Origin of the sequence: Streptomyces sp. NRRL S-646, assembly GCF_000720765.1 — a bacterium.
In the GTDB taxonomy this organism is placed as follows: domain Bacteria; phylum Actinomycetota; class Actinomycetes; order Streptomycetales; family Streptomycetaceae; genus Streptomyces.
On sequence record NZ_JODC01000035.1, the window covers coordinates 1 to 47774 of the forward strand.

Annotated in this window: 39 protein-coding genes and 3 pseudogenes; 20 read left to right on the plus strand and 22 right to left on the minus strand. The window is 69.6% G+C overall.

Annotated features, from left to right (window positions below; translation table 11 throughout):
• The 4 genes and pseudogenes from IH68_RS0146295 to glgB all read left to right on the plus strand — a co-directional run.
• Positions 1-604: pseudogene (locus tag IH68_RS0146295) on the plus strand (alpha-1,4-glucan--maltose-1-phosphate maltosyltransferase); the annotation flags it as partial.
• A pseudogene (locus IH68_RS51015) lies at positions 601-1875 on the plus strand (alpha-amylase family glycosyl hydrolase). The pseudogenes IH68_RS0146295 and IH68_RS51015, both read left to right, overlap by 4 nt.
• A gap of 106 nt (positions 1876-1981) precedes the next feature.
• The gene (locus tag IH68_RS0146305) at positions 1982-3370 is read left to right on the plus strand and encodes a maltokinase N-terminal cap-like domain-containing protein (RefSeq protein ID WP_030949152.1); all 1389 of its coding nucleotides are present in this window, start codon (positions 1982-1984) and stop codon (positions 3368-3370) included.
• Positions 3371-3427: 57 nt separating this feature from the next.
• A complete protein-coding gene (glgB, locus tag IH68_RS0146310) occupies positions 3428-5974 on the plus strand; it encodes a 1,4-alpha-glucan branching enzyme (RefSeq protein WP_030949153.1) in 2547 nt (848 codons plus the stop codon).
• Positions 5975-6174: 200 nt separating this feature from the next.
• Here glgB and IH68_RS0146315 read toward each other — a convergent pair whose 3' ends face one another.
• The 4 genes from IH68_RS0146315 to IH68_RS0146330 all read right to left on the minus strand — a co-directional run bounded on the left by IH68_RS0146315 (position 6175) and on the right by IH68_RS0146330 (position 9694).
• Positions 6175-8397 (minus strand): HelD family protein, encoded by a 2223-nt coding sequence (locus IH68_RS0146315; RefSeq protein ID WP_037886440.1) that lies wholly within the window; start codon positions 8395-8397, stop codon positions 6175-6177.
• 168 nt (positions 8398-8565) lie between these two features.
• Entirely contained in the window at positions 8566-8880 is a 315-nt protein-coding gene (gene trxA, locus IH68_RS0146320) for a thioredoxin (protein ID WP_030949156.1), read from the minus strand.
• On the minus strand, positions 8877-9266 hold the full coding sequence (locus IH68_RS0146325) for a MerR family transcriptional regulator (protein ID WP_030949160.1): 390 nt from the start codon (positions 9264-9266) through the stop codon (positions 8877-8879). The genes trxA and IH68_RS0146325 overlap by 4 nt, the downstream gene beginning before the upstream one ends.
• Positions 9267-9295: 29 nt before the next feature.
• Complete coding sequence (locus tag IH68_RS0146330; RefSeq protein ID WP_037886441.1) at positions 9296-9694, minus strand: Lrp/AsnC family transcriptional regulator; 399 nt, start codon at positions 9692-9694, stop codon at positions 9296-9298.
• Between IH68_RS0146330 and IH68_RS0146335 the strand changes: the two genes are divergently transcribed.
• Complete coding sequence (locus tag IH68_RS0146335) at positions 9600-10373, plus strand: aldo/keto reductase (RefSeq protein ID WP_078912923.1); 774 nt, start codon at positions 9600-9602, stop codon at positions 10371-10373. The genes IH68_RS0146330 and IH68_RS0146335 overlap by 95 nt on opposite strands.
• A gap of 27 nt (positions 10374-10400) precedes the next feature.
• Here the strand turns inward: IH68_RS0146335 and IH68_RS0146340 are convergent, their stop codons facing one another.
• The 5 genes from IH68_RS0146340 to IH68_RS0146360 all read right to left on the minus strand — a co-directional run bounded on the left by IH68_RS0146340 (position 10401) and on the right by IH68_RS0146360 (position 15493).
• Complete coding sequence (locus tag IH68_RS0146340; protein WP_051834087.1) at positions 10401-11984, minus strand: AAA family ATPase; 1584 nt, start codon at positions 11982-11984, stop codon at positions 10401-10403.
• A 188-nt stretch (positions 11985-12172) separates the two neighbouring features.
• Positions 12173-12955 carry a DUF2127 domain-containing protein gene (locus IH68_RS0146345; protein ID WP_030949168.1) on the minus strand — a complete coding sequence of 261 codons (783 nt, stop codon included), beginning with the start codon at positions 12953-12955 and terminating at the stop codon, positions 12173-12175.
• A 79-nt stretch (positions 12956-13034) separates the two neighbouring features.
• On the minus strand, positions 13035-13289 hold the full coding sequence (locus tag IH68_RS0146350) for a hypothetical protein (protein ID WP_030949176.1): 255 nt from the start codon (positions 13287-13289) through the stop codon (positions 13035-13037).
• A gap of 17 nt (positions 13290-13306) precedes the next feature.
• Positions 13307-13768 carry a hypothetical protein gene (locus IH68_RS0146355; RefSeq protein ID WP_030949179.1) on the minus strand — a complete coding sequence of 154 codons (462 nt, stop codon included), beginning with the start codon at positions 13766-13768 and terminating at the stop codon, positions 13307-13309.
• Between the two features lie 342 nt (positions 13769-14110).
• Positions 14111-15493 (minus strand): cation:dicarboxylate symporter family transporter, encoded by a 1383-nt coding sequence (locus IH68_RS0146360; protein WP_030949182.1) that lies wholly within the window; start codon positions 15491-15493, stop codon positions 14111-14113.
• Positions 15494-15711: 218 nt separating this feature from the next.
• Here IH68_RS0146360 and IH68_RS0146365 point away from each other — a divergent pair, with 218 nt between their 5' ends.
• The 7 genes from IH68_RS0146365 to IH68_RS0146390 all read left to right on the plus strand — a co-directional run bounded on the left by IH68_RS0146365 (position 15712) and on the right by IH68_RS0146390 (position 22243).
• Positions 15712-17379, plus strand: a complete 1668-nt coding sequence (locus IH68_RS0146365) for a sensor histidine kinase (RefSeq protein ID WP_030949185.1) — start codon at positions 15712-15714, stop codon at positions 17377-17379.
• Positions 17376-17600: a hypothetical protein gene (locus IH68_RS56840; protein WP_159403857.1), complete on the plus strand. Its 225-nt coding sequence runs from the start codon at positions 17376-17378 to the stop codon at positions 17598-17600. The genes IH68_RS0146365 and IH68_RS56840 overlap by 4 nt, the downstream gene beginning before the upstream one ends.
• Complete coding sequence (locus IH68_RS0146370; RefSeq protein WP_030949188.1) at positions 17597-18298, plus strand: response regulator; 702 nt, start codon at positions 17597-17599, stop codon at positions 18296-18298. Before IH68_RS56840 ends, IH68_RS0146370 begins: the two co-directional genes overlap by 4 nt.
• A gap of 369 nt (positions 18299-18667) precedes the next feature.
• On the plus strand, positions 18668-18907 hold the full coding sequence (locus IH68_RS58835) for a tetratricopeptide repeat protein (protein WP_324607704.1): 240 nt from the start codon (positions 18668-18670) through the stop codon (positions 18905-18907).
• A 138-nt stretch (positions 18908-19045) separates the two neighbouring features.
• Positions 19046-20428 (plus strand): extracellular solute-binding protein, encoded by a 1383-nt coding sequence (locus IH68_RS0146380; RefSeq protein ID WP_030949190.1) that lies wholly within the window; start codon positions 19046-19048, stop codon positions 20426-20428.
• 16 nt (positions 20429-20444) lie between these two features.
• The gene (locus IH68_RS0146385) at positions 20445-21395 is read left to right on the plus strand and encodes a carbohydrate ABC transporter permease (RefSeq protein WP_030949191.1); all 951 of its coding nucleotides are present in this window, start codon (positions 20445-20447) and stop codon (positions 21393-21395) included.
• Between the two features lie 8 nt (positions 21396-21403).
• The gene (locus IH68_RS0146390) at positions 21404-22243 is read left to right on the plus strand and encodes a carbohydrate ABC transporter permease (RefSeq protein ID WP_030949193.1); all 840 of its coding nucleotides are present in this window, start codon (positions 21404-21406) and stop codon (positions 22241-22243) included.
• An 18-nt stretch (positions 22244-22261) separates the two neighbouring features.
• Here the strand turns inward: IH68_RS0146390 and IH68_RS0146395 are convergent, their stop codons facing one another.
• Positions 22262-22702: a PPOX class F420-dependent oxidoreductase gene (locus tag IH68_RS0146395; protein ID WP_030949194.1), complete on the minus strand. Its 441-nt coding sequence runs from the start codon at positions 22700-22702 to the stop codon at positions 22262-22264.
• A gap of 187 nt (positions 22703-22889) precedes the next feature.
• On the opposite strand from IH68_RS0146395, the gene IH68_RS0146400 reads away from it, so the two are divergent.
• Positions 22890-23612: a helix-turn-helix domain-containing protein gene (locus IH68_RS0146400; RefSeq protein ID WP_107057659.1), complete on the plus strand. Its 723-nt coding sequence runs from the start codon at positions 22890-22892 to the stop codon at positions 23610-23612.
• 13 nt (positions 23613-23625) lie between these two features.
• On the opposite strand, the gene IH68_RS0146405 is transcribed toward IH68_RS0146400, so the two are convergent.
• Positions 23626-24651, minus strand: a complete 1026-nt coding sequence (locus IH68_RS0146405) for an ATP-dependent 6-phosphofructokinase (RefSeq protein WP_030949205.1) — start codon at positions 24649-24651, stop codon at positions 23626-23628.
• Between the two features lie 251 nt (positions 24652-24902).
• Here IH68_RS0146405 and pta point away from each other — a divergent pair, with 251 nt between their 5' ends.
• The 3 genes from pta (at position 24903) to pyk (ending at position 29763) form a co-directional block, all read left to right on the plus strand.
• On the plus strand, positions 24903-26993 hold the full coding sequence (gene pta, locus IH68_RS0146410) for a phosphate acetyltransferase (RefSeq protein ID WP_030949209.1): 2091 nt from the start codon (positions 24903-24905) through the stop codon (positions 26991-26993).
• Positions 26990-28195, plus strand: a complete 1206-nt coding sequence (locus tag IH68_RS0146415; RefSeq protein WP_030949211.1) for an acetate kinase — start codon at positions 26990-26992, stop codon at positions 28193-28195. Before pta ends, IH68_RS0146415 begins: the two co-directional genes overlap by 4 nt.
• Positions 28196-28335: 140 nt before the next feature.
• Positions 28336-29763, plus strand: a complete 1428-nt coding sequence (gene pyk / locus IH68_RS0146420; RefSeq protein WP_030949213.1) for a pyruvate kinase — start codon at positions 28336-28338, stop codon at positions 29761-29763.
• A 246-nt stretch (positions 29764-30009) separates the two neighbouring features.
• On the opposite strand, the gene IH68_RS0146430 is transcribed toward pyk, so the two are convergent.
• The 4 genes from IH68_RS0146430 to IH68_RS0146445 form a co-directional block, all read right to left on the minus strand.
• Positions 30010-31347, minus strand: coding sequence for a hypothetical protein (locus IH68_RS0146430; RefSeq protein ID WP_030949215.1), 1338 nt, complete (start codon positions 31345-31347; stop codon positions 30010-30012).
• Positions 31337-31894 (minus strand): DUF6114 domain-containing protein, encoded by a 558-nt coding sequence (locus IH68_RS0146435; protein ID WP_030949218.1) that lies wholly within the window; start codon positions 31892-31894, stop codon positions 31337-31339. The genes IH68_RS0146430 and IH68_RS0146435 overlap by 11 nt, the downstream gene beginning before the upstream one ends.
• Before the next feature lie 131 nt (positions 31895-32025).
• A complete protein-coding gene (locus tag IH68_RS0146440; protein ID WP_030949221.1) occupies positions 32026-32658 on the minus strand; it encodes a DUF6230 family protein in 633 nt (210 codons plus the stop codon).
• A gap of 646 nt (positions 32659-33304) precedes the next feature.
• Positions 33305-34285: a tetratricopeptide repeat protein gene (locus tag IH68_RS0146445; RefSeq protein WP_030949224.1), complete on the minus strand. Its 981-nt coding sequence runs from the start codon at positions 34283-34285 to the stop codon at positions 33305-33307.
• Between the two features lie 259 nt (positions 34286-34544).
• Here IH68_RS0146445 and IH68_RS0146450 point away from each other — a divergent pair, with 259 nt between their 5' ends.
• Complete coding sequence (locus IH68_RS0146450) at positions 34545-35174, plus strand: TetR/AcrR family transcriptional regulator (protein WP_030949227.1); 630 nt, start codon at positions 34545-34547, stop codon at positions 35172-35174.
• 12 nt (positions 35175-35186) lie between these two features.
• On the opposite strand, the gene IH68_RS0146455 is transcribed toward IH68_RS0146450, so the two are convergent.
• Both IH68_RS0146455 and IH68_RS0146460 read right to left on the minus strand, forming a co-directional pair.
• Positions 35187-36194 (minus strand): trypsin-like serine peptidase, encoded by a 1008-nt coding sequence (locus IH68_RS0146455; RefSeq protein WP_030949229.1) that lies wholly within the window; start codon positions 36192-36194, stop codon positions 35187-35189.
• A 111-nt stretch (positions 36195-36305) separates the two neighbouring features.
• Entirely contained in the window at positions 36306-38006 is a 1701-nt protein-coding gene (locus IH68_RS0146460; RefSeq protein WP_030949232.1) for an acyl-CoA mutase large subunit family protein, read from the minus strand.
• A gap of 263 nt (positions 38007-38269) precedes the next feature.
• On the opposite strand from IH68_RS0146460, the gene IH68_RS51020 reads away from it, so the two are divergent.
• A complete protein-coding gene (locus tag IH68_RS51020; protein WP_234341824.1) occupies positions 38270-38758 on the plus strand; it encodes a hypothetical protein in 489 nt (162 codons plus the stop codon).
• 133 nt (positions 38759-38891) lie between these two features.
• Here IH68_RS51020 and IH68_RS0146470 read toward each other — a convergent pair whose 3' ends face one another.
• Genes IH68_RS0146470 through IH68_RS0146480 form a run of 3 tightly spaced genes read right to left on the minus strand, consistent with a single transcriptional unit; the run spans position 38892 to position 41080 of the window.
• Positions 38892-39230: a DUF3817 domain-containing protein gene (locus IH68_RS0146470; protein ID WP_030949233.1), complete on the minus strand. Its 339-nt coding sequence runs from the start codon at positions 39228-39230 to the stop codon at positions 38892-38894.
• Between the two features lie 43 nt (positions 39231-39273).
• Complete coding sequence (locus IH68_RS0146475) at positions 39274-39783, minus strand: MarR family winged helix-turn-helix transcriptional regulator (protein ID WP_030949234.1); 510 nt, start codon at positions 39781-39783, stop codon at positions 39274-39276.
• Between the two features lie 10 nt (positions 39784-39793).
• Positions 39794-41080 (minus strand): MFS transporter, encoded by a 1287-nt coding sequence (locus tag IH68_RS0146480; protein WP_030949235.1) that lies wholly within the window; start codon positions 41078-41080, stop codon positions 39794-39796.
• A gap of 105 nt (positions 41081-41185) precedes the next feature.
• Between IH68_RS0146480 and IH68_RS51025 the strand changes: the two are divergent.
• Positions 41186-42168, plus strand: a pseudogene (locus IH68_RS51025) (DUF5937 family protein).
• A gap of 102 nt (positions 42169-42270) precedes the next feature.
• The gene (locus IH68_RS0146490) at positions 42271-43269 is read left to right on the plus strand and encodes a glycoside hydrolase family 6 protein (protein WP_030949236.1); all 999 of its coding nucleotides are present in this window, start codon (positions 42271-42273) and stop codon (positions 43267-43269) included.
• Positions 43270-43295: 26 nt separating this feature from the next.
• Here IH68_RS0146490 and IH68_RS0146495 read toward each other — a convergent pair whose 3' ends face one another.
• Both IH68_RS0146495 and IH68_RS0146500 read right to left on the minus strand, forming a co-directional pair.
• A complete protein-coding gene (locus tag IH68_RS0146495) occupies positions 43296-45203 on the minus strand; it encodes a kelch motif-containing protein (RefSeq protein ID WP_051834088.1) in 1908 nt (635 codons plus the stop codon).
• Between the two features lie 97 nt (positions 45204-45300).
• The gene (locus tag IH68_RS0146500) at positions 45301-47100 is read right to left on the minus strand and encodes a glycosyltransferase family 2 protein (RefSeq protein ID WP_030949238.1); all 1800 of its coding nucleotides are present in this window, start codon (positions 47098-47100) and stop codon (positions 45301-45303) included.
• Between the last annotated feature and the right edge of the window lie 674 nt (positions 47101-47774).

The following is a 47774-nucleotide window of genomic DNA, read 5'->3' on the forward strand; positions in this document are numbered from 1 at the left end:
CGGCGGCCGCCCCGCCTTCGAACTGCGCGCGGTCCTGGCCGCCACCCTCTCCCCCACCTGGGGCGTCTACTCCGGCTACGAACTGTGCGAGAACCTCCCGCTGCGCGCGGGCAGCGAGGAGTACCTCGACTCGGAGAAGTACCAGCTACGCCCACGCGACTGGGAGACAGCCGAACGCGAAGGCCGCACCATCACCCCTCTGATCACCCGGCTCAACGCCATCCGGCGCTCGAACCCCGCCCTGCGTCAGCTGCGCGACCTCCACTTCCACCACGCGGACAAGGACGCTGTGATCGCGTACTCGAAGCGGAGCGGCTCGAACACTGTTCTGGTGGTCGCCAACCTCGACCCGCACCACACCCAGGAGGCCACGGTCTCGTTGGACATGCCGCAACTCGGCCTGGAATGGCACGAGTCGGTGCCGGTGCGGGACGAACTCACCGGCGAGACCTATCACTGGGGCAGGTCCAACTATGTGCGCCTTCGGCCAGGCGGGGCACACGTCCTTGTTGTCGGCCGGGAGTCCGGGGGTCAGCCCCCGGGTGAGCACAGCAGCGTCCTGCGACCGTCCAACCCGCAGATCGGGGGGTCACCCACAACATGATCGTCAATGAGCCCGTTCAGGACACCTTCGAGGACACACCCGCCAAGGACCGCGACCCGGACTGGTTCAAGCGTGCGGTCTTCTACGAGGTCCTCGTCCGTTCCTTCCAGGACAGCAACGGCGACGGCATCGGCGACCTCAAGGGCATCACCGCCAAACTCGACTATCTGCAGTGGCTGGTTCCAGGAATCGAGAAAAGACCCCGACGGGCCCTACGGCGACTACTACGTCTGGGCAGACGACGACAAGCAGTTCCCGGAAGCGCGGATCATCTTCGTCGACACCGAGGCCTCCAACTGGACCTTCGACCCGGTCCGCAAGCAGTACTACTGGCACCGCTTCTTCTCCCACCAGCCGGACCTCAACTACGAGAACCCGGCCGTCCAGGAGGAGATGATCTCCGCGCTGCGGTTCTGGCTGGACCTGGGCATCGACGGCTTCCGGCTGGACGCGGTGCCGTACCTGTACCAGCAGGAGGGCACCAACTGCGAGAACCTCCCGGCGACCCACGAGTTCCTGAAGCGGGTACGGAAGGAGATCGACGCCTCCTACCCGGACACGGTGGTGCTGGCGGAGGCCAACCAGTGGCCGGAGGACGTCGTCGACTACTTCGGCGACTTCGAAAGCGGCGGCGACGAATGCCACATGGCATTCCACTTCCCGGTCATGCCCCGCATCTTCATGGCCGTACGGCGGGAATCCCGCTACCCCGTCTCGGAAATCCTCGCCAAGACCCCCGCCATCCCCGCGGGCTGCCAATGGGGCATCTTCCTGCGCAACCACGACGAGCTGACCGGGACGCCGTACGCACCCCGATGCAGTGGACACCGGATCGCAACGCAGGTTTTTCGTCCTGTGACCCCGGGCGGCTGTTCCTGCCGACCATCATGGACCCGGTCTACGGCTATCAGGTCACCAATGTCGAGGCGTCGATGTCGTCGCCCTCGTCGCTGCTGCACTGGACCCGCCGCATGATCGAGATCCGCAAGCAGAACCCGGCCTTCGGCCTCGGGTCCTACACGGAACTCCAGTCCTCCAACCCGGCGGTGCTGGCCTTCCTGCGGGAGTACGAGGACGATCTCGTGCTGTGCGTGCACAACTTCTCGCGGTTCGCGCAGCCGACGGAGCTGGATCTGCGGATCTTCAACGGGCGGCATCCGGTCGAGCTGTTCGGCGGCGTGCGCTTTCCGGCCATCGGCGAGCTGCCGTACTTGCTGACCCTGGGCGGGCACGGCTTCTACTGGTTCAGGCTCCGCAAGGACCCCGCGTAGAGCCTCGCAGCGCCCACGCAGAACCCGGGGTGGGGCGGTTTCCCCTGTCCCACCCGGGGCACGCATCAGTAACACCCCGACCACCCGGGGAAAGGAATGTGACACCATGGCGGAAACTGTCACACTTTCCGGCAAGACAAGTCCTGGCCTGCTCGCGTCCCTGGATCCCCTGCTGCGGGAATGGCTGCCGCGGCAGCGCTGGTTCGCGGGCAAGGGGCGGCCGGTCACCGGGTTCTCGCTGGTCGCTGCCACCGAACTGTTGCCGGCCGACGGCAGGCTGGGCCTGTTCCATCTGCTGGTGCGCGCCCATCAGCCGCTCACGCTCGGCGCCGAGCCCCACCCCGGCGACTGCTACCAGTTGCTGATAGGCGTGCGCGAGGCGCTGCCGCCCCGGCTCGCGCCCGCGCTGATCGGACACGTGGATCAGGGCCCGCTCACCGGACGCACGGTGTACGACGCCCTGTACGACTCCCGGCCCGCCGAGGTGCTCCTGGAGGCGCTGCGCACCCAGGCCCGTATCGGCGGGCTGCGCTTCGAGCGGGAGCCCGGCGAGGAGATCCGCACCGGGCTCGTCCCGCGACTGGTGACCGCCGAGCAGTCGAACTCGTCGGTCGTCTACGGAGATACGTTCATCCTCAAGCTGTTGCGCCGAGTCGTACCCGGCATCAACCCCGACCTGGAGCTGCCGCTGGCGCTCGCCCACGAGAACTGCCCCCGGGTGCCCGCGCCGACGGCGTGGCTGCGGGCGGAGCTGGCCGGGGAGTCGTACGTACTCGGCGTGCTCCAGCCGTTCCTGCAGGGTGCCACGGACGGCTGGGAGCTGGCGCTGCGCGAGCTGGCCAAGGGCGAGGACTTCGGCGCGGAGGCGCGGGCACTGGGCCGCGCCACGGCCGAGGTGCACACGGCACTCGCCCGCGCACTGCCGACCGTCACCCTGGGCCACACCCAGCTGCAGCTGCTGGCCGACGGCATGATCGAGCGCCTCGAGGTGGCCGCGCAGGCGGTGCCCGCGCTACGGCCGTACGCCCCCGCCCTGCACACCGCGTTCACGGCGCTCGCCGACCTGGCCGCGGAGGGCCGTACCTGGACCGCGCAGCGCATCCACGGCGACCTGCACCTCGGGCAGTGCCTGCGCTCACCGGCCGGTCAGTGGTGGCTGATCGACTTCGAGGGCGAGCCGTCCAAGCCGCTGGCCGAACGGCGGATGCCGCAGCCACCGGTGCGGGACATCGCGGGAATGCTGCGGTCCTTCGACTACGCGGCCCACTCAGCCGTCCCTCAGGCAGAGGGCTGGGCCGAGGCGTGCCGGGCCGCGTACTGTTCCGGATACGCCGAGGTCAGCGGCCGAGATCCGCGCATGGATCCGGTACTGCTGCGCGCCTACGAAACGGACAAGGCGATCTACGAGGTCGTCTACGAGGCCCGCCACCGCCCCGACTGGCTGCCCGTGCCGATGGCGGCGATAGAGCGTTACGCCGCATCCGACCCCCACTGACCCACCCCCCTCAGCCCACCCCCGACCGACCTCACCTTCGCCGAGGAGGCGCCGCCCGTGACCCCCCGCCCCACGCCCAGCGGTTCGGATCCGAAGAAGAAGGCCGCGAAGGCCGCGGAGAAGGCGACCGAGCCCAAGAAATCGGTGAAGAAGGCGGCGACGAAGACCACCGCCAAGAAGGCAGCCACGAAAAAGGCCGTCGCGGCGAAGACCACGGCGGCCGGGACACCAGCGAAGAAGAGCCCGGCGAAGAAAAGCACGGCGAAGAAGACAGTCACCAAACAGACAGCAAGCAAGCAGACAGCCACCAAGCAGACAGCGGCCAAGCAGGCGGCGGTCAAGAAGACAGCGGTCACAAAGACACCCGCCAAAAAGGCCGTCAGGGCTGGGAAGAAGGTCGCCGCACAGGTTCCGGTTGCGTCGCCGGAGGTGTCCGTCGGTGACCGCGAGCGGCTGCTCGCCGGTACCCACCACGACCCGCACACCGTGCTGGGCGCCCACCCGGTCCCCGGCGGGGTCGCCTTCCGGGTCTTCAGGCCGTACGCGCTGTCCGTGACCGTCGTCGCCGCGGACCTGCGGGCCGAGCTGCACGACGACGGGGACGGGTTCTTCTCCGCCCTGCTGTCCCTGACCGAAGTCCCCGAGTACCGGCTCCTCGTGCGGTACGAGGAGACGGCCCTGGAGACCGAGGACGCGTACCGCTTCCTGCCCACGCTGGGCGAGCTCGACCTGCACCTGATCGGCGAGGGGCGGCACGAGTATCTGTGGCAGGTGCTCGGCGCGCACCCGATGACGCACCAGGGCGTGCCCGGCACCCGTTTCTCCGTGTGGGCGCCGAACGCGCGCGGTGTGCACGTGGCCGGCACCTTCAACTTCTGGGACGGCACCGGCCATCCGATGCGCTCGCTCGGCTCCTCCGGTGTCTGGGAGCTGTTCGCACCGGGGATCGGCGAGGGCGAGCTGTACAAGTTCGAGATCACCCGGCCCGACGGTTCGAAGACCCTGCGCGCGGACCCGCTGGCCCGGCGCACGGAGGCCCCGCCGAACACGTCGTCGATCGTCACCGCCTCCCACCACGAGTGGCACGACGCGCAGTGGCTGGAGCAGCGTGCGGAGGTCCCCGCGCACGAGGCGCCGTTCTCGGTCTACGAGGTCCACCTCCCGTCCTGGCGCCCAGGCCTGACGTACCGTCAACTGGCCGAGCAGCTTCCCGCCTACGTCAAGGACCTCGGCTTCACCCACGTCGAACTGATGCCGATCGCGGAGCACCCGTTCGGCGGCTCCTGGGGCTACCAGGTCACCGGTTTCTACGCCCCCACGGCCCGCCTGGGCACCCCCGACGACTTCAAGTACCTGGTCGACACGCTGCACCAGGCGGGCATCGGTGTCCTGATGGACTGGGTGCCGGCGCACTTCCCGCGGGACGACTGGGCACTGGCGGAATTCGACGGCCGCCCCCTGTACGAACACGAGGACCCGCTCCGCTCCGCGCACCCCGACTGGGGCACGCTGGAGTTCGACTACGGCCGCCGTGAGGTGCGCAACTTCCTGGTGGCGAACGCCATCTACTGGTGCGAGGAGTTCCACATCGACGGCCTGCGCGTCGACGCGGTCGCCTCCATGCTCTACCTCGACTACTCGCGCGAGCCCGGACAGTGGGTCCCGAACGAGCACGGCGGCCGGGAGAACCTGGACGCGGTGGCCTTCCTGCAGGAGATGAACGCGACGGTATACCGGCGGGTGCCGGGCGTGGTCACGATCGCCGAGGAGTCCACGGCCTGGGACGGCGTGACCCGGGCCACGCACCACCGGGGCCCGGGCGGCTTCGGCGGGCTGGGCTTCGGCCTCAAATGGAACATGGGCTGGATGCACGACTCCCTCGACTACATCAGCCACGAGCCGATCCACCGCAAGTACCACCACAACGAGATGACCTTCTCGATGGTGTACGCGTACAGCGAGAACTACGTGCTGCCCATCTCGCACGACGAGGTGGTCCACGGCAAACGCTCACTGGTGTCAAAGATGCCGGGCGACTGGTGGCAGCAGCGCGCCAACCTGCGCGCCTATCTGGCCTTCATGTGGGCCCACCCCGGCAAGCAACTCCTCTTCATGGGCCAGGAGTTCGCCCAGGGCGCGGAGTGGTCGGAGGCGCACGGCCCGGACTGGTGGCTCCTGGACCCCGCGTACGGCGCCGAACCCGACCACCGCGGGGTCCGCGACCTGGTCCGCGACCTCAACATCGTCTACCGCCACACCCCCGCCCTGTGGCAGCGGGACACCGACCCGTCCGGCTTCCAGTGGATCGTGGGCGACGCGGCCGAGGACAACGTCTTCGCGTTCCTGCGCCTCGCTGCCGACGGCACCCCGCTGCTGGCGGTCTCCAACCTCTCGCCCGTCGTCCGCCACGACTACCGGCTGGGGGTTCCCGACGACGTCCCCGCCTGGCACGAAACCCTCAACACCGACATCGGGAAGTACGGCGGCAGCGACGTGACCAACCCCGACGTCATCAAACCGGAACCCCAGCCCCACCAGGGCCGCCCGGCCAGCATCAGGCTGACCCTGCCACCCCTGGCAACGGTCTGGCTACGCCCGGCCTGACTTTCCTCGCCCCCACCGCCCCTTCCCATTCCCGTCCCTGGGGGCTGCGCCCCCAGACCCCCGCTTTCGGCCTGAACGGCCTCGTCCTCAAACGCCGGACGGGCTGAAAAAATCAGCCCCTCCGGCGTTTGAGGAGCGGGGGTCCGGGGGCCGGCCCCCGGGTCGGGACGGGAAGGGGCGGCGGGGGCGAAAACTGCCGGTCACGCAAGCGCCGCGGCCAACGCCTTCGGCAGCGCCCGACTGTGCAGCACCCCCAACCGCTGCGTGGCCCGGGTCAGCGCCACATACAGATCACTCGTGCCGTACAGCCCCGGCTCAACCACCAGCACCGAGTCGAACTCCAGCCCCTTCGACTGACGCGGATCCAGCAGCACAACCCCCCGCGTCAGATCAGGCTCACCCCCCGCCACCACCCCGTCCAGCCGAGCGGCCAGCTTCCCGTGCAGATGCCGCGGCGCGATCACCGCCAACCGCCCCTCCGCAGGCGTCAGCTCCTCCACCGCCTTGGCGACCGCATCGGGCAGATCGTCGACCGCACGCACCCAAGGCCGAACGCCAGTGGCCCGCACCGAACTCGGCGGCGAGAAGTCCGGCTGCTCGGCCCGCACCACCGCTGCCGCGACCTCCATGATCTCTGCCGGCGTGCGGTAGTTGACGCCCAGCCGGGCATGCTCCCAGCGGTCCTCGACATACGGTTCGAGAATCCCGGCCCACGATCCGACCCCCGCCGGCTCCGCCGTCTGCGCCGGATCCCCGACCAGCGTCATCGACCGCGTCGGGCAGCGCCGCATCAGCAGCCGCCACGCCATCGGCGACAGCTCCTGCGCCTCGTCGACGATGATGTGCCCGAACGCCCAGGTCCGGTCGGCCGCCGCACGCTCGGCGGCGCTGCGGTGGTCGTCCTCCTCGTGCCGCTCGGCGAACCGCTCGGCGTCGATGATGTCGTGCGCGGACAGGACCTCGGAGTCCTCCTCGTCCTTGTCCTCGAACTCGTAGGTCCGCGAGGCGTACGAGACGTCAAGCACGCCCTGCGCATACGCGACCTGCGTCTCCCGCTCCCGCTCGGCAAGGGCCCGCGCCACACGTTCGTCCACGCCGAGCAGTTCCGCGGCCTCGTCCAGCAGCGGTACGTCCGCCACCGTCCACGCCCGTGTCACCGGACGGCGGATCGCGGCCGCGTCCTCGTCGGGGAGATAGCCGACGGGATCGGCGAGGAAGTCCGCGACCAGGCGCTGCGGGGTCAGCCGCGGCCACAACTGGTCGATGGCGGCCCACACTTCGGGGTTCTCGGCGATCTCGTCGCGGATCTGCGTGATGTCGCTCGCATCCAGCAGACTCGTACCGTCGAAGGGGTCCGTCCCGACCCGCTCGGCGTACATCTCGGTGAGCGTGTTGAGGATGTGCCCCTCGAAGTGCTCCCGGGCCACGTTGTGCGGCAGCCCGGCGGCGCGGGTGCGCTCGCGGGCCATCTTCACCAGGCCGTCGTCGAGCATCAGGATCTCCCGGTCGTGCTCGATCGCGATCACCGGGTCGGGCAGCGCCTGCCAGTCGCGTACGGCCTCGGCGAGCACGTCCGCCATGTCGGCGCGGCCCTTCACCGCGGCCGCCGCACGGCTGTCGCCCGCCGTCGCCTTCACTCCGGGGAACAGCTCCCCGACCGTCGCGAGCAGCACCCCCGTCTCACCGAGCGAGGGCAGCACCTCGCCGATGTAGCCGAGGAAGGCGGGGTTGGGGCCGACGATGAGGACGGCCCGCTTGGCGAGCAGCTCCCGGTGTTCATAGAGGAGATACGCGGCGCGGTGCAGGGCGACGGCCGTCTTGCCGGTGCCCGGGCCGCCCTCGACCACCAGCACACCCCGGTGCGGCGCCCGGATGATCTCGTCCTGCTCGGCCTGGATGGTCTGCACGATGTCGTGCATACGGCCGGTGCGCGCGGCGTCGAGGGCGGCAAGCAGCACCGCGTCACCGGTCGGGTCCTCGTGGCCGGTCCGCTCCCGGTCCCCCAGGTCGAGGATCTCGTCGTGCAGGGCGGTCACCCGGCGGCCCTCGGTGGTGAGGTGCCGGCGCCGGCGCAGGCCCATCGGGGTGTGGCCGGTGGCCAGGTAGAAGGGGCGGGCGACGTCGGCACGCCAGTCGATCAGGACCGGTGTGCGCTCGGCGTCGTCGGTGCGCAGCCCGATGCGGCCGATGTGGTGCCTGGTGCCCGAGGTGAAGTCGATACGGCCGAAGCAAAGGGAACCGTCGACGGCGTTCAGCGCGGCGAGCAGCCCGGACCGCTCGGCGACCAGGATGTCCCGCTCCAGCCGGGCCTGCATGGGCGTGTTGCCCTGGCCGAGCGCATCCGTGACGCCCGCCTCGGTGTGGCCGCGCAGGGCGTCCACGCGCGCGTACAGGGCGTCGATGAATTCCTGTTCCCTGCGAATTTCATCGCTGTTTGACAATTCCACTCCCGGGCAGATACAATGACGCCAGTGAACTTCTTTGCGACCCAATCCCCTTGAAGTCGCGAATCATTAAACTTACACAGAGAAATCCCCCGAGCGCAATTGCTCGGGGGATTTCTTGTGTACTGCGTGAGCTCGGAGTCCGGTTCAGAGGACGTCCGCCAGCTCCGCCAGCAGCCGCCGCTTGGGCCGGGCCCCCACCATCGCCTTGACCGGCTCACCGTCGCGGAAGACCATGAACGTGGGCATCGAGAGGACCTGATAGGCGTTCGTGGTCTCCGGATTGCGGTCCACGTTCAGCTGCACCACCTTGAGACGATCGGCCTCCTCGGCGGCGAGGGCGTGCAGGACCGGCCCCATCTGCCGGCACGGCGGGCACCAGTCCGCCGTGAACTCCACCAGCACCGGCAACTCGGACCCGATCACCTGCGCCGCGAAGTCCTCGTCCGTCACGTCGATCACAGTTCCTGCCCTCCCAGTTCGCACAACGGTGATTCCACGTCGGCCATGGCCGCCAGCCGCACGCCGATCGTCGCCCGCACGGCCTGCAGCTCGCCGATCAGCGCGTCGAGTTCGTCCAGCTTTCGCCGGTAGACCGCGAGTGAGGCCGGGCAGGAGTCGCCCTCGGGGTGCCCCGCCCGCAGACACTCCACAAACGGCCGCGTCTCCTCCAGGTCGAACCCGAAGTCCTGCAGCGTCCGGATCTGCCGGAGCAGCTTCAGGTCGCTCTCGTCGTAGGTGCGGTACCCGTTCCCGCCGCGCCGCGCGGGCAGCAGCCCGCGCGACTCGTAGTACCTGAGCGTCCGCGTCGTGGTCCCGGCCCGTTCGGCCAGCTCGCCGATTCGCATGCATACGAACGTAATCCTTGACGCCGACGTCAGGGCAAGGGCGGCAGCAGCGGCTTCCGCTCGACCGGGGACGTGAGCACGATCGAGGTCGTGGTGCGGCCCAGCACCGAGGTCTGTTCCAGGATCTCCTCCAGGTGGACCGTGTCCTGGACGGCGACCTTGAGGATCCAGCAGTCCTCGCCGACCACGTGGTGCACCTCGGTGATCTCCGGGCGGGCGGTCAGTTCCAGGGTCCTGGGGTGCCTCAGGTTGTAGCCGCCGTGCGGGTTGACCCGGACGAACGCCTGGATGCCGTAGCCGAGGCGGGCGGGGGCGACCTGGGCGCCGTACCCGGTGATCGCACCCGTCGCCTCCAGCCGCCGCACCCGCTCGGTCACCGCGGCCGGGCTCAGCCGGACCCGGCGCCCCGTCGCCCGCGCCCTCGCCACCTACGGCGGTGACACCGCCGACGTACTGGTGGCCACGAAGGGCGGCCGGGGCAGGCCTGCCGACGGCAGCTGGACGGTGAACGGCACCCCGCGCCGTCTCAAGGCCGCTGCGGAGGCCTCCCTCAAACGGCTGGGCGTCGAGGCGATCGACCTCTACCAGTTGCACAAGCCGGACCCCGGGGTGCCCTTCGAGGAGTCGGTCGGCGCGCTGCGTGAGCTCCTGGACGAGGGCAAGATCCGGCTGGCCGGCGTCTCCAACACGGACGTGGACCAGATCCGTGCCGCCCACGCGATCCTCGGCGACCGTCTGGTCTCGGTGCAGAACCAGTACTCGCCCGCCGTACGGGACAGCGAGGCCGAGCTGCGGTTGTGCGCGGAGCTGGGGCTGGCGTTCCTGCCGTGGAGCCCGCTGGGCGGTGTCTCCCGCAGCTCCCTGGACGGGCCGTCGAGGGTCGGGGGTCAGGTGCGCTTCGGTGCGTTCCACTCAGTGGCGGCCGCGCACCGGGTCAGCCCTCAACAGGTCTGTCTGGCCTGGCTGTTGGCACGGTCTCCGGTCGTCGTCCCGATTCCGGGGGCGAGCCGTCCGCAGACGATCCGGGACTCCGCGGCCGCGGCGGACCTGGTGCTCGCCACGGAGGAGCTGGCGCGGTTGGACGAGGAGGTCGCTCCGGCCGGCTGAGGAGTCCCGCGTCCGGACGTCCGGACGTCAGCGGGGAGACCGGCCGGGGCGCGGGCCCAGCAGCCACTCCCCTGAAGGCGGTCCGCCGTGACCCCGTACGTCTACGTCGTCGTCCTCGTCCTGAGCCGAGAACCACTCCTCGTCCTCGCTTCCGTCCCGTACCCCGAGCAGCCGGCGCGTGAGGCGGTCGCGGTCGGAGAGGAGTTCGTCGAGGGCCTCGTGGACGTCGGCCGGTTCGGTGCGGGGGGCCTCGCGTTCCGCCGCGATCAGGACCGAACGCCGTACGAGCTCCTTGGTGAAGGACGCCGTCGTGCCCTCCGTACGAGCCACGACCTCGTCCGCGATGTCCTTGCCGAGGCCGAGCCCCGCACCGTAGAGGGCGAGCAGGGCGGCGCGGCCCTCCGCGTCCGGGAGCGGGATCTCCACGGCGAGGTCGACGCGGCCGGGCCGCTGGACGAGGGCCGGTTCCAGCAGGTCGGCGCGGTTGGTGGTGAGGAGGAAGGCGACGTCGGCGTCGTCACCGAGGCCGTCCATCTCGTTCAGCACCTGGAAGAGCAGGGGCTGCTCCCCGCCGCCGTAGTCGCGGGCCTCGGCGATCAGGTCGCAGTCCTCGAGGACGACGAGGGCGGGCTGGAGCATACGGGCCAGGGCGCAGGCCGGGCCGATGGCCTCGATGCTGGTGCCGGAGAGGATGACCGCCGTGAACTGCGGGAGATGGGAGAGCAGATAGCGGATCGTGTGCGTCTTGCCGGTGCCGGGCGGCCCGTAGAGCAGCAGGCCCCGGCGCAGGTGCTGGCCGACCGCGCGCAGCTGCTCGCGGCGCCGGGCCACGCCCACCACCTGGCGCTCCACCCGCTCCAGCAGGCCGGCCGGCAGCACGATGTCGTCGCGGGTCAGGCCCGGCCTGCGGTGGAAGCGGAAGGGGCCCAGGCCGTGCCCGAACTGCGAGCCCTCGAAGGACAGGACCTGGCCGCGGAAGATGTTGTGCTCGCGCACGATCGCGTCGATCTCGGCCAGCAGCCGGTCCGCGAACTCCTTGTCCTGCGCGAGGACCTCGATCTCGACCTTGTTGCGCCCGTACTCGTCCGCCGGTCCGCGCAGCAGCACCGCGAACCGTTCGTCGCCGGCCGTGCCGAGGTAGAAACCGCAGGAGACGCAGGCCAGTTCCTCGTCCGGCGAGACGGGCAGGTGCGCGTAGTCGACCGCGCCGATCGTGAACCGGTCATAGCGGTCGGCGGCTTCGAGGATGTCGCCGAGGGTGAGCTCGCCGTGGTGCTGGGCGCCGCGCATGCCGATCAGGTCGTAGGAACGGCCGTCCGCCGCGAACCAGCGCTCCAGCGCCAGATGCACGTTGGGCAGGTCGTAGGGCGGATACGCGGCCTTGACCACCGGGCGGTCCGTCGGAGCCGTACCCAGGTGCTCGCGCAGCCGCTTGGTGAGGTTGCGGCGGTCGTCGTCCTCCTTGCGCCGGGGGTGGGCCACGGCGGCGAGGAACTCGTGGAACAGATCGTTGACCTGCTCCATCGACAGCGGCGACGGCTTGCGGTCCGTGCCGTACCGCCGCTCGTACTCGGTCGAGCCGACGATCTCGACCCGTTCGGACTCCCCCATGTCGCCTCCGTGCGTCCGGCCGTGCGCTCCGAGGTTCTCCAGCCTGGGCCCAACCGGCGCGGGAGGCAAAGGATTTAGGGCAAGTGTCGCCAAACGGTCGCCTGGCATGCTCGGAGTGCGTGCCAGGCCCGCGGCGCCGGGCTGATCCGACGGACAGGTCCTGGAACGCCCGGGCGGGCCTGGACGGCTCAGACGGCCTGCGTGGAGTGGGCCGGCACGCCGGCCGACTCCTCGACCTCCAGCAGCGACGCGCTCTCCCGCTCCTCCTCGAAGGCCCTACGGCCGCCCCGGAGCCCGAACAGTCGCTTGGCGAGGGCGATGTAGAGGACGGCGAGGATGTTGAGGACCAGCGTGCCGATCTTCAACCAGCTGACGTGCTCGGTGAGTTCGTAGATCTCCAGGGGGAGGAAGGCGGCGGTGGCGACCACCGTGAGGTACTCCGCCCAGCGCTTGGCGTACCAGAGGCCGACCGCCTCGACGAGCTCGATCAGGGCGTAGGCCAGGAGCAGTACGGCCACCAGCACCAGCGTGGAGTGCTTGTAGCCGAAGGTCTTCTGGACGGTGTCGACGATCGGCGAGTGGTCGAGGTCGTAGTGGAAGTGCCTGAAGACGGGCCGGAAGACGTCGAGGTACTCGTCGAAGAGCCGGCGCACCGAGTCCTGGCTGTTGCTGAACTTCCACACGGCCAGCGCCACCAGCACGATGAACACGCCGCGCACGGCCCGCTCGATCGCCAGGAAGCGCAGGATGAACAGATCGCGCAGGACCTTGCCGCGCGGCACGAGGGGCGCATGGTCCGCCGGTCCCGAGCCGTGCGGCTCGCCGAGCACGAAGTCGCCGCAGCGCAGACAGCGCCAGACGTCCCCGAGGGCGGTCTGCGCGTGCAGCCGCGCCTTCAGTCCCGGCTCGTCCGGCGCATACGTCACGTGCCCCTTGCGGGCACACGTGCGCCGGTCCCAGTCGATTGTCATTCCTTACGTCTCCCCCGTGCCGTCGGCCTGCGACGTGCCGCGTGTGTGCTGAACAGACCAGGCACGCTAGTGGAAGAGGTTAAGAACCCGGTGAGAATCGACGCGCCCCTGCGTCGGCGGTCTTGACCAGCGCGGGTGTGACCAGAGCCACCGCCACCTTCCACACAGGGTCGGGCACCAGCGCCACGCCGACCGCGGCGGCGGCGAGCGGGCCGAGCACTCGGGCGGCGCGGACACCCCTCCCCGGTCTCGTGCGCGTCTGTCCGTCGAGGTACCCGCCGGTCAGCACGACCAGCTCGGCGACGACGAGCACGAGTACGAGGGTGATGTCCACGCCTGCCCCTTCCATGCTCAGTCGCCGGCCGAGCTGCAGTCCCAGTGGCCGGACTTGGCGGCAGCCAGGGCCGGCGTGGCGTCCGTGCCGCCGCCGGGCGGGTTCGGGATGAACTTGCAGCCGAAGTCCTTCATGAAGTGCTCGAAGGTGTAGTTGTGGTACTTCGCCTGGATCTTCTTGACGCGCGCTATGCCCGCCGGGCTGGCGTTGAACGCCCGGCTGTACTCCTTGGTGTCCTTCAGCAGGCAGCCGGCGGAGACGATTGCCCCCACCCAGCCGGCCCCCTTGGAGGCGATGGTCTTCCCCAGCGAGGCGGCACTTACACCGGTGGCCAGCAGCGAACCGCAGACGCCGCTGATGCTCATGTGTGCACGCCCTCCGGCCGGTTGGGCCGGGGCCGCCTGCGCCGGGGCCACGCCTGCGGCGAGGAACACCGCACCTGCGGCTGTGCCGATCAACGTCTGACGAAACTTGTCCATGGGGTTCCCCGGACTTCCTTCTCCGTGCTCGATGGGCGCCCGCACCCGGTCTCGGTGCGGACCTCGGCCGTCGCCTTCACGGCGGGGCCGGAAGCGGTTGCTGCCCTGCCCGTGAAGAGGCGCGGAAGATCAACCGGGTTGAGTAACGGAACGTAAAGTTCCGGTAATGCCGTCAGGCGTACGGCAGTTGCCGTACGCCTGTGGTCGCACTGGACGATCGCCGGCGGCCAGGTGCCGACCGGGCGGCTGAGCGACGGGGGAGCATCTCAGCCGCCCGGAGTCAAGGAAACGGGTCCGGGGTTCAGGCCCGGACCCGTCCCGGCTGGGGGGGGGAGGCGCAGGTCAGGCCTTGGCGAGTTTCTTCTCGCCGCCCTGCTCCGGCACCTCGGCGAGCGGCTGCTCCTCCTTGTCCAGGAGGGTCGTCTCGTCGAAGGGCAGCTCACCGGCGAGGACCCGGCCCACGCGGTCCTTGTCGATCTCCTTGGTCCAGGTGCCGATCAGGACCGTGGCCACGGAGTTGCCCGCGAAGTTCGTCAGGGCGCGCGCCTCGCTCATGAAGCGGTCGATGCCGACGATCAGGCCGACGCCGTCCACCAGGGCGGGCTTGTGCGACTGCAGACCGCCGGCCAGGGTCGCGAGGCCGGCACCGCTGACGCCCGCCGCGCCCTTGGAGGCCAGCAGCAGGAAGAGCAGCAGCGGGATCTGCTCGCCGACCGCCATCGGCGTACCCATGGCGTCGGCGATGAACAGCGAGGCCATGGTCATGTAGATCATGGTGCCGTCGAGGTTGAAGGAGTAGCCGGTCGGGACGGTGATGCCGACGACCGACTTGCTGACACCGAGGTGCTCCATCTTCGCGATCAGCCGTGGCAGCGCGGACTCGGAGGAGGAGGTCGACAGGATCAGCAGGAACTCACGGCCCAGGTACTTGAAGAACGTGAAGATGTTGAGTCCGGCGACGATCCGCAGCAGCGCACCGAGCACGATGAAGACGAAGAGGAAGCAGGTGACGTAGAAGCCGAGCATCAGGATGGCCAGCTTCTTCAGCGCGTCGACGCCGGCGGACCCGGTGACGGCGGCGATGGCACCGAAGGCACCGACGGGGGCGGCCCACATCACCATGCCGAGGATGCGGAAGACGAGCTTCTGGAGGTGCTCCACACCGCGCAGGATCGGCTGCCCGGCCGAGCCCATGGCCTGCAGGGCGAAACCGGTGAGCAGGGCGACCAGCAGGGTCTGCAGCACCTGCTGCTGGGTGAAGGCCGAGATGAAGGTCGTCGGGATGATCGACAGCACGAAGTCGACCGGCGGCAGCGCCTCACTGTCCACCTGGTCGTGCCCGGTCGCCTTGATCGCGTCGGTGATGTGCAGCCCGTCGCCCGGGTGCAGGATGTTGCCGACGACCAGGCCGATGGTCAGGGCGACCAGTGACATCGCCACGAAGTAGCCGAGCGCGATACCGCCGACGGCGCCGACCTTGGCGGCCTTCCGTACGGAACCGATGCCGATCACGATCGTGCAGAAGATGATCGGGGAGATCATCATCTTGATCAGGTTCACAAAGCCCGTACCGAGCGGCTTGAGCTCGACGCCCACGCTCGGCCAGATCAGACCCACGGCGATACCGAGGGCCACCGCTGCGATGACGGCGATGTAGAGATAGTGGGTGCGGTCCCGCTTCCCAGCGGGTGCGGCAGGTGCCGTATCGGGGGTGCTGGCGGCCACGGCTGCCCTCCTTGACGTCTTCGTCGGCATCACCGGCGTGCGGCTCACGTCCGGGGGATGGGGATGGGGGTGCGGTTCTCTGCACGGGAGGCGGTGGCTGGAACCGTACGTCCCGCTTCCGCTACCTCCTCGATGCGGTGACTATCCCCTGCCCCTGTGAGGGCGGTCACCCTTCCGTTCATTTAGTTCATGCTTAACCCGCGAGGCACACTGACGACATGCGCATCCCCGTACCGCGCCCCCGCAGCCTGGCCGGCCAGCTCTTCGCCATGCAGGCCGTGCTGATAGCGGTCGTTGTCGCCGGTTATGCGCTGTTCACGTACGTCAGCGACCAGCACCAGGCCGAGGACGCCGCGCGCCGCCAGGCCACGGCGGTGGCCCGCTCGGTCGCGGACTCCCCTTCGGTGCGGGAGGCGATCGGCACGGCGGATCCGACGGCCCGGCTGGAGCCGTACACCCTGCAGGTCCAGAAGCACACCGGGGTCGACTTCATCACGATCATGAGCCCGGAGGGGATCCGCTGGACCCACCCGGTCCGGTCGCAGATCGGCAAGCGCTTCCTCGGCCACATCGGTCCCGCCCAGCACGGCGACACCTTCACCGAGAGGCACACCGGCACGCTCGGCGCGTCCTGGCGCACGGTCACGCCGGTGTGGAAAGGCAACCGGGTCATCGGCCTGGTGAGCGCCGGCATCAGGGTGGAGGCGATCAGTCAGCGGGTGCAGGACCAGGTGACGGCCCTGCTCGGCGTCGCGGCCGGTGCCCTCGCCCTCGGCGCGATCGGCACCTACGTCGTCAACGCCCGCCTGCGCCGCCACACCCACGGCATGAACGCGGCCGAGCTCAGCCGGATGCACGACTATCACGAGGCCGCGTTGCACGCGGTGCGGGAGGGACTGCTGATGCTGGACGGGCAGTTCCGAGTGGCGCTGATCAACGACGGGGGTCAGGAACTGCTGGGGGTGCCGTCCGAGGAGGGCGTGGTGGGGAAGTCGGTCGCGGAACTCGGCCTGCCCGCGCCACTGACGGGGGCGCTGCTCGCATCGGAGCCCCGGGTGGACGAGGTGCATCTCACCGCGGACCGCGTCCTGGTGGTCAACACCTCCCCGGTGTCGGGCGGCGAGCGCCGAGGCACCGTGGTGACCCTCCGCGATGTCACCGAACTCCAGTCCCTGATGGGCGAGTTGGACTCCGAGCGGGGCTTCACCCAGGCGCTGCGCTCGCAGGCGCACGAGGCGGCCAACCGCCTGCACACCGTGGTCTCCCTGATCGAGCTCGGCCGGGCGGAGGAGGCCGTGGACTTCGCGACGGCCGAACTGGAACTGGCCCAGGCGCTCACCGACCAGGTGGTGGCTGCGGTGAGCGAACCGGTGCTGGCAGCACTGCTGCTGGGCAAGACGGCCCAGGCCAACGAGCGGGGCGTGGAGCTGGTGGTGTCGGAGGACAGCCGCCTCGACGACGGGCTGCTCCCGCCGAGCCTCCCGGCCCGCGACCTGGTGACGATCCTCGGCAACCTGATCGACAACGCGGTGGACGCGGCGCAGGGCAGCATCAGCGCTCGGGTGACGGTGACGGCGTACGCGGAGGGCACGGAGCTGGTGATGCGGGTCGCGGACACCGGCACGGGGGTGGATCCCGCCCATGCCGAGCTGGTATTCCAACGGGGGTTCTCGACGAAGCCGGCCGGCCCGGGCGGGCGCGGCCTCGGGCTGGCGCTGGTACGGCAGGCGGTCACCCGGCAGGAGGGCACGTTGACGGTGGCGGAAGGTGCAGAGGGTGGGGCGGGCGGCGCGGGCGGCGCGGTGTTCGAGGTACGGCTGCCTCTGGACACGGGCGCCTCTCCGGCCGAAGCGTCCGGGCGCGCCACGGTGAGAGGTGACGCATGACGACCCAGCAGCCCATCCGCGTCCTGGTCGTGGACGCCCCCGTGGCGCCGGACCCGCACACCGGCCGGGCGCCGGACACCGCCCTCCGACGCGACCAGCGCACACGGCCTGCCGCGGAAAGGCAGGAACGCGGCGCCACGTTCGGAGCACGGCTACCTCCCGACGCAGCCGCCCGGCCCACCGGAGCGACCGGGCATGCCGCCACGAGAGGTGACGCATGACGACCCAGCAGCCCATCCGCGTCCTGGTCGTCGAGGACGACCCGGTGGCCGCCGACGCTCACGTCATGTACGTCGGCCGGGTCCCCGGCTTCGTGGCCGTCGGCAAGGCCCACACCGGCGCGGAAGCCCGCCGCCTGCTGGACCGCACACCGGTGGACCTGCTGTTGCTGGACCTGCATCTGCCGGATGTACACGGGCTGCAGCTCGCCCGCTCGCTGCGGGCGGCCGGTCACCACGCGGACGTGATCGCGGTGACGTCGGCACGGGATCTGACCGTGGTGCGGGAGGGGGTGTCGCTGGGGGTCGTGCAGTACGTGCTGAAGCCCTTCACCTTCGCGACCCTGCGGGACCGGCTGGTGCGGTACGCCGAGTTCCATGCGGCGGTGGGCGAGGCGAGCGGGCAGGACGAGGTGGACCGGGCGCTGGCCTCCCTGCGAGCACCTTCACCGGCGGCGCTGCCCAAGGGGCTGAGTGCGCCGACGCTGGAGCGCGTGACCGTGGCGCTGCGGGACTGCGGGGAGGGACTGACCGCGGCGGGGCTGGCGGAGGCGGTCGGGATCTCGCGGATCACCGCTCGGCGGTATCTGGAGCATCTGGTGGACGCGGGGCGGGCGGCACGGGCTCCGCAGTACGGGACGGTGGGGCGGCCGGAGTTGCAGTACCGGTGGGTGCGGGGGGAGGGGGAGAGAGGACGTTAGGGACGCTCGGGGGTGACGTCCTCCAAGTAGGGCAGTTGCCCCGCCCTGCTGGATCACCACCTGTACGCCGACCACCTCACGCAGGAAGACCCCGCCCCTGAAGTCGGCGTGGTCACCGTCGTACCAGGACGTCCCGCTGCCCGGCGCATGCCGCTCCATGACCCGCGCGACCGCACCGGCAACGCCCTGCGGATCGGCAGCGAGCAGGGCAGCCACGGCCTCGCACCACTCCCCTAGGGCATCCTGCCGTACGGGATCCATCGCCGCCGCGGCGATTTCCGCGGCGGACACCCCGGCGTCCAGTCCCACCGCCCGCGCCGGCGTCTCCACCGCCTGGCGTCCACCGTCCCCGCCCGCGCCCGCGACCTGCTGCAGGCTGCGGGAGACCGCCACGCCGAAGGCGCAGCGTGGCACAACCTCGGTAACGCCCTGCGAGCGGCGGGTCGGGGGCAGGAGGCTGTCGAGGCGTATGGCAAGTCCCTTGCTGTCTTCAGGGAGTTCGAGGATTTCTACCACGAGGGCCTGAGCCTTTCCGGCCTGGCGCACGCCCACATCGCCGTCCACCGTCCGGCCGACGCCCGCACTCGCGCCGCCCGGCTACAGGACTGACTGCGCCCCCTCACCCCACATCGCCGCAGCCGGCCAACTGCCAATTCGCCGCACACTCATTGACCTGACTAGACCACTCCTCCTACCTTCACCGGGCAACCATCTCGGCCGACAACGACGTTGAGCCCGCAGGAGGTCATGCCCGTGCGCCCCACCGCCGCCTTCCCCCTCCTCCCCGTCCTCCTCACCACCGCCCTCGCCGCAACCACCCTCACAGCCTGCGGCAACGGCTCCGGCAGCAGCCCGAACACCCTCAAGGTCTCGTTCAAGCAGTCGACGGACAACTCCATCAAGGTGATGGACGGCTTCCTAGCCGACATCAAGAAGCAGTTCGAGAAGAAGTACCCCGGCAAGAAGGTCGAACTCGTCCCGATCAAGGCCCCGGACTCGGAGTACTACACCAAGCTCCAGCAGATGCTCCGCTCCCCCAAGACCGCCCCTGACCTGGTCTACGAGGACACGTTCCTCATCAACTCGGACATCACCAGCGGGTACTTGAAGCCGCTGGACCCGTACCTCGGCAAGTGGCCGGACTGGAAGCAGTTCATCGGTACGGCGAAGACCGCGGCCAAGGCCGAGGACGGGAAGACGTACGGCGTCCCGGACGGCACCGACACCCGCGGGCTCTGGTTCGACAAGGGCATCTTCAAGAAGGCCGGTCTGCCGGCGAACTGGCAGCCGAAGACCTGGGACGACGTCCTCGCGGCGGCCCGCACGATCAAGAAGAAGGTCCCGGGAGTCACCCCGCTCAACGTCTACACCGGCAAACCCGCCGGTGAGGCCTCCACCATGCAGACCTTCGAAATGCTGCTCTACGGCACCGGCGACGGGACCACCGACCCCCTCTACGACAAGTCGGCCAAGAAGTGGGTCGCCGGGAGCCAGGGGTTCAAGGACGCGCTCCGGTTCGTCGAGACGGTCTACAAGGAGAAGCTCGGCCCGGACGTCTCCGACGCCCTCGATCCCAACATCCAGACCATCGTGGCCGGCGACCTGCTGCCGAAGGGCAAGCTGGGCATCGCCCTCGACGGCTCGTGGCTGCCGCAGGCCTGGCTGAAGGGCAGCGGCCACGAATGGCCGCAGTGGTCCAGCGAGTTGGGGCTGGCGTACATGCCGACCCAGCGCGGCCAGGCCCCCGGCAAAGTGAGCATGTCCGGCGGCTGGACCTGGGCGATCCCGTCCAAGGCCGGCAACCCCGACCTCGCCTTCGACTTCATCAGGACGATGCAGACGAAGGCGAACGCGGAGAAGTGGTACATCACCAACTCCGGTATCTCGGTGCGCAACGACGTCGCGCGCGACCCGTCGTACACAAGCGCCCAGCCCGGCATCAAGTTCTTCACGGACCTGGTCGCGAGCACCCACTACCGGCCCGCCTACCCGGCGTACCCGAAGGTCTCCACCGCCATCCAGGAGGCCATGGAGGGCGTCACGACGGGCGACATGTCCGTCGACAAGGCGGCGAGCGGCTACGACGACGCGCTCAAGGACGCCACGGACAACCAGGTCGTCAAGAAGTGAGCGGCGGAGACCAGGCATGACCGCCGCGACCCCGCACGCGGCGGACGCGAAGGCGGCCAAGTCGCCTTCGTGTCCGCCCACTTCGCCAGAGCGCCGGCCCCGCCGGACGCTCCCTCGCGCCCTCGCCCGCCTCCTTCCCCTCTCCCCCGCGGTCGTCCTCCTGCTCCTCTTCCTCGCCGGTCCGATCGCCTACTGCGCCTACATCGCCTTCACCGATCTCCAGCTCACCGGCCAGGCCCACTCGTCCTTCGTCGGCCTCGCGAACTTCCGCAAGGCCTTCAAGGACGAGGAGTTCCTCAACGCGGTATGGCTGACGCTGGTGTTCACGGTCGTGTCGTCGCTGCTCGGCCAGAACACCATCGGCCTCGCGCTTGCAGCGCTCATGCAGCGTGCGTCGAAGCCCGTCCGCACACTGACGGGCGGCATCGTTGTCACGGCGTGGGTCCTGCCGGAGGTCGTCGCCGGCTTCCTCCTCTACGCCTTCTTCCGCCGCGAGGGCACCCTGAACGCCATCCTGGACTGGCTCCATCTCCCGTCCCAAAACTGGCTGTTCACCCTCCCGATCCTGGCGGTGTCCTTCGCGAACGTCTGGCGGGGCACGGCCTTCTCGATGCTGGTCTACTCGGCGGCGCTCGGGGAGATCCCGAAGGAGATCACTGAGGCCGCCGAGGTCGACGGCGCGGGCGGCTGGCGGCGCATGTGGCACATCACCCTTCCGATGATCCGCCGCTCCATGGGCACGAACCTGATGCTGAACACCCTCCAGACCCTGTCCGTCTTCGGCCTGATCTGGGTGATGACCAGGGGCGGCCCGGGAAACAAGAGCCAGACCCTCCCCCTCTTCATGTACGAGCAGGCCTTCCAGAACAGCATGATCGGCTACGGCACCGCCGTCGCCCTGCTGCTGCTCCTGGTCGGCTCGCTGTTCTCCCTCGTGTATCTGCGCCTGCTGCGGACGGAGGTCTGACCCTCATCATGGCTCTCACACTCGCCTCCCGCCGCCGCAGCCGCCGACTGGCCGCCGACGCAGGCCTGTTGGTCGTCGCCGCTGCATTCGCGCTGCCGCTCGCCTGGGTGCTGCTGTCATCGGTGGACCCGCATGCGAACTTGAAGGTGAAGGCCCCCGACGGCGTCACCTGGTCCAACTTCGACGCGATCCTGACCTCGGACATCACCTTCACACCGCTGCTCAACAGTCTCATCCTGTGCGGCGGCGCGACGCTGCTGACGGTGGTGTGCGCGGCCCTGGCGGCGTACCCGCTGTCCCGTTTCCGGTCGCGGCTGAACCGCCCGTTCCTCCTCACCATCCTCTTCGCGACGAGCCTGCCGATCACGGCGATCATGGTGCCGGTGTACGCGCTGTTCGTTCAGGTGGACCTGATCGACACCATGCAGGGCACGATCCTCTTCTTCGCCGCCTCCCAACTCCCCTTCGCCATCTGGCTGATGAAGAACTTCATGGACGGAGTGCCGAAGGAGCTGGAGGAGGCGGCGTGGACCGACGGGGCGTCCTCGATGCAGTCGCTGGTACGGATCGTGCTGCCGCTGATGGGCCCGGGAGTGGCGGTGGTGACGGTGTTCTCGTTCGTGATCATGTGGGGGAACTTCTTCGTCCCCTTCATGCTGCTCCTGACCCCCGACCAGATGCCGGCCTCGGTGAGCATCAACGAGTTCTTCGGCAACCGGGGAATGGTGGCGTACGGGCAGCTGGCGGCGTTCTCGATCGTCTATTCGACGCCGGTGATCCTGCTGTACGTGCTGATCGCCCGGCGGCTGGGCGGCGGGTTCGCGCTGGGCGGGGCGGTCAAGGGGTGAACCTGACCAGGAACCCGCTCACGCCTCCGGCAGCACCCCCGCCCGAAACGGCTCCACCCCCACAACCCTCCGCACCCGCACCGGCTCGATCAACAACATCACCCGCCGCTCCCCGGGCAGCAGCCACGGATACCGGTCCTCGCCGATGTACTTCCGCGCCAGCCGGTCCATGCCCCGCTCCGCCTCCTCGCCCTCCACGAAGCGCACGACCCGCCCCCGGATCTCGGCCCGGTCGTACGGGTTCTCGGCATCATGGTGGGACAGGGAGACGTTCGGATTGAGCCGCAGGTTGTCGATCTTCACGCGGCCGATCGACGTATTGACCATGGCGTACTCGTCTTCGATGTCCGCCCACATGGGCGAGACGTGCGGCATCCCGTCCGCGCCCACTGTGGCGAGGTGCCAGAAGTTCGGCGCCAGCAGACGCTCGCGAATATGCCCCTCGAGCTTGACGTTCACAAAGTCACCGGCCTTCCCCGCCGCCCGCCCGGACGGCTTCGCGCCATCCTCGCCAGCGCGCCCGCCCCGCCGACAGACGATCTTCGGCCACCCCGTACGAGCCGCACGCGTGGCCGAATCCGTACGTTCCTACAATCCGTGATCCTGGCCGAACAGACTGTAGTCACCGCGTCACGACCCGCCTACGTTGTGGCCCGTGCACCAACGTCCAGCCCGCTCGAACCAGCCCGCCCCGCCCTTCAACGCCCTCGCCGCCCGCCGGCTCCGCGCGGCCCTCAACATGGGCCCCGAACATGTCGCCTACGGCCTGCGTGTCTCGTACGGGCTGCCGTATGTCTCCCCGGATCTCGTCCTCGCCTGGGAGCGCGGTTCCGTCGCCCCTTCCAGCCCGGAACTCTCCGCGCTCGCAGGCGTCCTGTGGTGTTCCCCCGGTGAGATCACCGGCCCGCCCCGCACCCTGCGCGAGCACCGCATCGCACGCGGCCTCGCCCCGGAGGACGTCGCCCGCACCGTCGGCCTGGAGTTCCTCGCCTATATGCACATGGAGGAGCACAACGCCTGGCGCGGCAACGAGCGCCAGTCGGCCACCCTCGCCGAGGTGCTCGACCTCTCGCTCCCGGACTTCGTCACCGTCACGGGACGCGAGCCGAAGCTGGCCGAGCTGCTGCGCAGTGCGGTGACCACGCGCTGGGGGGCGTACGTCCGCCCGGTGGCCAAAACCGTGCCCCTGGACCGGCGCCTCCTGGAGGACGCCCTCCAGACGCTGCACCAGGACTACCAGGGGCAGATGGTCGCCTCGCTGAGCTGGGGCGACGGAAACGCGGCCAGCGACTCGAGTGCCGCCGGCCGCGAGTTCCTGGACCGGATCGTCGACCACTTCTGGGCGGCCGTCCAGGACAACAGCGGGTGAAACCCCGTAGCCCCTAGAACACCGACTCCGCCTCGTCCATCCGGTCCTTCGGGACCGTCTTCAGCTCGGTCACCGCCTCCGCCAGCGGCACCATCACGATGTCCGTGCCGCGCAGAGCCGTCATCCGGCCGAACTCACCCCGGTGCGCCGCCTCCACCGCGTGCCAGCCGAAGCGGGTGGCGAGGACGCGGTCGTAGGCGGTGGGCACGCCGCCGCGCTGCACATGGCCGAGGATGACCGGCTTGGCCTCCTTGCCGAGGCGCCGCTCCAGCTCGTACGCCAGGGCCGTACCGATGCCCTGGAAGCGCTCGTGGCCGAACTGGTCGATATCGCCCTTGCCGTAGTCCATGGTGCCCTCGGCAGGGTGGGCGCCCTCCGCCACGCACACGACCGCGAACTTCTTGCCGCGGGAGAAGCGCTCCTCGACCATCTTGACGAGGTCGGCCGGGTCGAAGGGGCGCTCGGGGAGGCAGATGCCGTGCGCGCCGGCGGCCATGCCGGATTCGAGGGCGATCCAGCCCGCGTGCCGGCCCATGACCTCGACGACCATCACGCGCTGGTGCGACTCGGCCGTCGTCTTCAGACGGTCCATCGCCTCCGTGGCGACCCCGACCGCGGTGTCGAAACCGAAGGTCCGGTCCGTGGACGAGATGTCGTTGTCGATCGTCTTCGGGACGCCGACCACCGGCAGGCCCGCGTCGCTGAGCATCCGGGCCGCGGTCAGCGTGCCCTCGCCGCCGATCGGGATCAGCGCGTCGATGCCGAAGTCACGGGCGATGTCGACCGCGCTCTCGCAGGCCTCCCGCAAGCGGTCGCGCTCCAGCCGGGACGAGCCAAGGATCGTGCCGCCGCGGGCCAGGATGCCGCCGACGTCGTCGAGGTCGAGGGAGCGGTAGCGGCCGTCGAGCAGACCGGCGTAGCCGTCCTCGAAGCCGATGACCTCGTCGTCGTACTGGGCGACCGCTCGGTGCACGACCGACCTGATCACGGCGTTCAGGCCGGGGCAGTCGCCGCCTGCGGTGAGAACTCCGATGCGCATCGTGCTGTGTCTCCTGCTCGCTGTCGTTACCGGTGAGCCAGCCCGGTGGTTCCGGTGAGCCGGTCCGATTGTTTCATGCCCGACAGGACGATATCCCTTACATCCCCTATGACCCGATTGGCCCTATCGGGACGTCCGTCCCGCCCCCGATCCTGACGGGCGCCTTATCCAGCGTCAGGGGTATTGTCAAGAGGGTTCTGCTCACCTCGGTGGGCGATTTTTGTACCGGCGTAAGGAAACGGAGAGCACGCGTGACGCGCAGCGTGTACGTGACCGGGATCGACCGAGGTGACGGCCGTCAGGTCGTCGAGCTGGGGGTCATGGAGCTCCTGACCCGGCAGGTCGACCGGGTGGGGGTGTTCCGGCCGCTCGTCCACCACCAGCCCGACCGCCTGTTCGAGCTGCTCCGCGCCCGCTACCGGCTCTCCCAGGACCCGGCCACGGTCTACGGCATGGACTACCACGAGGCCTCCGCCCTGCAGGCGGAACAGGGGACGGACGAGCTGGTGTCCACCCTCGTCGAACGGTTCCTCGTGGTCGCGCGCGAGTACGAGGTCGTCCTCGTCCTCGGCACGGACTTCGCCGACACCCAACTGCCGGACGAGCTCTCCTTCAACGCCCGGCTGGCGAACGAGTTCGGCGCGTCCGTGATCCCGGTCGTGGGCGGCCGGGGGCAGGCCGCGGAGTCCGTGCGCGCCGAGACGCGCAACGCCTACCGCGCGTACGAGAGCCTGGGCTGCGACGTACTCGCCATGGTGACCAACCGGGTCGCGCGCGACGACCGGGAGGAGATCGCGCAGAAGCTCGGCTCCCGTCTCCCCGTGCCGTGCTACGTCGTCCCGGACGAGCCCGCCCTCGCCGCCCCCACCGTCTCCCAGATCGGCCAGACGCTCGGCGCCAAGGTCGTCCTCGGCGACGACTCGGGGCTGGCCCGCGACGCCCTGGACTTCGTCTTCGGCGGTGCGATGCTGCCGAACTTCCTGCCCGCCCTGACCCCGGGCTGCCTGGTGGTGACTCCCGGCGACCGCGCCGACCTGGTCGTCGGCTCGCTGGCCGCGCACAGCGCCGGCACCCCGCCGATAGCCGGCGTGCTGCTCACCCTGAACGAGGTGCCGAGCGACGAGATCCTCACCCTCGCAGCCCGCCTCGCCCCGGGCACCCCGGTGCTCTCGGTCGCCGGCAACAGCTTCCCGACCGCCGCGGAACTCTTCGCCCTGGAGGGGAAGTTGAACGCGGCGACGCCCAGGAAGGCCGAGACCGCGCTCGGACTCTTCGAGCGGTACGTCGACACCGGCGACCTCAACAAGCGGGTCTCCGCGCCCAGCAGCGACCGCCTCACGCCGATGATGTTCGAGCACAAGCTCCTCGAACAGGCCCGCTCCGACAAGCGCCGGGTCGTCCTGCCGGAGGGCACCGAGGAGCGCGTCCTGCACGCCGCCGAGGTGCTGCTGCGCCGTGGGGTCTGCGACCTCACCCTGCTCGGCCCGGTCGAGCAGATCCGCAAGAAGGCCGCCGACCTCGGCATCGACCTCGGCGAGTGCCGGCTCATCGACCCCGCCACCAGCGAGCTGCGCGACTCCTTCGCCGAGAAGTACGCACAGTTCCGCGCCCACAAGGGCGTCACCGTGGAACTGGCGTACGACGTCGTCTCGGACGTCAACTACTTCGGCACGCTGATGGTCCAGGAGGGGCTCGCCGACGGCATGGTGTCGGGATCGGTGCACTCCACGGCCGCGACCATCCGCCCGGCCTTCGAGATCATCAAGACGAAGCCGGATGCCGACATCGTCTCGTCCGTCTTCTTCATGTGCCTCGCCGACAAGGTCCTCGTCTACGGCGACTGCGCCGTGAACCCGGACCCGAACGCCGAGCAGCTGGCCGACATCGCCATCCAGTCGGCCGCCACCGCCGAGCAGTTCGGCGTGGAGCCGCGGATCGCGATGCTGTCGTACTCGACGGGTACATCCGGCTCGGGCGCCGACGTCGACAAGGTACGGGAGGCGACCGAGCTGGTCCGGGAGAGGCGCCCCGACCTGAAGATCGAGGGGCCGATCCAGTACGACGCCGCGGTGGAGCCGACGGTCGCGGCGACCAAGCTGCCGGACTCCGAAGTCGCCGGGCAGGCAACGGTTCTGATCTTCCCTGACCTCAATACAGGTAACAACACCTACAAGGCCGTGCAGCGTTCGGCCGGCGCGATCGCCGTCGGACCGGTGCTGCAGGGTCTGCGCAAGCCCGTCAACGACCTGTCCCGGGGCGCTCTTGTCTCGGACATCGTCAACACCGTCGCCATCACCGCCATACAGGCCCAGCTCCCGAACGAGAAGGCGTCCGCACAGTGAGCCCGACCCGTGTCCTCGTCCTCAACTCCGGCTCCTCGTCGGTGAAGTACCAGCTGCTCGACATGCGGGACAGCAGCCGGCTCGCCGTGGGCCTCGTCGAGCGGATCGGCGAGGAGACCTCACGGCTGAAGCACACACCCCTCGCGAGCGGCGGCGTGTCCCGGGAGTGGAGCGGGCAGATCGCCGACCACGAGGCCGCGCTGAAGGCCGTCGCGGAGGAGCTGGCGAAGGACGGGCTGGGGCTGGACTCCCCCGAGCTCGCCGCGATCGGGCACCGGGTCGTGCACGGCGGGAAGTCCTTCACCGAGCCGACCGTGATCGACGACGCCGTGCTAGCCGAGATCGAGCGGCTGATACCGGTGGCGCCCCTGCACAACCCGGCCAACCTGACCGGCATCCGTACCGCGCAGGCGCTGCGGCCCGACCTGCCGCAGGTCGCCGTCTTCGACACCGCGTTCCACACGACGATGCCGGAGTCCGCCGCCCGCTACGCGATCGACGTGAAGACGGCCGACGAGCACCGGATCCGGCGGTACGGCTTCCACGGGACGTCGCACGCGTACGTCTCCCGGACCACCGCCGAGCTGCTCGGGAAGGCCCCAGAGGAGGTCAACGTCATCGTGCTGCACCTCGGCAACGGCGCGTCCGCGTCTGCCGTACGGGGCGGGAAGTGCGTGGACACCTCCATGGGGCTGACGCCTTTGGAGGGGCTCGTGATGGGTACGCGATCCGGGGACATGGATCCGGCCGTCATCTTCCATTTGATGCGTGTTGGCGAAATGTCCACGGACGAGATCGACACTCTTCTCAACAAGAAGAGCGGGTTGATCGGGCTGTGCGGTGACAACGACATGCGGGAGATCCGCCGCCGGGTCGACGAAGGTGACGAAGAGGCACAGCTCGCCTTCGACATCTACATTCACCGCCTGAAGAAGTACATCGGCGCCTATTACGCCGTACTCGGCCGGGTGGACGCGGTCGCCTTCACGGCGGGAGTCGGGGAGAACGCGAGTCCGGTGCGGGAGGCTGCCGTTGCGGGCCTTCAGGAGCTGGGCCTGGCGGTGGACAGGGAGCTGAACGCCGTACGCAGTGACGAACCGCGACTGATCTCGCCGGCGCAGGCGCGCGTGGCGGTCGCCGTGGTGCCGACCGACGAGGAACTGGAGATCGCCACACAGACCTACGCACTGGTCGGGCAGTAACGAAATGCGGCCCCGCCGCATGGCCGGCTGAAGAACTCCAAGGAATACACCGCAGTAACACGCCTGAGCGCGGACCCGCCCATTTGTATCTTCCGCCAGACGGAATATTCCGCGGCGAAACAAACCGATAGGATCGCCCCATGCGCCGTTCGAAAATCGTCTGTACTCTCGGCCCCGCGGTCGACTCCCACGAAATGCTGGTCTCGATGATCGAGGCCGGAATGAACGTGGCCAGGTTCAACTTCAGCCACGGCACCCACGCCGAGCACCAGGGGCGGTACGACCGCGTCCGGGCCGCCTCCAAGGAGACCGGCCGTGCCATCGGTGTCCTCGCCGACCTGCAGGGTCCGAAGATCCGTCTGGAGACCTTCGCCGAAGGCCCGGTCGAGCTCGAGCGCGGTGACGAGTTCGTCATCACCATCGAGGACGTCCCGGGCGACAAGTCCATCTGCGGTACGACCTACAAGGGCCTGCCCGGTGACGTGGACCGCGGCGACCAGATCCTGATCAACGACGGCAACGTCGAGCTGAAGGTCCTGGACGTCGAGGGCCCCCGGGTCAGGACGATCGTCATCGAGGGCGGTGTCGTCTCCGACCACAAGGGCATCAACCTGCCCGGCGCGGCCGTGAACGTCCCGGCGCTGAGCGAGAAGGACATCGAGGACCTCCGCTTCGCCCTCCGCATGGGCTGCGACATGGTCGCGCTGTCCTTCGTCCGCGACGCCAAGGACGTGGACGACGTCCACCGGGTGATGGACGAGGAGGGCCGCCGGGTCCCCGTCATCGCCAAGGTGGAGAAGCCGCAGGCGGTGGACAACATGGAGGCCGTCGTGATGGCGTTCGACGCCGTCATGGTCGCGCGTGGTGACCTGGCCGTCGAGTACCCGCTCGAGAAGGTCCCCATGGTGCAGAAGCGCCTCATCGAGCTGTGCCGCCGCAACGCCAAGCCGGTGATCGTGGCGACTCAGATGATGGAGTCGATGATCACCAACTCCCGTCCCACGCGCGCCGAGGCGTCCGACGTCGCCAACGCGATCCTGGATGGCGCGGACGCGGTCATGCTGTCCGCGGAGTCCAGCGTGGGCGCCTACCCGGTCGAGACCGTGAAGACGATGTCGAAGATCGTCGCCGCGGCCGAGCAGGAGCTGATGAGCAAGGGCCTGCAGCCGCTGGTGCCGGGCAAGAAGCCGCGTACGCAGGGTGGTTCGGTCGCGCGTGCCGCGTGCGAGATCGCGGACTTCCTGGGCGGCCGGGGCCTGGTGGCCTTCACGCAGTCCGGTGACACGGCCCGCCGGCTGTCGCGCTACCGCGCCCAGCAGCCGATCATCGCCTTCACCACCGACGAGAACACCCGCAACCAGCTCACCCTCAGCTGGGGCGTGGAGTCGCACGTGGTGCCCTTCGTGAACACCACGGACGAGATGGTCGACATGGTCGACCAGGAGATCGCCAAGATCAACCGATTCAACCCGGGCGAGATCGTCATCATCACCGCCGGCTCGCCCCCCGGCGTCCCCGGCACCACCAACATGCTCCGCGTCCACCACATCGCCGGCGGCGCCAACTGACCGTCCTGTAAAGGCAGTTCTACGGCGCCGAGGGCGCTCCCTGCGACAGGGGGCGCCCTCAGGCCTGTGAATGCCGGGCACGTGCCCCGTGCCGCGGTGTCCGTCCTGCCGCCCTTCGACCACGACGAGGACGGCGAGGACGACTGACCGGCCCGTCAAGGCGGTTCTACGGCACTGAGGGCGCCCCCTGCGCACAGGGGGCGCCCTCAGTCTTTCTGCGGCTCCCGAACGGGTCTGTGACGGCGCTCAGCCGGTTCCGTCGGTCGTGTAGACGTGCATACCGGGCACGTGCAGGGTGCCGCCGAACTGAGCGGCCTGGACGACCTTCACGTTGGTGAAGTAGATCTCCGGGAGGTTCAGCGGAGGCGGGCTGTCCGGGGTGAACGTGAGCGGGATCAGACCGAGCAGATTCCCGGAGATGGACTCCGTGTACATCGTCGTCGGGCCACCAGTGATCTTGGACGTCGTACCCCGCCCGGCCTGCACGTGGTACGTCTTGTTGATGTCGTGGTCCTTGACCGTCTGGTGCAGGTCGCCGATGTCGGTGCCGCCGGAGATGACGTACTTCAGCACCCTCTTGATGGTGCCGTTGGCCGTCCTCACCTTGACGATGCCCTGGTAGTCGGCACCCTTCAGCGTCAGCGAGCTGGCGTTCAGGTACCAGGGGTCGTCCGCCACCGGCACCTTGTTGTCCACGCCGCCCGTGTCGTCCGTGGCGGCCGGGCAGTTCGACGCGTCCGTGGACGAGCTCGGCGAGGGGCTGGCAGAGGTGGCCGAATCGGCCGCCTTCTGGGCCGCCTTGGTGGCCTCCTCGACCGTCTTGGTCGCCTTGTCGGTCGTGTCCTTCACGGTGTTGTCCACCGTGTCGGTGACCTTCTTGGTCGTGTCCTTGAGGGTGTCCGAGGCGCTCGTGCCCGAAGACCCCGAGGACGCAGAGTCCTTGCTCGTGCTCGCCGAGGCGGACGGCGTGGGCGTCGGGCTCGCGCTCGACGTGGAGCTGTCCTTGCCGCCGGTGAAGATGCCGGTGATCGCATCGCCCAGGTCACCCAGCAGACCGCCGCCGCTGCTCGCGGACGCCGAGGGGCTCGGCGTGGCGGTGTCGCTGCTCGATGTGTCCTTGCTCGAACCGTCCGAGGCGGACGGCGTGGGCGTGGGCGTGGCCTTGTCGCCGGAACCTGAATCCGACGAAGAGGTCTTGCCCGAGTCCGAGGAGTCCTTGGACGTGCCGGCGGAGGACGTGGGCGAGGGCGTCGCCTTGTCGGCCGTGTCACCGGAGCTCGCCGAGGCGGACGGCGACGGCGAGGCCGAGGAACCGTCCAGCGCGGTCACACAGTCCTTGTACTCGTCCGCGGTCAGGCTCTTCGACGACGGCGACGGCGTGCCGCTGCCGGCGGCGAGCGCGAGCGACGACGTGAACCCCATTCCCATCAGGACGGCCGTGGGCATCGCCACTGTGGCTATCGCCTTGCCCGCCGGCATGTGGAACCTGGTGAACAGCGGCTTCCTGGGGGCCGCATGGCGCGGCCCGGTTCTCACACGGGACTCGTCCACATCAGTCCCGTGGGTCACCTCGTCAGCCGGCACTGTGCCTCCCGTTCGCCCCGTTCGCCGGGCTCGTTCCTGACAGATCGTTCGGCTCGCCCACCACGGGCTTGAGGATCGTGGTGTCCGTGTCAATCGCCTGAGGGGCGCCGCCCGCTCCCGGCACGTCCTCCCGCGCCGCCTCGGCCGGCGGCTCGCCCGGCGACCAGGCCACGGCCATCGCCCCGCCGACCAGGGCGAGCAGGAAGCCCATCAGGAAGCCGCCGAGGTTGGACACGGGAATGGACACCAGCCCCAGCAGGATCGCCGCCACGCCCGCGAAGGTACGCACGTGCTTCTGGAACCAGAGGCTGAAGCCCAGGACGATCAGCAGCACGCCGATGATCAGGGACCCGGCCCCCGCCGTGGTGGCCATCGCCAGCGTCAGATGTCCCACCTGCAGGTGGGCGTACGGGAAGTAGGCGATGGGGAGTCCGGCAAGCATGACGAACAGGCCGGCCCAGAACGGCCGCGTGCCCCGCCAGGCGCGGAACTGCACCCTCCGGCGACTGAACTGGCCGGCGGGTACGGCAGGAGTCTCGGCGCTCATGGAAAACAGCTCCCTGGTGCGGCTTTGCTGTGGTGATGGTGCTGTGGTGGTGAGTTGCAGTACGTGTGAAGAATGTGGTGGAAGGTGGACGGGCGGGGGCGCCATCGGCTCCCCCGCCCGTCACAAAGTGCCTAGTAGCACTCGTGAGTGCCCGTCGAAACGGACATCTTCAACCCGCTGAGCTTGAAGGTTCCGGCGGTGGTGGCCCACGCCGTCTGCTTCACACCGGTCAGCGAGGCGTGCTCGGCCTGCTGTGCGAAACCGTTCGGGTTCGCGGTGTCACCGCTCTTGATGCCGGGGCCCTTGCTGGCGCTTCCGGCGGCCACACCGATGTCGATGTTCGTGAACGTCGCGTCGGCGTTCAGGTCATCGAGGTCGATGTACAGGTTGTCGGCCTCGACCGGCTTCTCGCCGCCACCCGCGTGCAGGATCAGGCTCACGCTGCCCAGCACCGGGATGTTCGGGGTCACGACCGACTGGCACAGGCCCTTGATGGTCGCGGACTTGAACGCCGAGACCGCGACCGGGTGGACCGTCTTCTTACCGTCGAGGGTGTACCCCGAGTCGATGGCCCCGTACTGCGAGAAGCCGTCACCTTCGAGCTGGTCGGCCGAAACCTTGAACTGCTGGCCGGACACGCTGAACGACGCGGCGAGAGCGCCCTGCGCGAGGGCGACACCTATCGCGGCCGTAGCGGCGACGCTGGGCACCATGACCACAGCGAACCGCTTCCATCTGGTCCCGCCACGCACCTGGGACTCCATATTTCCTCCTTCTCGGACGTACATCTCCTGGCCCTGACTGCTGCCTGTCGGCGGCTCAGCCGGGCAGGGATGGGAGAAGTGCTACGTCCTCGGGAAGGAGAGCGCCCGCACTCGGAGGCGCAGAACCGCGCACCGATCACCGGCGATCACCCCCGAGCGACAACCACTGGTCGCGCCTGACACACATCACGCACAACCTTGCTGGACAGGCTTCGCCGAGCGGCGAAGACCCCCCTGCCCAAGAGCCGGCGCCAGTGGCGCAGGCTCTGCTCGGTGGGGACCCAGGAACTCCCGCGACCCAACCGGCTGTCGGGGTACGGGAAAGGACCGAGCGTCGCCGATCGTGGTGCATTCTCGCCGCCCGCACAAGGGGCTTCGTTACTGGGTAGTAACGGCCGGATAACCGAAGGACGACCCACAGGTCTCGGGTGGCGACGGAGGGTGCAGCCAAGGGCCCGGACAAAACTATTGATCGTTGGACAGAAACCGACAGATCAACGCCCGGAACTTACTCCCAGTAACAGCGGCCGCGTTTACCAAGATTTGGTAAAGCGCGGCCGCACTGACGTTCCTTCGGCAAATCTTTCACTCGGGCATCACATGCCCTGGTGTTTAGCGACTGGTCAGAACCGGGCCGCCGCCCCGCTCAGAACAGGGCCCGCGCGAGGGCCCTGCGGGCCGCCGCCACCCTCGGATCATCCGCCCCAACGACCTCAAAGAGCTCCAGCAGTCGCAGACGTACCGTGTCCCGGTCGTCACCCGCCGTGCGCTGGACGGTGTCGATGAGCCGCCCGAAGGCGTCCTCCACATGACCGCCGACCAGATCCAGATCGGCCGCGGCGATCTGGGCCTCGGGGTCGGCCGGCTTCTCTGCGGCGTCCTTGCGCACCTGCTGCGGGTCGAGGCCGCCCACGCGCTGCAGCAACTCGGCCTGGGCGAGGCCCAGTTTGGCCTCCGGGTTGCCCGGGTCCTCGCTCAGCACGTTCTTGTACGCCTGCACAGCACCGCCGAAGTCCCCCGAGTCCAGGGCCCGTACGGCCGCCTCGAGCAGCGCGTCGTACGGTCCGGCAGGCTGAGCCTCGGCCACGGCCTGGCCGCCGCCCGGCTCGGCGTCTGGGTCAACGGTCAGGCCGGTCAGGCCGAAGCGCTGCTCGGCCACCTGCACGAGCTGGTCGAGGGTCTGCCGGATCTGCTGTTCGCCGGCGGCCCCCTGGAAGAGCGGCAGCGCCTGCCCCGCCACCACGGCGAAGACGGCCGGGATCCCCTGGACCCCGAACTGCTGCATCAGCATCTGGTTGGCGTCGACGTCGATCCTGGCGAGGAGGAAGCGCCCGCTGTACTCGACGGCGAGCCGCTCCAGTACGGGGCTCAGCTGCTTGCAGGGCTCGCACCACTCGGCCCAGAAGTCGATGACGACGGGCACCTCGGTGGACCGCTGCAGGACCTCGCGCTCGAACCCGGCCTCGTCGACGTCGATGACGAGATCGGCCGGGGAGACGGCTCCCGGGGCGCCGCCCTGCCGGGCCGCTTCGGCGCGCGCCTGCTCCGCCTTCGTCTTGGCCTCCTGGGCCGCCTTCACCGCGGCGAGGTCGACGACTCCGCTCATGGACATGTTCCGTGGCTGCATGCGTCTATCCTCCCCCGTTCCCGCGCATGAGTGCTGCATACCCCGGGGGAAACCCCCGGACCCCGTGCGTTGAGAAAGCCGGTCCTGTTGCGTTCTGTTCGACGCCGGGTCCCCACCCCACGCCAGTGGTCGTCGCCCATGGAGTCACTCACGAGCTTTCGCTACGAGTCGTAGCGTAATGGCACTGGGTGCCTCCGGAGAACAACCCCCTGGTGATCTCCCTCACGGCCTCACAGGAACTGCCGGTTATGGTCGTGGGATGCAGAGCCGCACTCCCGCCACCCGCACCTCAGGACGCCCGCGCAGCGCCGAGGCGGACGCCGCGATCCTCGCGGCCACCCGGGAGGCCCTGGTGGAGCTGGGCTGGTCGAAGCTCACCCTGGGAGACGTCGCGATGCGGGCGGGGGTTGCAAAAACCACGCTCTACCGCCGCTGGTCCGGCAAGAACGAACTCGTCGTCGACGCGGTGGCCGAACTCTTCGACGAACTGGTCCTCCCCGACCGCGGCAGTCTGGCCGCCGACATCGAGGGCGTGGTCCTGCAGTTCGCGGCGATCCTGGCCCGACCGGAGGCGGCGAGCGGCCTGATGGCGGTGGTCGCGGAGTCGACCCGCGACGACGCCCTGCGCGAGCGCATCCGCTCCTCGATCGTGGAGCGCCAGAAGAGACTGGTCCTGGAGGGCCGCGCCCGCGCCCAGACCCGAGGCGAACTGCCCCCCGAGACCGACCCCGAGGAAACCGTCCGCACGGTCGACCTCATCTTCGACGTGGTCGCGGGCGCCGTGGTCCACCGCACCCTGGTGAGCGGCCGTGCCGCCGACGAGGAGTGGGTACGCGACTTCACCGCACTGCTCCTCGGCGGCCTCGGCGCAGAGGCCCGGCAGCCGTAACGGCCTTCGCCGCTACGACGCCGGGCTCGCCGGCGGGGCGCCGGTGACCGCGTCGCCGTACAGGGCCCGGACGTTCTTGCCGAAGTAGGCGCTGTAGGAGATCTGGGGGGTGTAACCGCCGGTGTGGTAGCCGCCGATGACCCCGATCACCGCCCAGCCGCCCGGCCACGGGACCAGCATCGGTCCGCCGCTGGTGCCGTCCACGAACGCGTCACAGGCGATACGCGGGTAGCTGCCCGGCTCGGCGGGGTCGTCGCTGTCCCAGCGGGTGGTGCGGCTCCAGCACTCCAGCGGCTTCTCGGCTCCTCCCGGGTAGCCGATCATCCGCACGGCGGCATGGTGGTACCCGGTGTCGGTGAGCAGCTGTACCCCGCCGGTCGCGACCTCCAGCGGCGTCCCGTTCTGGTTGGGCTCGGTGACGGCGAAGCCGTAGTCGTACTCGGCGCCCGCGTGCTCCCCCCGGTCGTAGTACTCCTGCGGGACGTAGACGCCGTTCGCGCGCACCGGGAAGACCCCGTACGGCTTCTTTCCGTCGTGGTACCGCGGCACGAAGGCCAGGTTGCGGCGCGGGGAGGCGCCGGAGTAGCCGCGCAGACAGTGGCCCGCGCTCAGCACCAGGTCGCGCCCTGGGCTGCGCACCACGGAGCCACTGCAGGTGCGACCGGTGCCGCTGACGTCGGTCCAGAAGAAGGTCCCGGCCTGGGACATGCCGTCGAAGCTGTGGCTGGGCGGGATGTACTCGCCCGGCCGGGGGCCGTCCACCGCGGAGGAGGAGGTGGAGGAGACCGAGTCCGTCTCCAGGCTGGAGGGGGCGGAGTCCGCCTCCAGACCGGTGTCGACGGGCCGTGCGGCCGTGAGCCGCGCCGCGCTCCAGTAGGCGTCGAGCCGCGCGGCGAGCGGGTTCACCGGAGGCGGACCACCATGGGCGGCCGCGACCGGGGCGAGCGCGGCGCACGGCAGCAGGGCCACCGCGATCGCCACGGCGGCCCGGCAGGCCCTGGGTCTGAAAAGCCTACGCACCGTCAGTTCCCCTGGGGATCGGCAGAGTCGACAGGCCGATGCTATGCACGGAAACGATCGTGGAAAAGGAGGCAGGTCACATTTTAATAAACGCTTCTGCGGTGCCGGCCGTCAGAATCCCGCCGGCTCGGTGTACACCCCCCACTCGTCCCGCAGCACCCCGCAGATCTCGCCGAGGGTGGCCTCCGCGCGTACGGCGTCCAGCATCGGCCTGATCATGTTCGCGCCGGAGCGCGCGGCGTCGAGCATGCCGTCCAGGGCGGAACGCACCGCCGCCTCGTTCCGTTCGGCCTTCCGCGAGGCGAGCACCCGCACCTGCTCCCGCTCCACCTCGTGGCTGACCCGCAGGATCTCCAGGTCCCCGGTGACGGACCCGTGGTGGACGTTCACGCCGACGACCCGCTTGTCACCCTTCTCCAGGGACTGCTGGTACCGGAAGGCCGACTCGGCGATCTCGCCCGTGAACCAGCCGTCCTCGATCCCCCGCAGAATCCCGGAGGTGATCGGACCGATGGGGTGCCGGCCGTCCGGATGCGCCCGCAGCCCCCGCTCCCTTATCTGCTCGAAGATCTTCTCCGCCTCCGCCTCGATCCGGTCCGTCAGCTGCTCGACGAACCACGAACCGCCCAGCGGATCGGCCACGTTGGCGACCCCGGTCTCCTCCATCAGCACCTGCTGGGTACGCAGCGCGATCTCCGCCGCCTGCTCGCTCGGCAGCGCGAGGGTCTCGTCCAGCGCGTTGGTGTGCAGCGAGTTGGTCCCGCCGAGCACCGCCGCGAGCGCCTCGACGGCCGTACGCACGACGTTGTTGTACGGCTGCTGGGCGGTCAGGGAGACACCGGCGGTCTGCGTGTGGAAGCGCAGCCACTGGGCCTTCTCGGACGTGGCCCCGTAGACATCCCGCATCCACCGCGCCCAAATCCTGCGCGCCGCACGGAACTTGGCGATCTCCTCGAAGAAGTCGACGTGCGCGTCGAAGAAGAAGGACAGCCCGGGTGCGAAGACGTCGACGTCCAGCCCGCGCGAGAGCCCCAGCTCCACGTACCCGAACCCGTCGGCCAGCGTGTACGCCAGCTCCTGGGCGGCCGTCGCCCCGGCCTCGCGGATGTGGTAGCCGGAGACGGACAGCGGCTTGTACGCGGGGATGCCGGCCGCGCAGTACTCCATCAGGTCGCCGATGAGGCGCAGATGGGGCTCCGGCTGGAACAGCCACTCCTTCTGCGCGATGTACTCCTTGAAGATGTCGGTCTGCAGCGTGCCGTTGAGCACCCCAGGATCGACACCCTGCCGCTCGGCGGCGACGAGATACATGCAGAAGACGGGGACGGCCGGCCCGCTGATGGTCATGGACGTCGTCACATCGCCCAGCGGGATGTCCTTGAACAGGACCTCCATGTCGGCGGCGGAGTCGATGGCGACCCCGCAGTGCCCGACCTCGCCGAGCGAGCGCTGATCGTCGGAGTCGCGCCCCATGAGGGTCGGCATGTCGAAGGCGACGGACAGACCGCCCCCGCCGTTGGCGAGGATCATCTTGTAGCGCTCGTTGGTCTGCTCGGCGTTCCCGAACCCGGCGAACTGCCGGATGGTCCACGTACGCCCTCGATAGCCGGTCGGATACAGCCCGCGCGTGAACGGGTACTCCCCCGGCCACCCGATCCGCTCGAAGCCGTCATACGCGTCTCCCGGCCGTGGCCCGTACACGGGCTCCACGGGATCCCCGGAGAGCGTGGTGAAGTCGGCCTCACGCTTGCGCGAAGCGTCGTACCGGGCCTGCCAGCGACGGCGGCCCTCCTCGATGGCGTCAGCGTCCATACCCTCGAATTTACTTGGACGTCCTAGTAAATGTCGAGAGCAGCCAGCGGGCGGCCGTCCGATCCACAACGGTCGGCAGCGTCTCAGAAAGGTCCTACCTTGCGCCGTATGACGCCTGAAGGACCACGCCACCTGCTCGTACAGGCCCGGGGCGAGCCGTCCCCGCTGTACGAACCCGCAGGCGGCCCTGGGACGAGGATCCCGATTCGTTCACCCTCGGCCTACCGCTGGAGGACACGGCTCTCGCCCTGCCCGCGGACCTCATGGACGCCTTGCGCTCCTGGTCCCTGTCCGGCCCTCCGCACGACGGGCGGGGCCTGACGGCGGCGGCACAGCGCCTGGCCCGGCACCTCGGCCCGTCCTGGGCGGTCCGCTACTGGGACGAACGGCGTCGCACGGTGAAGTGGGTGTGCTGGGGCTGCGACCGTCTCCACTGGGAACGCGACAGCCACGGCACCCCGCCGCATCCCGTGGACATCACGGTCGAGGGCGAGTTCAAGTACGGTCCGCTGCGCTCGGAAGGGTTCGGGGACTTCTTCCCCGACGATCCCGCCGCCGCGCTGGATCTGTCCGACGGCCTCGTCGCCGAGCTGTACGCGTGGGCCAAGGACATCGACGACACGCTCAACCTGGAACTGCGGGACCGGGAGGACGGCAGGTACGACGCCGAGTGGGAGCGGCTCTTCCGTGAAGGCTCGGCGCCGGCGCAGCGGCTCGCGGACGGGCTGGGCCCGTCGCGGACGGCGACCTAAGGGACTGGCCAATGGCGGCCTGGCGGCCATCACGTCGGTCAGCCGGCGAGGGGACCGGCAGGTGTAGAGCAAGGGTATGCACCCAGCGGGCTTCCCGCCGGGTGCACACCCCGATTCATACCTGGGGTGGCCGCTACACCTTGGCGACCGCGGGCGAGCCCTCGGCGAACTTCGCCTCCAGCTCGTGGCTGATCTTTCGCTCGACGAAGAAGGCGGCCGTCGGGATCGTGCCGGCGAGCAGCACCCACAGCTGCTTGCCGACCGGCCACTTCGCCTTGGAGCCCAGGTCGAAGGCGAAGATCAGGTAGACCACGTAGAGCCAGCCGTGCGCGATGGCGACGACGCGGGTGAAGTCCGCGGCACCGTCGACGTCCAGGCCGTACTTGGCGATCATGCTCAGGCACAGCAGGACCAGCAGGACGCCGGTGACGTAGGCCATGACGCGGTAGCGGGTCAGCACGCTCTTCTTCATGGCGTCGAGCGTAACCGCCCGTTCCGGGAGATCTTGGGCCGGGTCAGTCCTCGGCGAAGTCGCTCGCCGCCACCCGCAGCGGTCGCAGCATCGCGAAGATCTCCGCGCACTCCTCGGCGTCGTACGCGCCGAGGCCGAAATCCATCGCCATCAGGTCGCGGGTGGCCGCCTCGACGACCTCGCGGCCCTTGTCGGTGATGGAGGCGAGGGTGCCGCGGCCGTCGTTGGGGTTGGGGCGCTTGGCCACCAGGCCGGACTTCACCAGGCGGTCGACGGTGTTCGTCACCGAGGTGGGGTGCACCATGAGCCGCTCGCCGATCTTCGACATCGTCAGCTCGCCCTCCTTGGAGAAGGTGAGCAGCACCAGCGCCTCGTACCGCGCGAAGGTCAGTCCGTACGGCTTGACCACCGCGTCGACCTCGGCGAGCAGGATCTGGTGCGCGCGCATGATCGAGGTGATGGCCGCCATGGACGGCACGTTTCCCCAGCGCTGCTTCCAGAGTTCGTCGGCGCGGGCGATCGGATCGAAGGGAAGGCTGAGCGGCTTCGGCACGGAACCGACCTTACCGGCCGGTCACATGGTGGTCAGCCCCGTCTCGCCTTTCGGTCCGCCGGGCTTCCAGAGCGAGCGCTGCGCAGCACACCGCGCCCAGCGCCCCGGCCCCCGCGACCGTGGCCGGCACCCCCGCGAACTCCGCGACGACTCCCGCCAGCGCCATCCCCACCCCCTGGATCGTCATCAGCCCGGCGGTGAGGAGGGTCATGGCCCGTCCGCGCAGTTCCTCGGGCACGGCCCGCACGAACCACTGGTCCAGGCCCAGCGTGTACGCCGAGCCCGCCCCCGAGAGCAGAAGCAGGAGGAGGGAGGGGACGAGCACGGGGTGCAGGACGTAGCCGAGGTACGGGAGAAGGGTGCCGGCGACCAGGGGAAGGGCGATGTGTTCGCGGGTCTCGGGGCGCAGGCGGGAGCCCGCGTACAGCTCGCCGGCGATCGTGCCCACCGGCAGCGCACACATCAGGAGGCCGAGGCCGACCGAACCGGCGGCCAGTTCGTCGGCATAGGGGGCCGCCAGTGCCTCCGGTGCCACGGCGAACATGGGCGGCACCCAGAAGAGGAGGAGCAGGGCGCGTGCGCGGCGGTCGGCGAGGACCTGGCGGGCGCCCTTGAGGGAGTCCTTGACCAGGGCGTTTCCCGCCGGGGTGCGAGCGGGCCTGCGCCGGGTGCCGAAGCGCAGGAGGGCGGCGGAGGCGCAGAAGCCGGCCACGGTGATCAGGAGGGCGTGGCGCGGGGTCACGGCGATCAGGAGCAGTCCGCCCAGGCCGAACCCGACGAGCAGCGCGCTCTGCGACACGATCCGCAGCAGGGAGCGGCCCAGCACGAACAGGTCGCCGTCGCCGAGGATGTCGGCGAGCGTCGCCATCCTCGTCCCCTGGAACACCGGTGAGACGAGGGCGACGCAGCAGCGCAGGGCGAGCAGGACGGCGATGCGCGGGCCGGCCGCCACCATCAGCGCCACGCACACCGCCTGTGCCATGTCACACACCACCAGCACCCGCCGGGGCGGGAAGCGGTCGGCGACCCCCGCGAGGAGGGTCCCGCCCACGACGTACGGCAGAAATCCCAGCGCGAAGGTGAGCGCGCTCATCAGGGGCGAGCCGGTGAGGTCGTAGACGAGGACGGACAGGGCGATCTCGCTGACGATCACGCCGAGCAGGGAGAGCGCGTGCGCCGCGAAGACGGCACGGAACTCGCGGACGGCGAACACGTCGGAATAGCGGCCGTGACCGGCGGGAGGGGCCTGAGGTGGTGCGGGCAGGGTCGTGGTGCCCTCGGGCTCGTCTGGTGCCATGGGCAGCAGCGTCCTCGGCCGGGGTGGGGCATCCTAGAGATTCGGCAGCAGCCGAATCTCGATGCCGCCCGACTGTTGATGTCACCCGAATGCCGAGGGAGGCCCGTGCCGTCACGGCTGCACTTCGGGGAGGACGACTTCCTCCGGTGCCGCTTCGCCGTGTCCCCGCTGTGGGAGACCCAGGAGGTCGTGCGGATGCTCAAGCGGCCCGAGCGGCAGGGCTACCACGCCCACTGGCTGCGCCGTATGGGCCGGGTGGCGGCCGGGCTCGACCTCACCGCCCTGTGGTTGCTGATGCCCAGGCGCGGTCACTGCCCCGACTGGCTCTGCCCGCCCCCGATCGGCCCTGCCGCCACCTTCGAGGAGGAGATCGCGGCCGTACGGGCGAGCGACCCGGCGGCGGCACGCGCGGACACAGTGATGTCCCTCGCAGACACCCCGGGCGCCCTCGACTCCCCTCAGGCCCGCAAGTGGCTGCAGGACCCCGTCCGCATGATCGAGGAACTGTCGGACGCGATGGAGGAGGCCTGGCGCGCCCTCATCGCCCCGGACTGGCCCCGGCTGCGCACCCTCCTGGAGGCCGACGTCACCTTCCACTCGCGGCGGCTGGCCGAGGTCGGCTCGGCGGACTGCTGCCGGAGATCAACCGGCGGTTCGGCTGGCAGGCCGGGACGCTCACCGTCGAGTTCAAGGGCCGGCACGAGCGGCGGCTCGGCGGGCAGGGCCTGGTCCTGATGCCCAGCGTCTTCATCTGGCCGGACGTGGTCAGCACCTTCGATCCCCCGTGGCAGCCCACCCTGGCCTACCCGGCGCGCGGCATCGGCGGCCTGTGGGCCGAGCCCGCCGATCGCGCCCCGGACGTTCTCGTACGGCTCCTCGGGCGCGGGCGGGCAGCCGTGCTCGCCGCGCTCGACGAACCCGCCACCACGAGCGCCCTCGCCCACCGCCTCGGCCTGGCCCCGTCCTCCGTCTCCGCGCACCTGACACTGCTGCGCGACGCCGGACTCCTCACGGCACGGCGGTACGGCCATCAGGTGCTGTACGAGCGCACGCCGCTGGGCATCGCGCTGGTGTCGTCTGACGCCTGACCGGTCGCGCGGCTGCCATGTCGAACCCTGCAGCCTCAAATCCCTTGTGCAACGATTACTGACGAATCATCAGTAAATGTCGCCTTCGCCCCAGGGAGCAGCATGTCCCGGCTGATCCACATCCTCGCGGCTGTCACGGTCCTCGGGCTTGCGGCGGGCTGCTCGTCCGCGTCCGACATCGACACGGCCGCCGCGGCGGGCAGCGCCTCGAAGAAGGCGGCCCGCGCAGGCGCCATGGACTTCTGGGTCGACCCGGAAAGCCCGGCCGCCGAGCAGATCAAGCAGTGGCGACGGTCGGGCCGTGCCCAGGACGCGCACCTGCTCAAGCGGATCGCGGACGAGCCGGAGGCACTGTGGCCGGCCGGCGAGATCGACCCCGGCCCCATTGTGAAGGCGGCCGTCGAGTCCGCGGCCGAGGAGAACCGCACGGCGCTCTTCGTGGCGTACGACATCCCGCACCGCGACTGCGGCCAGCACTCCGCGGGCGGCGCGGCCGACGCGGACGCCTACCGGGAGTGGATCGGCAAGTTCGCGGACGCGCTCGGGGACGGCAAGGCCCTGGTCGTCCTCGAACCGGACGCGGTCGCCCACATCGTGGACGGCTGTACACCGGCCGGCTACCACGACGAGCGGGAGCAGCTGCTGAACGAGGCGGTCGTCCGCCTGAAGCAGCAGCCGAACACCAAGGTGTACCTGGACGCGGGCAACCCGGCCTGGATCCGCGATCCGTGGAAGCTGGTCGACCCGCTGAAGCAGGCCGGCATCGAGAAGGCCGACGGCTTCTCCCTCAACGTCTCCAACTTCCAGACGGACGAGCTCACCAAGGCGTACGGCCTCGAGCTCTCCGCCGACCTCGGCGGCAAGCACTTCGTCATCGACACCAGCCGCAACGGCAACGGCCCCCTGCCCGGCGCCTGGTGCAACCCGCCCGGCCGCGCGCTGGGCACCCGCCCGACGACCGACACCGGCGACCCCACCCTCGACGCCTACCTGTGGATCAAGCGGCCCGGGGAGTCCGACGGGACGTGCGGGAGCGGGCCGGCCGCGGGGAAGTGGTGGCCGGAGTACGCCCTGGAGCTGGCACGCAACTCCAGGCCGTAGCCGCCTGCTTGGGGCATCGGGGCGGGTCACTTCACCTGGATCCACCTAGCCTCGGACGGCGTTCCCTGCGCGTCCGTGACGAACAGCATGTACCAGCCGGGCGGCACCAGGGCCCGGTCGTCCGGTACGGCGACCGTCACCGAGTGCGCGTCCTTGGTCAGGCCGAGCTCGATGGAGCGCTGCTCGACGTCGGTGGTGTGGGTGACCGCGCTGGGCCGCATGAGCCGGGCCTTCGCCACCCGTTCGGGGTGGTCGGTGCGGTAGGTCGCGCGGCGGTCCTTGCCGAGCTCTTGCGGGCCGCCCTCCAGTGCGGGGCGGTTCTTGCCGTTGCGGTGCAGCGCGGGCGGTGTGAAGACCTCCATGCGCTGCTCGAAGTGGCCGAGCTTGGTGTTCTGCTGGTCGTCGAAGAGCGGGTCGGAACCGAAGGTGGCGACCCGGCCGTCGGGCAGCAGCAGGGCCTCGGAGTGGTAGTTGCGGCCGACGGTGGGCGCGGCCGCCTCGTGGAAGGCATTGCTCTTCGGGTCGTAGAACTGGGCCTTGAAGATGTTGCTGGCGCTGCGGCCGCGGTAGTCCTCGGAGCCGTTGGTGGTGAACACCGAGTCGTCCGGCATGATCACGCTGTTCAGGTACCGCGTGCCCTGGGGGAGGTCGGGCCCGTCCTTGAAGACCGGGTTGTCCTGCTTCAGATCGACGACGGCCGTGCGCGGGGTCGACCTCCTGGACTCGCCGACGCCTCCGCCGCCCAGAATCATCACCTTCTGGTCCTGCGCGGGCGGCAGCAGCAGGGAGGAGGAGGTCTCCGTCTCGTCGGGGTCGCGCAGCCCCGGCACCTTCCGGAAGGTGTTGGTCCTCAGGTCCCACAGTCCCGGTTCCCGCCCCTGGTCGGCGGGCCCGTAACCGGCGTTGGAGGACGTGTAGAAGAGCTTGCCGCCCTTGGTCAGGAAGAGTGCGGGGTACGTGGGGAAGTACCGCTTCGGGCCGGGCGACCACTTCTTGGTCCTCGGGTCGTAGATCTCGTTGTCCCCGGGGTCGATCATGCCGACGTCGTCCAGTCCGGAGACCGCGAGCACCCGCCCGTCGTCGAGTCCGACCAGCGTCGGATACCAGCGGGCCTTCTGCATCGGGTCGACGGGCACGTACCGCTCGGCCACGGGATCGAACTCGTAGGCGGCCCGGATCCCCTGGAAGTCCTGCTTGTCGAGGGTGATCTTCTCGCTCAGCCCGTAGGTGTTGGCCGCGTCCTTGCCGGTCAGCCCGACGATGTCGTACTGCGCCTGCTGCTCGGTCACGGACATCGGACCGGCGTCGACGGCCTCGACGAAGACGCGGGCCTCGCCCGCCACCACCGGCGCCGGGGCCGGGGCCTGCCCGGGCCGCACCGCGCCGACGGCGCCGGCCGGCCCGGCTGCGGGCTTGGCCTTAGGGACGGTGACGTCGAACCTGCTGACGTACTCGACGCCCGCGGGCGAGCGGAAGCGGGTGCCCTTCTTCAGGAAGACCGCCTTGAGTGGGTTCTCGTTCTTGATCCGCATACCGCCGCCGGCCCGTTTGACCTCGCCGTCGAGCAGTTCGTAGCGGGCCGTGCCGCCGGCCACGAGGAGCCGCCCGTCCGGGAGTTGGGTGTGGCCGGAGCAGAAGAAGTCGGCGGGGGTGGGGATCTTCTTGAAAGTGTTCGCCTTCGGGTCCCACAGGACCGTGTCGAAGGACCCGGCATTGAATTTCTTCTGCTCGTTGCCCGACCCGGCGACGATCAGCACCTTGCCGGTGTGCAGGAGCGCCGCATGGATGGCGTTGGTGCGGTACTTCGCGGGGATGTCGACCCGCCGCCAGGAGCCGTACTTCGCCTGGTACTCGGGCTGGGCGATCTTGTACTCGTGGTACTCCTCGCCGGCGAACTCGACCGCGGCAGGGGCGTTGAGCCCGGCCAGGACCATGATGCCCCCGACCCCGAGAACGGTCCTCCTGGTTGTCCTGGTCGTCTTGTTCCTGGAGCTCTTCCGGTACTTGTTCTCAGCGTTCCGGGCCATGGCGCTAGCTGCCTCCTGTCGTGGTTCCGGAGACCGTGGAGCCCGCGCCGCTGGTGGCGAGGGCGGGCTCCGTGCCGTCGACGGCACGAGTGGTCCGATGCGGTGCCTGCCGCTCCCGCCGCTCCTTGAGGAGCGTGGAGCACCACACCGCGACCGGCGCGAGGGCGATGGCCATGGCCAGGACCGCCCAGGTGCGCATGGCCGCATGGGTGTGGTCCAGGACCACCGAGGCGGCCAGCGAGGCCGCGAGGAGGATCGCCCAGAAGAGGTGGATACGGAAGGTGAGCAGCCGGTCGGCACTGGCGTCCGCGCCCTTGGGGGTCACGACGAACCTGCTGGGCCGGCGGACGAGCGCCTCACCGAAGGACTTGAGGTAGATCGGGGCGGCCAGGGCCGACATGGCCATGCCGGCGAGACCGCCGGACCCCTCCGGCTCATGGGGCGAGATGTTGTGCCGCCGGTTCCACAGATACAGCCCGATCTGCAGGGCGGCGGCATCGCTGTAGAGCATCAGCCACACCGAGGAGGCCACCTGCGTGCCTGACGCCCCGAACCAGAGGAAGAGAACACAACTGAGGATGCCCAGAAACCAGTTGACGGCCGTCATCGGGTAGTAGACGAGCATCAGGGTGTACGAGAACAGCCGCCCCGGGGGCATCCTGAACAGCGCTCTCCCGTACTGCTTGAACAGCGTCTCGTAGGTCCCCCGCGACCAGCGCATCTGCTGCGTGAAGAAGTCGGTCCAGGAGGCGGGCCCCTCTCCGACGGCGAGTACGTCCGGTGTGTACACGGACCGCCAGTGGTTGCCGGTGACGGGATTGCGCCGCTGGTGTATCTCGAACCCGGTGGCCATGTCCTCGGTGATCGAGTCGTACAGCCCGCCTATCTGCTTCACGGCGGCGATCCGCACCACATTGTTCGTACCGACGAACATGGGCGAGCGATACCGGTTCCCGGCACGCTGGATCAGCGCATGAAAGAGGAACTGCTGCGACTCGGCGGCTTTGGTGACGGGATGGTCGGCATAGTTCCCGTACACCTGGGGCCCGACCACGAAGGCGACATCGGGATCCCGGAAGTACCCCATCATCCTTTCGAGGAAGTTGGGGCGCGGGACGTGGTCCGTGTCGACGGAGGCGAAGAAGTCGTACGCGTCGCCGTGCACGGCGATCCACGCGTTGTAGTTGCCGTGCTTGGTCAGGGCCTTGTGCACACCGCCGGCCTGATTCCACTCCGCAACGCCGCGCCGGGTGAAGTGCCGGACCCCGAGCTCCGCACACAGGGCCTTCGCCTGCTCGTCGTCGCCCTCGTCGAGGAGCCATACGTCGAGGACACTGCCGGACCCGGCATGGGTGATCCGGACGGCACCTTCGAGGGTGGCCCGGACCATGGAGAGCGGTTCCTTGCCCGGGACGTAGGTCGTGAGAAAAGCAACGCGGGTGCCGGCTTCGGGGACGACCGGAACGGGGTCACGGGCCACCAGCGTGGCATGCGCGACGGAGGCGACATTGACCACCATGAACAGCTCGATGAGCCCGATGGATATGAGCATCGAGACATCGAGCCCGACCAGCCAGCTCTCCCCGCCGTCACGCTCCACCCAGTGGGTGGGCCAGACGAGGTACACGAGCAGCGTGCCGGTGAGCACCGGGGCAAGGGTCATCAGCAGGACGGCCTGTATTCGGCGCGGCTCACTGGAGAGCAGCGAGGTGTACTGCACCTGGTACGACGACGCGTCGCTCGGCTCCGTGAGAGGTCCGGCCAGTCGGCTGTGGGTGTCGTATGCGTAGCCCTCCGACTGCACGGCGCCCTCCAGTGAGTGAGGTGTGATCGGGAGACGAATACCGATCACTCCATACAAAAGTGGACTTCCGACCCCATGGCGACCTGGGGGCGTCCAGCCGGGTGGGCCGAGGGCGCCCCCGGGGACACCACCCACCCGCCCCACCGAAGGAACAACACCCACGGGAAAGGCAACACCTCCCGCCGAGAAGGGGAGGCTCCTGCCAGAAGGGCCCCTCCCGCGAGAAGGGGCGCGTCCCGCAGGGAAGGGGCGACTCCCGCCGGGAAGAGGCGCCTCCCGCCGGGAAGGAGAGGCTCCCGCCAGAAGGGACGCCTCCCGCCAGATGGGAGAAACTCCCGCTGGGAAGGAAGGGCCTCCCTCCAGAAAAGAGCGGCTCTCGCCGGAAGGAGCGACTCCAGCCAGAAATGGCCGACGCCCGCCAGGAAGCAAGCGACTCCCGCCAGACAACAGCGACTCCCGCCGGAAGCAGCGACTCGCGCCGGACTGGCGCGACTCTCGGCGGACGGGGGCGACTCTCGGCGGCCTGGGCGACTCCCGCCGACGGGGCGCTGATCTTCGCCGGTCGCGGATCGATCTTTCAGCCCGTCCGGCGTTTGAGGACGAGGCCGTTCAGGCCGAACGGGGGCCTGGGGGCAGAGCCCCCAGCGGGGCTCCGGGGCAGCGCCCCGGGACGG

Bases quoted from the DNA above. Each gene is read 5' to 3' on its own strand.
- IH68_RS0146305 (WP_030949152.1), top strand. From the start codon at position 1,982: ATGGCGGAAACTGTCACACTTTCCGGCAAGACAAGTCCTGGCCTGCTC.
- IH68_RS0146325 (WP_030949160.1), bottom strand. From the start codon at position 9,266: ATGCGAATCGGCGAGCTGGCCGAACGGGCCGGGACCACGACGCGGACG.
- IH68_RS0146340 (WP_051834087.1), bottom strand. From the start codon at position 11,984: ATGGGGGAGTCCGAACGGGTCGAGATCGTCGGCTCGACCGAGTACGAG.
- IH68_RS0146345 (WP_030949168.1), bottom strand. From the start codon at position 12,955: ATGACAATCGACTGGGACCGGCGCACGTGTGCCCGCAAGGGGCACGTG.
- IH68_RS0146355 (WP_030949179.1), bottom strand. From the start codon at position 13,768: ATGGACAAGTTTCGTCAGACGTTGATCGGCACAGCCGCAGGTGCGGTG.
- IH68_RS0146365 (WP_030949185.1), top strand. From the start codon at position 15,712: ATGCGCATCCCCGTACCGCGCCCCCGCAGCCTGGCCGGCCAGCTCTTC.
- IH68_RS56840 (WP_159403857.1), top strand. From the start codon at position 17,376: ATGACGACCCAGCAGCCCATCCGCGTCCTGGTCGTGGACGCCCCCGTG.
- IH68_RS0146370 (WP_030949188.1), top strand. From the start codon at position 17,597: ATGACGACCCAGCAGCCCATCCGCGTCCTGGTCGTCGAGGACGACCCG.
- IH68_RS0146380 (WP_030949190.1), top strand. From the start codon at position 19,046: ATGCCCGTGCGCCCCACCGCCGCCTTCCCCCTCCTCCCCGTCCTCCTC.
- IH68_RS0146385 (WP_030949191.1), top strand. From the start codon at position 20,445: ATGACCGCCGCGACCCCGCACGCGGCGGACGCGAAGGCGGCCAAGTCG.
- IH68_RS0146390 (WP_030949193.1), top strand. From the start codon at position 21,404: ATGGCTCTCACACTCGCCTCCCGCCGCCGCAGCCGCCGACTGGCCGCC.
- IH68_RS0146405 (WP_030949205.1), bottom strand. From the start codon at position 24,651: ATGCGCATCGGAGTTCTCACCGCAGGCGGCGACTGCCCCGGCCTGAAC.
- pyk (WP_030949213.1), top strand. From the start codon at position 28,336: ATGCGCCGTTCGAAAATCGTCTGTACTCTCGGCCCCGCGGTCGACTCC.
- IH68_RS0146435 (WP_030949218.1), bottom strand. From the start codon at position 31,894: ATGAGCGCCGAGACTCCTGCCGTACCCGCCGGCCAGTTCAGTCGCCGG.
- IH68_RS0146440 (WP_030949221.1), bottom strand. From the start codon at position 32,658: ATGGAGTCCCAGGTGCGTGGCGGGACCAGATGGAAGCGGTTCGCTGTG.
- IH68_RS0146445 (WP_030949224.1), bottom strand. From the start codon at position 34,285: ATGCAGCCACGGAACATGTCCATGAGCGGAGTCGTCGACCTCGCCGCG.
- IH68_RS0146450 (WP_030949227.1), top strand. From the start codon at position 34,545: ATGCAGAGCCGCACTCCCGCCACCCGCACCTCAGGACGCCCGCGCAGC.
- IH68_RS0146460 (WP_030949232.1), bottom strand. From the start codon at position 38,006: ATGGACGCTGACGCCATCGAGGAGGGCCGCCGTCGCTGGCAGGCCCGG.
- IH68_RS51020 (WP_234341824.1), top strand. From the start codon at position 38,270: ATGGACGCCTTGCGCTCCTGGTCCCTGTCCGGCCCTCCGCACGACGGG.
- IH68_RS0146470 (WP_030949233.1), bottom strand. From the start codon at position 39,230: ATGAAGAAGAGCGTGCTGACCCGCTACCGCGTCATGGCCTACGTCACC.
- IH68_RS0146480 (WP_030949235.1), bottom strand. From the start codon at position 41,080: ATGGCACCAGACGAGCCCGAGGGCACCACGACCCTGCCCGCACCACCT.
- IH68_RS0146490 (WP_030949236.1), top strand. From the start codon at position 42,271: ATGTCCCGGCTGATCCACATCCTCGCGGCTGTCACGGTCCTCGGGCTT.
- IH68_RS0146495 (WP_051834088.1), bottom strand. From the start codon at position 45,203: ATGGTCCTGGCCGGGCTCAACGCCCCTGCCGCGGTCGAGTTCGCCGGC.